Annotated in this window: 39 protein-coding genes, 2 tRNA genes and 1 riboswitch; of the genes, 25 read left to right on the plus strand and 16 right to left on the minus strand. The window is 47.6% G+C overall.

Going from position 1 to position 48801, the window contains the following annotated elements; all coding sequences use genetic code 11:
• Nucleotides 1-239: hypothetical protein (locus ACW6QF_RS15855; RefSeq protein WP_456088526.1), on the plus strand; the 239-nt coding region annotated here is incomplete at its 5' end.
• 305 nt (nucleotides 240-544) lie between these two features.
• Here the strand turns inward: ACW6QF_RS15855 and ACW6QF_RS15860 are convergent.
• The 4 genes from ACW6QF_RS15860 to ACW6QF_RS15875 form a co-directional block, all read right to left on the minus strand.
• Nucleotides 545-627 (minus strand) — tRNA-Tyr (locus ACW6QF_RS15860).
• A gap of 5 nt (nucleotides 628-632) precedes the next feature.
• Nucleotides 633-706 (minus strand) — tRNA-Thr (locus ACW6QF_RS15865).
• A gap of 171 nt (nucleotides 707-877) precedes the next feature.
• On the minus strand, nucleotides 878-1240 hold the full coding sequence (gene trxA / locus ACW6QF_RS15870; RefSeq protein ID WP_298548374.1) for a thioredoxin: 363 nt from the start codon (nucleotides 1238-1240) through the stop codon (nucleotides 878-880).
• Nucleotides 1241-1447: 207 nt separating this feature from the next.
• Nucleotides 1448-2023, minus strand: a complete 576-nt coding sequence (locus ACW6QF_RS15875) for a superoxide dismutase (RefSeq protein ID WP_298548372.1) — start codon at nucleotides 2021-2023, stop codon at nucleotides 1448-1450.
• Between the two features lie 233 nt (nucleotides 2024-2256).
• On the opposite strand from ACW6QF_RS15875, the gene ACW6QF_RS15880 reads away from it, so the two are divergent.
• On the plus strand, nucleotides 2257-2598 hold the full coding sequence (locus ACW6QF_RS15880; protein WP_298548369.1) for a hypothetical protein: 342 nt from the start codon (nucleotides 2257-2259) through the stop codon (nucleotides 2596-2598).
• Between the two features lie 164 nt (nucleotides 2599-2762).
• Here the strand turns inward: ACW6QF_RS15880 and ACW6QF_RS15885 are convergent, their stop codons facing one another.
• On the minus strand, nucleotides 2763-5288 hold the full coding sequence (locus ACW6QF_RS15885; protein ID WP_456088527.1) for a glutaminase domain-containing protein: 2526 nt from the start codon (nucleotides 5286-5288) through the stop codon (nucleotides 2763-2765).
• A 438-nt stretch (nucleotides 5289-5726) separates the two neighbouring features.
• Here ACW6QF_RS15885 and ACW6QF_RS15890 point away from each other — a divergent pair, with 438 nt between their 5' ends.
• The 6 genes from ACW6QF_RS15890 to ACW6QF_RS15915 all read left to right on the plus strand — a co-directional run bounded on the left by ACW6QF_RS15890 (nucleotide 5727) and on the right by ACW6QF_RS15915 (nucleotide 16586).
• On the plus strand, nucleotides 5727-7445 hold the full coding sequence (locus tag ACW6QF_RS15890) for a phosphoethanolamine transferase (RefSeq protein ID WP_298548364.1): 1719 nt from the start codon (nucleotides 5727-5729) through the stop codon (nucleotides 7443-7445).
• On the plus strand, nucleotides 7445-9925 hold the full coding sequence (locus ACW6QF_RS15895) for an ATP-binding response regulator (protein ID WP_456088528.1): 2481 nt from the start codon (nucleotides 7445-7447) through the stop codon (nucleotides 9923-9925). The genes ACW6QF_RS15890 and ACW6QF_RS15895 overlap by 1 nt, the downstream gene beginning before the upstream one ends.
• Before the next feature lie 346 nt (nucleotides 9926-10271).
• Nucleotides 10272-11450 (plus strand): DUF418 domain-containing protein, encoded by a 1179-nt coding sequence (locus ACW6QF_RS15900; RefSeq protein WP_456088529.1) that lies wholly within the window; start codon nucleotides 10272-10274, stop codon nucleotides 11448-11450.
• Between the two features lie 79 nt (nucleotides 11451-11529).
• Nucleotides 11530-12861, plus strand: coding sequence for a sigma-54-dependent transcriptional regulator (locus ACW6QF_RS15905; RefSeq protein ID WP_298548358.1), 1332 nt, complete (start codon nucleotides 11530-11532; stop codon nucleotides 12859-12861).
• A gap of 346 nt (nucleotides 12862-13207) precedes the next feature.
• Nucleotides 13208-15646 carry a trans-4-hydroxy-L-proline dehydratase gene (gene hypD, locus ACW6QF_RS15910; RefSeq protein WP_456088530.1) on the plus strand — a complete coding sequence of 813 codons (2439 nt, stop codon included), beginning with the start codon at nucleotides 13208-13210 and terminating at the stop codon, nucleotides 15644-15646.
• A gap of 34 nt (nucleotides 15647-15680) precedes the next feature.
• The gene (locus ACW6QF_RS15915; RefSeq protein ID WP_456088531.1) at nucleotides 15681-16586 is read left to right on the plus strand and encodes a glycyl-radical enzyme activating protein; all 906 of its coding nucleotides are present in this window, start codon (nucleotides 15681-15683) and stop codon (nucleotides 16584-16586) included.
• A 62-nt stretch (nucleotides 16587-16648) separates the two neighbouring features.
• Here the strand turns inward: ACW6QF_RS15915 and ACW6QF_RS15920 are convergent, their stop codons facing one another.
• From ACW6QF_RS15920 to ACW6QF_RS15930, 3 genes are read right to left on the minus strand one after another with little or no spacing between them, the layout of a single operon-like run.
• Nucleotides 16649-17725: a TonB-dependent siderophore receptor gene (locus ACW6QF_RS15920; RefSeq protein ID WP_456088532.1), complete on the minus strand. Its 1077-nt coding sequence runs from the start codon at nucleotides 17723-17725 to the stop codon at nucleotides 16649-16651.
• A 4-nt stretch (nucleotides 17726-17729) separates the two neighbouring features.
• Nucleotides 17730-18908 carry a TonB-dependent receptor domain-containing protein gene (locus tag ACW6QF_RS15925; RefSeq protein WP_456088553.1) on the minus strand — a complete coding sequence of 393 codons (1179 nt, stop codon included), beginning with the start codon at nucleotides 18906-18908 and terminating at the stop codon, nucleotides 17730-17732.
• A complete protein-coding gene (locus tag ACW6QF_RS15930; protein WP_456088533.1) occupies nucleotides 18905-19837 on the minus strand; it encodes a sirohydrochlorin cobaltochelatase in 933 nt (310 codons plus the stop codon). The genes ACW6QF_RS15925 and ACW6QF_RS15930 overlap by 4 nt, the downstream gene beginning before the upstream one ends.
• Nucleotides 19838-19975: 138 nt before the next feature.
• Nucleotides 19976-20175, minus strand: a riboswitch (cobalamin riboswitch).
• Between the two features lie 120 nt (nucleotides 20176-20295).
• Here ACW6QF_RS15930 and aspT point away from each other — a divergent pair.
• The 5 genes from aspT (at nucleotide 20296) to ACW6QF_RS15955 (ending at nucleotide 29321) form a co-directional block, all read left to right on the plus strand.
• Nucleotides 20296-21996 (plus strand): aspartate-alanine antiporter, encoded by a 1701-nt coding sequence (gene aspT / locus ACW6QF_RS15935; RefSeq protein ID WP_456088534.1) that lies wholly within the window; start codon nucleotides 20296-20298, stop codon nucleotides 21994-21996.
• Between the two features lie 82 nt (nucleotides 21997-22078).
• Nucleotides 22079-23719 (plus strand): bifunctional aspartate transaminase/aspartate 4-decarboxylase, encoded by a 1641-nt coding sequence (locus tag ACW6QF_RS15940; RefSeq protein WP_456088535.1) that lies wholly within the window; start codon nucleotides 22079-22081, stop codon nucleotides 23717-23719.
• A gap of 255 nt (nucleotides 23720-23974) precedes the next feature.
• A complete protein-coding gene (locus ACW6QF_RS15945; RefSeq protein WP_456088536.1) occupies nucleotides 23975-26230 on the plus strand; it encodes an aconitate hydratase in 2256 nt (751 codons plus the stop codon).
• Nucleotides 26231-26676: 446 nt separating this feature from the next.
• On the plus strand, nucleotides 26677-27936 hold the full coding sequence (gene icd, locus ACW6QF_RS15950) for an NADP-dependent isocitrate dehydrogenase (RefSeq protein ID WP_456088537.1): 1260 nt from the start codon (nucleotides 26677-26679) through the stop codon (nucleotides 27934-27936).
• A gap of 41 nt (nucleotides 27937-27977) precedes the next feature.
• Entirely contained in the window at nucleotides 27978-29321 is a 1344-nt protein-coding gene (locus ACW6QF_RS15955) for a citrate/2-methylcitrate synthase (RefSeq protein ID WP_298548341.1), read from the plus strand.
• Between the two features lie 21 nt (nucleotides 29322-29342).
• Here ACW6QF_RS15955 and ACW6QF_RS15960 read toward each other — a convergent pair whose 3' ends face one another.
• The 6 genes from ACW6QF_RS15960 to ACW6QF_RS15985 all read right to left on the minus strand — a co-directional run bounded on the left by ACW6QF_RS15960 (nucleotide 29343) and on the right by ACW6QF_RS15985 (nucleotide 32045).
• Nucleotides 29343-29822: a hypothetical protein gene (locus ACW6QF_RS15960; RefSeq protein WP_456088538.1), complete on the minus strand. Its 480-nt coding sequence runs from the start codon at nucleotides 29820-29822 to the stop codon at nucleotides 29343-29345.
• Entirely contained in the window at nucleotides 29797-30030 is a 234-nt protein-coding gene (locus tag ACW6QF_RS15965; RefSeq protein ID WP_255489033.1) for a hypothetical protein, read from the minus strand. The genes ACW6QF_RS15960 and ACW6QF_RS15965 overlap by 26 nt, the downstream gene beginning before the upstream one ends.
• Nucleotides 30017-30427, minus strand: a complete 411-nt coding sequence (locus tag ACW6QF_RS15970) for an N-acetylmuramoyl-L-alanine amidase (RefSeq protein ID WP_456088539.1) — start codon at nucleotides 30425-30427, stop codon at nucleotides 30017-30019. Before ACW6QF_RS15970 ends, ACW6QF_RS15965 begins: the two co-directional genes overlap by 14 nt.
• Nucleotides 30428-30615: 188 nt before the next feature.
• Nucleotides 30616-30846, minus strand: coding sequence for a DUF4248 domain-containing protein (locus ACW6QF_RS15975; RefSeq protein ID WP_456088540.1), 231 nt, complete (start codon nucleotides 30844-30846; stop codon nucleotides 30616-30618).
• Nucleotides 30839-31366 (minus strand): DUF6633 family protein, encoded by a 528-nt coding sequence (locus tag ACW6QF_RS15980; RefSeq protein ID WP_456088541.1) that lies wholly within the window; start codon nucleotides 31364-31366, stop codon nucleotides 30839-30841. The genes ACW6QF_RS15975 and ACW6QF_RS15980 overlap by 8 nt, the downstream gene beginning before the upstream one ends.
• 1 nt (nucleotide 31367) lies before the next feature.
• Nucleotides 31368-32045 carry a DUF4373 domain-containing protein gene (locus ACW6QF_RS15985; protein ID WP_298548326.1) on the minus strand — a complete coding sequence of 226 codons (678 nt, stop codon included), beginning with the start codon at nucleotides 32043-32045 and terminating at the stop codon, nucleotides 31368-31370.
• Nucleotides 32046-32765: 720 nt separating this feature from the next.
• Between ACW6QF_RS15985 and ACW6QF_RS15990 the strand changes: the two genes are divergently transcribed.
• The 9 genes from ACW6QF_RS15990 (at nucleotide 32766) to ACW6QF_RS16030 (ending at nucleotide 42703) form a co-directional block, all read left to right on the plus strand.
• On the plus strand, nucleotides 32766-33296 hold the full coding sequence (locus ACW6QF_RS15990) for a hypothetical protein (RefSeq protein WP_456088542.1): 531 nt from the start codon (nucleotides 32766-32768) through the stop codon (nucleotides 33294-33296).
• A gap of 99 nt (nucleotides 33297-33395) precedes the next feature.
• Nucleotides 33396-33914, plus strand: coding sequence for a hypothetical protein (locus tag ACW6QF_RS15995; RefSeq protein ID WP_456088543.1), 519 nt, complete (start codon nucleotides 33396-33398; stop codon nucleotides 33912-33914).
• A 76-nt stretch (nucleotides 33915-33990) separates the two neighbouring features.
• Nucleotides 33991-34485, plus strand: coding sequence for a hypothetical protein (locus ACW6QF_RS16000; protein WP_456088544.1), 495 nt, complete (start codon nucleotides 33991-33993; stop codon nucleotides 34483-34485).
• A gap of 58 nt (nucleotides 34486-34543) precedes the next feature.
• Nucleotides 34544-34741: a hypothetical protein gene (locus tag ACW6QF_RS16005; RefSeq protein WP_456088545.1), complete on the plus strand. Its 198-nt coding sequence runs from the start codon at nucleotides 34544-34546 to the stop codon at nucleotides 34739-34741.
• A 293-nt stretch (nucleotides 34742-35034) separates the two neighbouring features.
• A complete protein-coding gene (locus ACW6QF_RS16010; RefSeq protein WP_456088546.1) occupies nucleotides 35035-38010 on the plus strand; it encodes a type I restriction endonuclease subunit R in 2976 nt (991 codons plus the stop codon).
• 4 nt (nucleotides 38011-38014) lie between these two features.
• Nucleotides 38015-39259 carry a restriction endonuclease subunit S gene (locus ACW6QF_RS16015; RefSeq protein ID WP_456088547.1) on the plus strand — a complete coding sequence of 415 codons (1245 nt, stop codon included), beginning with the start codon at nucleotides 38015-38017 and terminating at the stop codon, nucleotides 39257-39259.
• Nucleotides 39256-40368: an AAA family ATPase gene (locus tag ACW6QF_RS16020; RefSeq protein ID WP_456088548.1), complete on the plus strand. Its 1113-nt coding sequence runs from the start codon at nucleotides 39256-39258 to the stop codon at nucleotides 40366-40368. Before ACW6QF_RS16015 ends, ACW6QF_RS16020 begins: the two co-directional genes overlap by 4 nt.
• A 4-nt stretch (nucleotides 40369-40372) precedes the next feature.
• The gene (locus ACW6QF_RS16025; protein ID WP_456088549.1) at nucleotides 40373-42055 is read left to right on the plus strand and encodes a type I restriction-modification system subunit M; all 1683 of its coding nucleotides are present in this window, start codon (nucleotides 40373-40375) and stop codon (nucleotides 42053-42055) included.
• Between the two features lie 201 nt (nucleotides 42056-42256).
• A complete protein-coding gene (locus tag ACW6QF_RS16030) occupies nucleotides 42257-42703 on the plus strand; it encodes an HU family DNA-binding protein (protein ID WP_456088550.1) in 447 nt (148 codons plus the stop codon).
• On the opposite strand, the gene ACW6QF_RS16035 is transcribed toward ACW6QF_RS16030, so the two are convergent.
• Nucleotides 42662-43258, minus strand: coding sequence for a TlpA family protein disulfide reductase (locus ACW6QF_RS16035; protein WP_456088551.1), 597 nt, complete (start codon nucleotides 43256-43258; stop codon nucleotides 42662-42664). The genes ACW6QF_RS16030 and ACW6QF_RS16035 overlap by 42 nt on opposite strands.
• Nucleotides 43259-43400: 142 nt before the next feature.
• Between ACW6QF_RS16035 and ACW6QF_RS16040 the strand changes: the two genes are divergently transcribed.
• Nucleotides 43401-43781, plus strand: coding sequence for a GtrA family protein (locus ACW6QF_RS16040; RefSeq protein WP_298549500.1), 381 nt, complete (start codon nucleotides 43401-43403; stop codon nucleotides 43779-43781).
• 175 nt (nucleotides 43782-43956) lie between these two features.
• Complete coding sequence (locus ACW6QF_RS16045) at nucleotides 43957-44715, plus strand: polyprenol monophosphomannose synthase (protein ID WP_298549498.1); 759 nt, start codon at nucleotides 43957-43959, stop codon at nucleotides 44713-44715.
• Nucleotides 44716-44796: 81 nt separating this feature from the next.
• Here the strand turns inward: ACW6QF_RS16045 and ACW6QF_RS16050 are convergent, their stop codons facing one another.
• Nucleotides 44797-45915 (minus strand): hybrid sensor histidine kinase/response regulator, encoded by a 1119-nt coding sequence (locus tag ACW6QF_RS16050; RefSeq protein WP_298549497.1) that lies wholly within the window; start codon nucleotides 45913-45915, stop codon nucleotides 44797-44799.
• Between the two features lie 201 nt (nucleotides 45916-46116).
• On the opposite strand from ACW6QF_RS16050, the gene ACW6QF_RS16055 reads away from it, so the two are divergent.
• Complete coding sequence (locus ACW6QF_RS16055; RefSeq protein WP_456088552.1) at nucleotides 46117-48567, plus strand: alpha-L-arabinofuranosidase C-terminal domain-containing protein; 2451 nt, start codon at nucleotides 46117-46119, stop codon at nucleotides 48565-48567.
• Nucleotides 48568-48801 lie beyond the last annotated feature (234 nt).

The raw sequence follows: 48801 nt of genomic DNA on the forward strand, positions 1-48801 counted from the left end.
GAATGCTTCAATCAGTGCTAATAATATTTTTCTTCTATAATATAACATATTGCAAAAGTAAGAAAACTCTCTGCATTTTCATGTTAAATATAGCTTTTTTCTTTTATCACTCTCTATATATACCTATATTTGCACCAACTCAAACAACCACCGCAACACCAAGCAATCCAAAGAATTGCACACGTGGGGTTATTAGTGGGAGAAAGAATAAAGAGCTTGCTAAGATGTTGAGTACGTGAGGAATAGAATTAAGGTTCATCTTCCGTCCGGACCGCCAGAAATAAAAAAGCCTTTGGTTCATTGCGAATCAAAGGCTTTTTTATTTTTCATCCGAGAATCTGTGATTTTGTTGAAAATGGCCCACATCTGCCCGACGATAAACTTTTCCTAATGGCGATTGGCTGGTGTATCACATCTTGCCGAACGAAAAGGAAAGGTATTGTCTCCAATACATATCGGGTGAGACGGAAAAAGATTATAGGGCAGTGAGGCGGGTATAAAATAAAAAAAGACCTGAAAGAAAAATCTTCCAAGTCTTTTTTAGTGGGCAGTGATGGATTCGAACCACCGAAGGCGAAAGCCAGCTGAGTTACAGTCAGCCCCATTTGGCCACTCTGGTAACTGCCCTTTAGAGCCTCTTGTCGGATTCGAACCAACGACCCCGAGATTACAAATCACGTGCTCTGGCCAACTGAGCTAAAGAGGCATTCATTTTTTTGTCAGTGTCAATCTCTCTCGATTGCGGGTGCAAAGGTACGCATTATTTTTAATTATGCAACAGTTTGGTGACATAATGTGTGATATTTTTACAGAAAAAACTCTCCGAGCTCTGTTGGGGACTCGGAGAGGACTTCTTATTTACGTAGGGATATTGTCATTATTTCTTCAAAAGCACCTCATCTATAGCCTTTTTGAAATCAGCCTTTCCCATTGCGCCTTTTGCCATCTGCGGTTGCCCTTCCATCGGGCAGAAAAGGAGGGAAGGAATGCTTCTGATGCCGAAAGAGGCGGCCAGTTCCTCTTCTTTTTCCGTGTCGACCTTATATATGTCGATTTTTCCGGCATACTCTTCCGCTAATTCTTCCAGGATAGGAGCGACCATCTTGCAAGGTCCGCACCAGGTTGCATAGAAATCCACGATGCAAGGCTTGTCGCCCTCATACACCCATTTGTCGGGGCTGGCTTCGTAGTTCGCTACTTTTTTCAGGAATTCCGCTTTTGTCAATTCTTGTACTTTCATATTTATTCTCCTTATTAATTGAGGTTTATATTCTGTTTATTAATTATATAACAAAGTTACGCTATTTATTCCGTTCCATTGTCGTATATTTTTCCCTTATAATTGTCAATATTGCTATATCTGTCGGATATCGGTCATATTGCAAATAAAAAAGCCGTCCGGTAGTTTGCCCGACGGCTTTGGTCTGGAGTTTAAAGGACCTGACAATTAAAATCTTTTGCTAACAGCATCCCAATCAACGATCTTCCACAAAGCATTCAAATGATCGGGACGGCGATTCTGGTAATCCAGGTAGTAGGCATGTTCCCAGACGTCGAATCCCAGGATCGGCTTCAATCCGTGAGCAGCCGGGTTGCTGCCGTTAGCTTCTTTGGTAATTGAAAGTTTTCCGTCTTTATCTTTGGCCAGCCATACCCAGCCTGAGCCGAACAAGCCTGTTCCGGCCGTCACGAATTCTTTCTGGAAGTTCTCGAACGACCCCCAAGTCGCGTCGATCGCCTTGGCAAGAGCGCCGGTCGGTCTGCCGCCGCCATACGGTGAGAATTGGGTGAAATAGAGATTATGATTGAGCGTCTGTCCGGCATTGTTGAAAATAGCGCCGTCGGATTCTGCCACGATCTGTTCCAGCGTCGCGTTTTCGAACTTGGTCCCCTGAATCAGGTTGTTCAGGTTATTTACATACGTCTGTAAATGTTTGCCATGATGAAACTCTATCGTTTCTTTACTTATGACCGGTTCCAGCGCATTGGCTGCATAGGGTAACTGGATTAATTCAAATTTCATAACTTTTTCTTTTTTATCTGTTATTTGACTATCATTACTATTATTTGTTATCAACAATAATAAACTGAGACATAATGTAAGCATGATCCATCTGTTTTATGTTGTTTCTACTATTCTAACATTCCCTGCTTGAAATTTGTTCATTGAATGAAATGCATATTATTATTGCGGGATAGACTTTATCTATGAACGGAATGTACTATCTTCGCCAACCAATTAAAATAAACATAAGAATGACAAAAATTCAGGAGACACTGGCGGCATTGCCGGAAGAAAAAAAAGCTTTATTTGTCCCGGTATTCGGGGATATGGAGATGTTTTATACGACGGTTTATCTGATTGCCCGCAACGAGCATGTGACGGAGCAGGAGAAACCCGACCGTTATGAAGACCGCCTGCAGGTGATCCGCCGGATCCGCAGCAAGGTGGAGAAATTGGTGAGTTCTTTCGGGTTGGACGGTTCGGAGATCGTGGCGGATATCGCCAGCGATTATTTTGAGGATTACGTGAATTACAAGGAACCGGACATCCGGATGACGAATGAGGAGTTTATCAGGATTATTAAGAAGTTGTGATTTATGATGGAGGTTGTCAAAAGAAAATCCTGCTTACAATAGACATAATTTAGGCACGGATTTCACGGATTTACACGGATAAATTTATTCTCTTTCCGTGTAATCCGCGTAATCCGTGCCTTAAAAATCGTGATAAAGGAGTTTTGACACACCTTCATTACAAATTATTTCAGTTTCTCTTCCAGCAGTTTCATATAGTAGCCGCCGACGACAGAACGGGCCTGGAATCCGCGTTGCGTACCGTCGGAAGTGTAATGCCAGTCGCTCAACGGGACGCGTGAGGTCGTTTCGTCGGCGTATTTCCAGACCGGAAGCACAAGCGCTTCGAAATCGGCCGCATTGCCGGTCAGGCAGGCGCTCCACAGGATCCAGTCGGATTTGGTATAATCCTCGCGATTGTCCAGCGGCAGGCCGTATTTGTTTTGTTTGGTCTTATAATAAGCAGTTTCCGCTTCGGCTATTTCCGCAGGGAAAATATTCAGTCCTAACAGGCGGTCCCAAACCAAGTTGTACTTCTGGCTCCATGTGCCGGACTTGTCGAAGGTCAGCTTATAGTGATCTCCGTCTTTTGCCATCGAGATCCATTTTCCGGCCATTTCACGGGCTGTCGCCAGGTAGGAATCCGCTATCTCTTTCTTTCCCAACATCCCGGCCATCTTGCCGTAGCCGGCTATCCCCATGATCGCCTTGATGGACAGGTTGGTGTTGTGGGCGAAATGGCCGGCGAAATCGTCCGTGCATAACTGGTTGTCCGGGTCGAGACCTTCTTTCTTCAGATAATCGGCCCAGGTCGTCAACACATCCCAATGTTTGGCTGCATAATCCGCATTCCCTTCGATTGTCGCGATGGCCGTTGCGAGGATCAGCATATTGCCGGATTCTTCGACCGGCATGTCGCCGCCGTAGGTCTGCCCGTTAGCCTGCGGATAGGTCCCGACATCGTGCGAGGGGAACGGCTTGTTCCATTTGCCGCTTTCGCTGTAGTAGAAGATCGGGTTCATCATGCCTTTCAGGAGTTCGGGGTTATAGCATAAGAAGAGCGGCGCCGAAGGGTAGGTGATATCGACCGTCCCGATCGAGCCGTTGCTGAAATTCTCTTTCGACAGGAATAGCAGGTTACCTTCCTTGTCTGTCACTAACTTATGGGCGGAAATGGCTTGGCGATAGGCCAGGGCGCACAGCTCGGCATATTTTTGTCCGCCGGCGGCCGCCGTTTCCTGCATCAGGCGTCCGTCGAAGTCCGCACACCGTTTCATCATTCCGGCATACTCTTTCTGGCCTTTGGCGAAGGCATCGAAAATGTCCGTCTGCCCGTCGTGCTTCCAGTATGCCATCCGGTTGTCATTGAAATACTGGATCGCGTACAGATCGTCATATCCGATCAACAAGTGCCCTGACACGGTCTTTTCGTTTACCTTGCCCAGGTTGTCGGAGTAGGCGAGGACCGTCATCTGTTTTTCCATATCCGGAGACACATTCTCCGCTTTGCCGGACAGTCTGCCGTCGGCCATGAATGCTTTCTTGGCAGCATAGTATTCGTCGATGGCGACTGTCACGTCCGGAGATTGCGCGGCTGAAAGATAGAAATAGCCCCAGTCGATGCGAAGGTCGTCTCCCTTCTTGCCCAAAACTTCCTGGTCGACAGAGCCGGTCTTCAGATAGACATACCCGTCTTTTTCGATCTTTTCGAAGGTGACAGGCTGGTCTGTCGTGTTGACGGCCCATTGCGGGGTCGCTTCGAGGTATAACCGGACATCATGTGCCCGGCCATCCAACGAACGGGCCTGATACGTGATATAATTGTACGGGGCGGTCATGGCCTCCAAATCGTCCATCAGCATCGGAGCCGTGAAGATCAGATCCAGTTCGACAGGGCCGCATTCGAACGTATAGTACGTTTGTGTCGGCATGACGATGGCCGACTTCTGGACCGCTTTGTCGTCAAACGTATCCCCGCGTTTTACCTTCTTCATGATTCCCATGTCCACATAGGCGCCCCCGCCGTTGTTGCGGCAGTGGGCGGCCAGGATGTTCCCCGTCGGTTTTAACGTGCTGGCCACTTCCTGCGGGATTTCCTTCAGCAGGTCGTAATCCAGCCCGTTGCCGGTCACTGCAACCTGCCTGCCGTTGATGTACAGTTCGATATTGTCGTCGTGCGAATATTGCAGGAACAGATCTTCTTTGTCCGTCCCTTCGGGCCAGTCGAACGAGCGGCGTACCCAGATGTCGCCTTCCTGCCAGGGAGTGGAGCGATACGGATTGTCGTCCGTCCCGAATGCGGCCTTGCCCGTTTTCCAACCTTTCGCCTCGTAATCGACGGCGGTCCATTCCCCTTCCGGCCGGCCGAATGTGTAGGTCGCTTCCCATAAGCCGGAAGCCGCCGTGCCGATAACCGGCGTTACTTCGACTTTGTCCGTTCCCATGAACCGGTATGAAACGCCGTCGACGCGCAGGCTTCCCAACAGCGGGAAGTTACGGCCGGTCCAGTGGCGCACGCTTTCTTCGTTCAGGCGGTCGGCAAACGACCAGGCGCTGGTGTACGGGTCGATCGTTACCAGCGGTGTTGCCGGCGCCCGTAATTCGTTTTTGGCTGTAGGGGCATATACTTCGCTTGCGATACGCGTGTTCGACGAACAAGCGCTCAACAAAGCGGCCGTACAAGCCGACAGCAGCATGATTTGTCTTTTCATTTTGTCTTTTTATTATTGTTGATGATTCTGAATAATTCCCCTTCGGCCGCCCGAAGTTAAAGAGAAAAAACGACAGCCGGAAATTGCAGGGCCCTGCTACCGGCATATTGCAAGATTATTGAAAGCAATTGCATGATTTTTGAAATATCAAAATGTCAATGTTCTCCGTGTAAATCGGATTAGTACCCCATGTTTTTGGAATTAGTAGCAAGGGTAATATTTTTTAACATATCTAATAGGTGGCAATAACGCCTGTTTTTGTGTCGAAATGATATCCGGCTTGTTTTAATGGGATTGAAATAAAATTGAAATAACTTTTTTTGTGCTTCTACTCTATGTATATATGGTAGATAACGCCTACATTTGCCGATTGCAGCAGTGCTGCGGTAAAAAGGGATAAGATTAGTGGTTAAAATTAGGCTTTTTAGGCAAAAATCGATGAGGTACTTTACTAATATTTTGCGTTGGATATCTTCACAGGAACACTTATATTTCTTGTTCGGCTTGCTTTTCATCATTCCGAACTGCGTCTTCCTGTTCACCGAGCCTCTGCCTGTCTCGGTGGGCCTTGCTTCCATCGTCATGCCGTTGGCGTTCTGGATGGGAGTTCTGCTGCTGGCGCGTAAACCCGGAGTGGTGGTCTGGTGTCTGTTGCCGAAGATCATACTGGACGGAGGCCAGCTGGTCTTGTTGTATCTTTTCGGCGAGTCGGTGATAGCGGTGGATATGTTCCTGAACCTGACAAGTTCGAATGCTTCCGAGGCAAGCGAATTATTAGGGAATATTTTTCTTGTCATCGTTTGCGTCTTTTTCTTTTATACGCTTCCTACCTTGTGGCTGGCCACGCGTTCGATCCGCATGAAAGACCGGCTGACCGCCGTGTTCCGCAAGCGGTGGGCGTCCAGAAGCTTGGGGCTTTTCGGAGTGGGGGTGCTGCTCTGTTTCCTGCCTTCTTGGCAAAAGCACAGTTTCTCGCTCAAGAACGATGTCTATCCGGTCAATGCGCTTTATAACCTCTATTTCGCGATTACCAAATCGAACAAGAATGCCAACTATTCCGTTTCTTCCGCCGATTTCAAGTTCAACTCGGTCCGGACGGGACAGGCGGATGGCAAACGGGAGATTTACGTGCTTGTGGTGGGAGAGACTTCGCGGGCAATGGAATGGAGCCTGTACGGATATGAACGCAATACGACCCCGCGGATGAAAGGGCTCGACGGCCTGGTCCATTTTGCGGATGTCGTGACGCAATCCAACAATACGCACAAGAGCGTTCCGATCATCCTGTCTGCCGCCAGCGCGGAGAACTATGGCGTGATTTACGACGAGAAAAGCATCGTCACCGCTTTCAAGGAAGCCGGTTTCCGCACGCTCGTCATCGCCAACCAGAAACTGACCACTTCGATGATCGGGGCTTTCTACCGCGAGGCCGATACGTTTATCGATATGAGCACGTTCAACACCGGGTCGTATCTGACCTCGCTGCACGATGCCGCCCTTTTGCCGTATCTGGAAAAGGAACTGGACAAATCGGACGAGGATATGTTTATCGTCCTCCACACCTACGGATCCCATTTCAATTATCACGAACGTTATCCGGACGAATTCCGGATTTATACGCCGGATAAGGCCGAAGGCATCCGCCAATCCTATAAGAAGGAACTGCGCAATGCCTATGACAACTCGATCTATTATACGGATTATGTCTTGGGAGAAATCGTCGACATGCTGAAAAAGAAGCAGGTCTGTTCGTCGATGCTCTATCTGAGCGATCACGGAGAAGATATTTTCGATGATTCGCGTGCCCGCTACCTGCATGCTTCGCCGATACCGACTTACTATCAGCTCCATATCCCGTATATCATCTGGTTTTCGGACGATTACCGGGAGGTTTTCCCGGAGAAATACCGGACGGCGATGTCTCACGGCGCTTATCCGGTCAGCACGAACAGCGTGTTCCATACGGTATTGGACATCGCCGGTGTCCGAACTTCGGTATCCGATTCCACGCTGGCCCTGACCCATCCCGCTTTTGCCGTGCGCGACCGTATGTTCCTCGGCGACCATGACGAACCGGTCCCGTTCTGGAAGGTCGGGTTGAAGAAAGCGGATTTCATTATGTTGGACAAATGGGAAATGGACTATAAGAAAGACTGATGAGCGCACAGAACGGGCATATTACAAGTAAAGTCATATTGGGGTACTTGTTATTGATCCTGATAGCCGTGTGCTCGGTCGTTTACATCTATAACATCATCGAACGGTTTGCCGGCGAAGACGACCCGAACAACAAGTCGCGCGAGAAAGTCTATCTCGTGACCAACACCTTGTCTTTGTTGTATGAAAGCGAGGCGCTCGGGCAAGTGATCGGACGTCCGCAAGGAGAGATCAACCATTTCAACCGCACGCTGAACAAGGCTTTGCAGAATATGGACTCCCTGCGTTCGCTGGTATCGAATCCGGCGTTGTATCCCAAGATCGACACGATCGACATGCTGATCGAACAGAAGCGACGGAACACGCGCCGCTTGCTGGAAACCTGGCGCGAGACGAACGCGGAGCATCTGTACACCCAAAACATCGAGAAAGTGATCGCCCGGCAAGATACGATGATCCGGCAGGTCGAGATACAGGAACGCGTGATCGTGCACCAGGATTCCGTAAAGACTCCGCAGACCCATAAGCCCCGCGGTTTTTTCCGTCGCCTTGCCGATGTGTTTTCGCCGCCCAAAGCAGATTCGGCCGTTGTCGTGAATACGACCCGCCAGATCGTGACCGACACGCTGGTGAACGCCTTCAACCCGGCAGACACGATCGTGACGGTCCTGAAAAACCTGCAGGACAGCGTGGCCGACCAGCGCAAACAGCTTGTCGACCAGCTCTTGGAACGCGCCGCCAACCTGCGTTATGATAACAGCATCATCACGAGCCGGATCAACCAGATGTTGCGCGATATAGAAGAAGAGGAGATGAACGCGTCGATGGAGCGTGTCGTGAAGAAGCAGGAGGTGCTGCGCGAAACCTCTTATCTCATTGGCGGCATCGCCGTCCTGTCGCTGATCATCGTGGTGGTCTTCATCATCCTGATCACGCGCGATATCTCCAGGAGCCAGTATTACCGGCAGCAACTGGAGAAAGCCAAGCAATATGCCGAAGACCTGCTCCATAGCCGGGAGAAGCTGATGCTGACGATCAGCCACGATATACGGGCGCCGCTCTCGTCCATAATCGGCTATATCGAACTGCTGCTGCGCCGCCATCCGGACGAAAGGCAACGGTATTATTTGGAAAACATGACCGGGTCGGCCGACCATATCCTTTCGTTGGTGAACGGTTTGCTCGATTTTCATCGGTTGGAATCGGGACAGATGGAGATACAGGATGTGCCTTTCAGCGTGCGTACGCTTTTTAACGAAATATACGGGAGCTTCCGTCCGATAGCCGAGGCGAAGGGGCTGGCATTTGTCCTGAATATGAAGGAGGAGGGGATGGATCGCATCTATTCCGGTGATCCGATACGCCTCCGCCAGGTGGTCGGCAACCTATTGTCCAACGCCATCAAGTTCACGCATGAAGGCCGCGTCGTGCTGGTGGTCAAATTGTCAACTGCCGATTCTCGATTGTCAATTGTCGTTTCCGATTCCGGCACGGGGATTCCGGAAGAAGAGCAGGAAAGGATTTTCGGCGAGTTTGCCCGCTTGTCGGGAACCGAAAAGGAAGAAGGTTTCGGGCTCGGACTTTCCATCACCCGCAAGCTGATCGAGCTGATGGGAGGGACCTTGTCGCTAAAGAGTGTTCCGGGGAAGGGAAGCGATTTTACGATTGTCATGCCGTTGCAGGAGTCGGAAGTGCAGACATTGCCTGCCCCGCCATCCGTAGAGGAAGACGAAACGGAGGCCGGGAGCTTCGGAGGACGCGAAATCTTTTGTTTGCTGGTCGACGACGATCCGTTGCAGCTGGCGCTGACGGAAGAGTTTTTGAAACGGAACCATGTGGAGGTCGCCAGTTGCTCGAATCCGTTTGCCGTGGTCGATATTTTGCGCAATAGCTCTTTCGACGCGATCATAACCGATATACAGATGCCGGGCATGGATGGCTACGGCCTGCTCGACGCCATTCGTTCGTCGGGTGTCCCCGGAACGGACACCGTGCCCGTCATCGCGCTCTCGGCCAGTGTGGAAAACGAGCATACCCACTACTTGGAAGCCGGTTTTACCGGCTTCCTGAACAAGCCTTTCACGGCTAAGCAGTTGATCGCCTTGCTGAATAACCTGTTGCAGGCCGATATACAAGCCGAGGTGTCGCCTGAATTCAATTTTGATTCGCTCACCGCTTTTGCCGGCGAAGACAAAGAAGCCTCCGCCTCCATCATCCGGACCTTTGCCGAAGAGACGAACAAGAGCATTTCGTTGCTGCAACAAGCCCTGGAGAAGACCGAACGTGGTCCGGCTGCCAAAATCTCCCATAAGATGATCCCTCTTTTCACCATGTTGGGAGCTTCCGACTTGGTGGCCCAGTTGAGAATCCTTGAGAAGAACGACGAAGCGCTGACAGACGACGGTTGGAAACGGCTCTTATCCGAGGTGATCCGGCTGGCGGGCGTCGTCGTGGGCCGGGCTGTGGAACGGTATCTGTAGAAAAATTCCCCATATATGTCCACGATTCCCCAATCGTGATGTTGCAATAATTAGCCTTCGTAAAACATTATGGTTGACTTATCTGTTAGAATAGAGTGGGTTATAAAAACAGGCCGTGTACCGGACCGGGTTTGGCACGATATTCGCTTCTTCCATAAGTGAGAAGCGGAAGTGGACGTTTCTACATTAAAAAACCGTTTTAAAGTTACTATGTTCGAGTATCTATTTTAAGTCTGCAAACAAAAAGAGCGCCTATAAGGGCGCTTTTTTTGTTTTATATGACTTCTTTGCCTACTTTTGCCCCCGTAAATCATAAATCATAAATTAAAAATCATAAATCATTATCATGGAGCACGGACTTTTGGCTAAGTCGCCTCGTATCGAGGTGGTGGATGCACTACGCGGTTTTGCCGTTATGGCTATTATGTTACTGCACAACATCGAACATTTTAATTTTTATGACTTCCCGCCAGCTTCTTCGGCCTTTATGGAGGCGATGAATAAAGGAATATGGGAAACCTTGTTTTTTCTTTTTTCCGGAAAGGCTTACGCGATTTTCTCCTTGCTGTTCGGGTTCAGTTTCTTCATCCAATATAACAACCAGGCGAAGAAAGGCAAAGACTTCCGCCTGCGTTTCCTGTGGCGGCTTTTCCTTTTGTTCATTATCGGATGTTTCAACGGGGCGTTTTTCCCCGGCGACATATTAGTCCTTTATTCCATAATCGGCGTGGTGCTCGTGATAGTCTGCAAATGGAGCGACCGTGCAGTCCTCATTGCCGCTATTATCCTGATGCTCCAACCGCTCGAACTCGGCAAGTTTTTCTATGCGATGATGAATCCCGACTATGTACCGGCAGCGGGCGTATGGTATGTTCACAGCCAACGCATGTATCCGTTCCTGGCGCAGCCGGATTTCTGGGCGATGGTCAAGTCCAACCTCTGGGACGGCCAGCTGTTCAGCCTGTTGTGGGCGTGGGGGTACGGACGTTTCTTCCAGACTGCCTCTTTGTTCCTGTTGGGGATGCTGATCGGGCGCAGGCAGCTGTTTGTCAACCTGTCCGAACATCGTGTTTTCTGGATGCGGACGCTGGTTATCGGTGCGGTTTGCTTTGTCCCGTTGTATTTCATTACGGCTTCTCTTCCGGATATGATCCCCAATAAGGCGATGCTCACTCCGATGAGCACGGTTGTGTCGTCTTTCCGCAATTTCGCTTTCATGTGCGTGTTAGTTGCTTGTTTCGTCTTTCTGTGGCAACAAGTTTCGACTCATAAAGTGCTGCACGGCTTGGTTCCGTATGGAAAGATGAGTTTGACCAACTATCTGACACAATCCATTATCGGATCGTTCGTTTATTTCGGCTACGGTTTATCGCTCTACAATGTTTTAGGAACGACAGCCAGCTTCGGAGTGGGTGTCCTGCTGTTCGTCCTCCAGTTGGGCTTCTGCCATTGGTGGTTGAAGAGATTCAAGCAGGGTCCGTTCGAAGGGGCATGGAAAAAGGCGACGTGGGCTTTTTCGAAGTAAGAATTAAAAATTAAGAATTAAAAAATGTGGCAAGCGGGATTTCTTAGTTATCTTTGTGTACGAAACAAAAAAGAACGATATGCCGTCTATTCTGATTTTAGAAGATGATATAACATTCTCGTTGATGCTGAAAACCTGGCTGGGGAAGAAAGGGTTCGAGGTCAGTTCGGTATCATCGGTTTCAGATGCACGAAGCCGGATAGAGGATGCCTCTTTCGATTTGATCCTGTCTGATTTGCGTTTGCCGGACGGGGATGGGATCGATCTGTTGAAATGGATAAAAGAAAACAATTTTGCAATTCCCCTGATTATGATGACCAGCTATGCGGAGATACAAACCGCCGTGCAAGCAATCAAGTCGGGGGCGTCCGATTATATCGCCAAACCGTTGAACCCGGAAGAGCTTTTAGGCAAGATCAGGGATGTGATAAAGCCGGAACGCCTTGTGCCTTCGGCCAAACGTCCCGAACCGTCGGGAGGAACGCATGGCCGGTATGTGGAGGGACAAAGCCCGGCAGCCCGCCAGCTCTACGAGCATGTGCGTCTGGTCGCTCCGACGGATATGTCCGTATTGATTACCGGTTCGAGCGGTACGGGGAAAGAGTATGTCGCCCGCCGCATCCACGAACAGAGCAACCGCAAGAAAGCTCCTTTTATAGCCGTTGACTGCGGGGCTATCCCGAAAGACTTGGCCGCATCTGAATTTTTCGGGCATGTGAAAGGTTCGTTTACCGGAGCTATCGATAATAAAGAAGGGGCTTTTGTCGCCGCCCAGGGCGGAACGATCTTTCTGGACGAGATCGGTAACTTGTCCTATGAAGTGCAAGTGCAGCTTCTACGTGCCTTGCAGGAGCGGAAGGTAAAACCGGTCGGCAGCAATCAGGAGATCGCGATCAATGTCCGTCTTATCTCCGCGACGAACGAGAACCTGCGTTCTGCGATCGATAAGGGGGATTTCCGCGAAGATTTATATCATCGTATCAACGAGTTCACAGTCCGCATCCCCGACTTGAAAGAGCGGAAAGAAGACCTTTTGCTGTTTGCCGACAACTTCCTGGACCAGGCCAATATGGAATTGCAGAAAGATATTATCGGTTTTGACAATGAAGTGATCCGGATTTTCCAGTCTTATCCGTGGCCGGGCAACTTGCGCCAGATGAAGAACGCCATCAAGTATGCCACCCTGTTGGCGACCGGCCGCTATATTACCCGCAACGAACTTCCTGAAGAACTGACTGCCGGTCCGGTTTCGGCTCCGGTCAATATCCAGCTGAAAAACGAATCGCACGAATGCGAAATGATCAAACGCGCCCTGCAGGAAGCCGGTAACAATAAGACCAAGGCTGCCCGGTTGTTGGGAATTGACCGTAAAACGCTTTACAATAAGTTGAAGGCGTATGGGATCGCTTGATCGATCTTTCTTACAAGACGGTGTGCGCCGGGTTTTATTAAATAAATATGATTTCTTTTGTTTTTATGGAAAAATGTCTATATTTGCTGCAATCATACACTTAATGCCGAGTGCTGATTTTAAATTATTACGATATGTTCGTTAAATCTTATAGACGACTGTTCAATTGCCTGATTTCTTGACAGGCGGTTTTTCCTTTCCCTTTTGCCGTTCCCAGGCAAGAGTTCTTTCGGTTTGTATGGGTATCTGAAGTCATTGGCTTGCGCCGATGGTTTTATCTCTGTATCATTTTGTCCGGAATTTATCAGATTAAAATAATCGAATAAAAAATTGTCTTTTATATAATATGACTACAATCACAGCTCAACGAGCACCGCACAGTGCATCCAATTTCGCCCCCGCAGTAGAGGCAAATGCTTATGGAATGAATGACCGGATCAAACGTCTTCGCCAAGAAACGTTCGATGCCGAGCCCTCCCTGTCTATTGAACGCGCTTTGATAGAAACTCGTTTCTACAAGGAAAACTACGGAAAATATCCGATTCCGATTCTTCGGGCCATGAATTTTTATGAGATCTGCAAGCAGAAGACGATCTATATCGGCAAAGACGAACTGATCGTGGGCGAACGCGGACCGAAACCGAAATGTGTGCCGACCTTCCCGGAACTGACCTGCCATAGTGTGGAGGACTTGCATGTCTTGAATACGCGTGAATTGCAGCGTTATACGATCGGCCAGGAAGACATCGACACTTATGAACGCGAAGTGATCCCTTACTGGAAAGGGCGCACGCAGCGGGAACGTATCTTCAGCCATGTGCCCCAGGAATGGAAAGATGCCTATGAGGTGGGGATGTTCACCGAATTTATGGAACAACGCGCTCCGGGACATACCGCTTTGGACGGAAAGGTGTATAAGTACGGATTGTTGGATTTGAAGGAACGTATCCGGAAAGAACTGGACGGGCTTGATTTCATGAACGATCCCGAAGCGACCGACAAGCAGGAGGAACTGACCGCCATGTCTATCTCGTGCGACGCCGCCATCCTGTTAGCCGAACGGCATGCGGATCTTGCCGATGAAATGTCGCTGACGGAGAAAGACCCGAAACGGGCGGCCGAGCTGCGCCGTATCGCCGAAGTTTGCCGTTGGGTTCCGGCCCATGCTCCCCGCAACTATTGGGAGGCGATCCAGATGTATTGGTTCGTCCACTTGGGGACGATCACCGAACTGAACGGCTGGGACGCGATGAATCCCGGCCATTTCGACCAGCATCTGGCTCCTTTCTACGAAAAGGGGATTGCCGACGGCACACTGACCCGCGACGAGGCAAAGGAACTGATGTCGTGCTTCTTCATCAAGGTGAACAACCATACGGCTCCTCCCAAAGTCGGCATCACGGCTAAGGAAAGCGGTACATATAACGATTTTACGAACCTGAATATCGGCGGGGTGAAGGCCGATGGCAGCGACGGGGTGAGCGAAGTCTCCTATATCATGCTCGAGACGATCGAAGAACTGCATATCCTGCAACCCGGCAGTGCCATCCATATCAGTGCCCGTACGCCGGAACGTTTCCTGCGGGCCGGTTGCAAGGTGATCCGCCAGGGGCATGGCTATCCCTCTGTCTTCAATCCGGATGTGTATATACAGGAGTTGATGCGCCAGGGAAAATCGTTGCATGATGCACGTGAAGGCGGTTGCAGCGGTTGCATCGAGGTCGGGGCGTTCGGCAAGGAGGCGTATGTGCTGACCGGTTACCTGAATGTGCCGAAGATTTTGGAAGTGACGCTCAACAACGGCGTCGATCCGGTTTCAGGACGTAAGGTCGGACTGGAAACGGGCGATCCGCGCGGTTTCGGCAGCTATGACGAACTGTATGCCGCTTTCATGAAGCAGGTCCGCTATTTTGTGGATATGAAGGTGCGTGTGAGCAACTATATCGACCGCATGTTTGCCAAATATGCGCCGGCCACCTTCCTGTCTCTTTTCATCGACGATTGCATAGCGAAAGGACGGGATTACTACAACTGCGGCCCGCGCTATAACACGACCTATATCCAGTGCACGGGGCTTGGCACGATCACCGACAGCCTGGCGACGCTGAAAAGACATATATTTGAAGACAAACGCTGGTCGATGGATGAACTGCTGAAAGCAATGGCTGATAATTTCGAAGGGGCCGAGGCGATGAGACAGACGATCCTGAACCGCACGCCGTTCTTCGGCAACGATGACGAGTATGCCGACAGCATCGCAGTGAAGGTGTTCGATGATTTGTATGATACGATCGAAGGAAAGCCGAACACGAAAGGCGAATGTTTCCATCTGAATATGCTGTCTACCACCTGTCACGTATATTTCGGCAAGGTGATGGGGGCGACTCCTAACGGACGTTTGGCCGGACGTGCCATCTCGGACGGTACGTCTCCGTCTCATGGCGCCGACACGCACGGACCGTCTGCCGTTATCAAGTCTCTCGGCAAGCTCGACCAGGTGAAGAGTGGCGGAACGTTGCTGAACCAGCGTTTCCTGCCGAGCCTGCTGAAGCGGGAAGAGGATATCTCCAAGCTGTCGTCGTTGATCCGTAGCTATTTTGCTTTGGGCGGGCATCACATCCAGTTCAATATCGTCGATACGGAGACGCTTTATGCCGCCCAGAAATGCCCGGAAGATTATCGCGACCTTCTGGTTCGCGTAGCCGGCTACAGCGATTATTTCAACGACATGAATGCCGATCTGCAGGCGGATGTGATCATGCGGACGGAACAGGAAACGTTTTAATGAATGGACTATTGTCCATTGTCCATTGAAAAAAATGCTGATATTTGATATAAAACGATACGCCATCAACGACGGGCCGGGTATCCGGATCACGATCTTCATGAAAGGATGTCCCCTGTCGTGCGTATGGTGCCATAATCCGGAAGGGGTGTCCAGCCGGAAGCAAAAACTCTATACGAAAAAGAAATGCATCGGTTGCCGGACGTGCGTCGAGGCTTGTCCGCAGCAGGCATTGACGCTCACGCCGGAGGGGATCGTGACGGACGGGGAGCGTTGTACCCTGTGCGGAACCTGTGCCGAGGTGTGTCCAGCTTTGGCGATGGAGATATCCGGCACGGAGTATTCGGCCGATGCCTTGATGAAGGAGATTGAGAAGGAGACCGTTTTCATGGACCGTTCGGAGGGGGGCGTGACGTTTTGCGGAGGAGAACCGTTGTTGCATCCCGGACCTTTGCTGGATTTGTTGCGCCGTTGCGAGGAACAGGGAATCCACCGGGCTGTCGATACGACGCTTTTCGCCCGGCCGGAGATCGTACGCGACGTGATGGACAACTGCGAACTTCTTCTTGTCGATTTGAAGCATATGGATTCGGCCAAGCATAAGAAGTATTGCGGTGTCCCGAACGAATTGATCCTTTCCAATCTTCGGATGGTTGCAGAAGCCGGGCACGATTTCTATCTTCGTATTCCCTTGATCGAAGGCGTGAATGCCGATGAAGAAAATATAACGCGCAGTGCTGCTTTCCTGGCTTCGTTGCCGTGGGAACACCGGACTGTAAACCTGCTTTTGTATCATGACATAGGCAAGGGCAAGCATGAAAAGCTGGGTACGGTCTACAATCCGGATCAATATGCTTTCGCTGCCCCTTCGGACGAGACGGTCGGACGTTGCCGGAAGATATTCGCCGGTTACGGGATCGAAACGACGATCGGGGGATAGTTTTTAAAGGTATGATAACAACCTCCAGGACAAAACGGGATTTTGACACACCCCTTTTTGAGTTAGAGATGGTATGAAACCGTGGCCATGAAATGGAATGGTTTAGCCAATCGGGTTGTGTATTCAAAGTATTTTTTGTTGAACAGGTTGTAGGCATTGAATCCCAGTGTAACCTGCCGGTTGATCGTATAAAAGATGCCTGCGTCGACTATGTAGCGTGCCGGTTCGTACACATCGTTTTTGACATCGCTGTAGATACGGTCGGTGAAAGTCCCGCTCAAATGGAAAGAGAGGTTTTTCAGCACACCTTTAGGTATCGTGTAATCGGCATACGTGTAGAACGTAGTGCGGGGTACACCGGTGGCACGAAGGTTGATCGATCCGTCTTCGTTATAAGTCACCCAGTCGGCGTCGGCAGGAATCCAGTCGAGGTTGCTGGCAATCGTCCGCTTGTCCGACCAACCCATACCGCCAACGATTTCCAGTGTGGAAACAGGACGGAACGTCAGATCCAGGTCAAAACCTTTCGAAACTTCGCGGCCGATTTGCGCCCGAACGCCTTTTTCTTCTACCGCCCCGTTGTTTTCGATCGTTTTGTTGCCGATGTTTTTTACAACGTTGTGTTTACGGATGTAGAATACGCTACCGTTCAATTCCAACATACGGTTCAGTTCGTAACGTGCTCCGAGTTCGAGCTGGTAACCTTTCTCTGGTTTGAATACTTCACCATCCGATTTGTCGGGATTGAATTCTTTTCCGTTCTTGTCGAGGTAAATATAGTTGGCATTGTAAGTCGTATTGTTCGGCTTGAAGAAAGAGGCTGCCGAAGCATAGACGGAAACTTCCGGTATGGGCAGATAAACAAGGCCGGCGCGGTAGGTCACAGCGTTGTTTTTAATGCTTGTCCAGTCCGTACGGTTCTTTTCGTCGTAGTGCTGGCGTCCGTCGTTGATGGTTGCCGTCGCTTTTTTATAACGGTAATTGTCGTAACGCAATCCGAACATCCCTTTCCATTGATCGTTGACCTCGATGACGTCGTGAAGGTAGAAACCGTTGGTCTGGTAACGGCTGATGGAGGCTGCCGAAACCTTGCTGTCCCACCAGTCGCGCACGTAATGCGGATTCTGGACCGGGAGCATCGCGTTAAGGCCCGGACCGTAAACGGTTGATCGTATAAAAGATGCCTGCGTCGACTATGTAGCGTGCCGGTTCGTACACATCGTTTTTGACATCGCTGTAGATACGGTCGGTGAAAGTCCCGCTCAAATGGAAAGAGAGGTTTTTCAGCACACCTTTAGGTATCGTGTAATCGGCATACGTGTAGAACGTAGTGCGGGGTACACCGGTGGCACGAAGGTTGATCGATCCGTCTTCGTTATAAGTCACCCAGTCGGCGTCGGCAGGAATCCAGTCGAGGTTGCTGGCAATCGTCCGCTTGTCCGACCAACCCATACCGCCAACGATTTCCAGTGTGGAAACAGGACGGAACGTCAGATCCAGGTCAAAACCTTTCGAAACTTCGCGGCCGATTTGCGCCCGAACGCCTTTTTCTTCTACCGCCCCGTTGTTTTCGATCGTTTTGTTGCCGATGTTTTTTACAACGTTGTGTTTACGGATGTAGAATACGCTACCGTTCAATTCCAACATACGGTTCAGTTCGTAACGTGCTCCGAGTTCGAGCTGGTAACCTTTCTCTGGTTTGAATACTTCACCATCCGATTTGTCGGGATTGAATTCTTTTCCGTTCTTGTCGAGGTAAATATAGTTGGCATTGTAAGTCGTATTGTTCGGCTTGAAGAAAGAGGCTGCCGAAGCATAGACGGAAACTTCCGGTATGGGCAGATAAACAAGGCCGGCGCGGTAGGTCACAGCGTTGTTTTTAATGCTTGTCCAGTCCGTACGGTTCTTTTCGTCGTAGTGCTGGCGTCCGTCGTTGATGGTTGCCGTCGCTTTTTTATAACGGTAATTGTCGTAACGCAATCCGAACATCCCTTTCCATTGATCGTTGACCTCGATGACGTCGTGAAGGTAGAAACCGTTGGTCTGGTAACGGCTGATGGAGGCTGCCGAAACCTTGCTGTCCCACCAGTCGCGCACGTAATGCGGATTCTGGACCGGGAGCATCGCGTTAAGGCCCGGACCGTAAACGTCGCCATCCTTATATCCTGTGTAATTGGTATAGTCGAAGAACGAATAGTTCCAGCCAGCCGTGTAATATAGATCATGACGATCCCGGAAGCAAACCAGAGGAAAAACAAGATACTGAGCGGCAGGCCCAATATCTTGTGTAGATTCTTTAGTAGTTTTGTAAACATGTCTTATTCATATTTTTCTTTACCCTTGGCATAATCCTTTTTCTTCTTGACTATGTCCAGATATTTGTGGGTAGCGTTGAAGCGGGCATGTTCCACGAATATATTCTGGATAGCCGGATTTTGTCCGAGTCCTTCCATGAAGACCGTTACTTCGTATCCCTGTTTCTCAAGTTCGTCCTTCCAATCTCCGGCAATATCATTCTTGGCATGTTCGCCGGCAACGAACATGAAAGGCATTAGCCTGACTTTTTTGTATCCTCCCTTTTTTATCTGGTTCAATGCGTCGTCGAAAGAAGGATAACCTTCGATTGTCCCGACTACGTAGTTGCCGAATCCTTTAGCTTTCAACATATAATCCATCATGGCATATTGTGCCGTGGTAGGCGTGTAAGTGCCGTGTCCGACCAGCAAGACGGCGCCGTCCCGGATTCCATTAGGCGTGATCGCGGCTATGGTGGCTTCATAATCTTCCGGAGTGAAAAGGAGTGGAGTGCCGATGCGTATTTCCTTGAAACCCTTTTCCTGTGAGGTTACGTCTTTGCGTAGGGATTCCATCTCGATCCCTTCGATGATGTTGGACGATTGAATCAATACATGGGTATATCCTTCGGCCTTCAGCCTGGCGAGCGCCTCTTCCGGATTTGATTTATGTATGCCGCGTGTTTTCAGGCGGAAAGCGATGATACGGGAAGTCCAGGCTTCGCGGACTTCGATACCAGGAAAAGCATCAGCCATCTTTTTGTTGATGGCGTCGATAGTTAGGGCACGCGTGTCGTCGTGAGTCGTTCCGAAATGTACGACCAGTACGGCTGCTTTATCACCCGTTTGCATGGAGGCAAACATATCCGATTCGACAAAATTACCTTCTGCCTGTATGGATTGCATGAAGATGCAAAACAGGAAAGATAGCAGGTTGATTAATTTGTTCTTGTTCATAAGCAATTAATTTATTATTAAATAGATATAGACATGCTAAGAGAACAACCCGCAAAAAGGGCTGCCTGCCAACATTTCTTTTTTCTGAAAAAAGTTTGTCTTATGTATGTGTCAATAGCTTTCCTGGCCCCGGGAGAGTTATTATTGTCTTGCCTGGCAGGTTTCCTGACTCAGCCTTTTCGGAAAGCGGCCTTCCCATCCTTCCGGATAGTGGCATGGAGATTGCTTTCTTCTTCAATATGGCTTTACAGTAGCGGGCACTGTTCCGGATTTTCACCGGATTCCCTTTTATACAATTGCCGGATGGCAGTTATATCACCTAAGCGGGGGCAAAGATATATATTTATTTAGAAATGTCAATTATAAATTTAACTCTGCTTTCGTTTGGTTTAACACAACAACTCTTTCCCCTGTCGTGTTTCATTATCAATTTTATTAACGCCAAAAAAAATAGATATATGGAATGGTTTGCCAATTTGCTCCGGCATTACCCGGAGCTTGCCATCTTTCTCACGCTGGCTTTCGGTTTCTGGATCGGTAAATTCAAGATTAAAAAGTTCACGTTAGGAACGGTAACCAGCGTCTTGCTGGTCGGTGTGTTGATCGGGCAATTGCATATCGATATCGGAGCTCCGTTGAAATCGGTATTTTTTCTGATGTTCTTGTTTGCCGTAGGGTATAGTGTCGGTCCGCAATTCTTCCGGGGATTGAAAAAGGAGGGATTGCCACAGGTTTTGTTTGCCGTCGTGATGTGCCTGTTCTGTTTGCTGGCCCCGTTTGTGCTGGCGAAGATCATGGGCTATTCTGCCGGAGAGGCTGCCGGCCTGCTGGCGGGTTCACAGACGATATCCGCCGTACTCGGTGTGGCCGAAGATACGATCAACCAGTTGGGCATACCGGCGGCAGATAAAACGGACATGATCAATGTCATGCCGGTTGCCTATGCCGTCTCTTATATTTTCGGTACGGCCGGATCCGCCTGGATCATGAGCGACATCGCTCCCCGTCTGTTGGGAGGGATCGAATCGGTCAAGAAAGCCTGTCGCGAGCTGGAAGCCAAAATGGGTTCGGATGACGAAAGCGAACAACCGGGCTTCATGCCTGCCGCCCGTCCGATCACGTTCCGCGCCTACAAGATCAGCAACGACTGGTTCGGGGCGGGAAAGACCGTGAAGGAGTTGGAAGATTATCTGGAGGGACAGGGAAGACGCCTCTTCGTCGAGCGGGTCCGTATCGATGGTGTGATCCGGGATGCGAAACCCGACCGGATGCTCTTGAAAGGAAACGAAGTCGTGCTCAGCGGCCGACGTGAATTTGTGATCGGAGAGGAGGACTGGATCGGCGATGAAGTCAATGATATCGAGTTGCTGGACTTTCCGGCCGAAACTCTGCCCGTATTGATTTCCCGCAAGAAATATGCAGGCATGACAGTCGCCAAACTGCGTAAACTGCCGGTTATGCACGGTGTCAGTATCAAGAGCATCAAACGTGCCGGCATCAACATACCGGTTTTGGCCGCCACGGTGATCGATCCCGGCGATATGCTGGAACTGGTCGGTACGAAATTGGAGGTGAATGCGGCAGCCGATACGTTAGGCTATGCCGACCGCCCGACCAACCAGACGGATATGATTTTCGTCGGCCTTGGAATCTTCCTCGGTGGCGTCGTGGGAGCTTTGGCGATCCATTTAGGAGGTGTACCCATCAGCTTGAGCACGAGTGGCGGGGCATTGATCGCCGGATTGGTCTTCGGCTGGTTGCGTTCGAAGCATCCGACTTTCGGACGAATTCCGGAACCATCCCTTTGGGTGTTGAACAACGTCGGGTTGAACATGTTCATCGCCGTTGTCGGCATTACGGCCGGACCGAGCTTTGTCACCGGCCTGAAGGAGGTCGGCGTCAGCCTCTTCTTTATCGGTGCGTTGGCTACCGCTATCCCGCTGATCGTCGGTGTGCTATTGGGAAGATATGTCTTTAAGTTCCACCCGGCCATTACGTTGGGTTGTACATCCGGAGCGCGTACGACCACAGCCGCTTTAGGTGCTGTAGAAGATGCCGTGGAGAGCCAGACACCCGCATTAGGCTACACGGTGACATACGCGGTCGGTAATACCCTGCTGATCATCTGGGGAGTCGTGATCGTCCTCTTGATGACCTGAATGATAGAAGGCATGCCCCTAAACATGCTTTCCGGAAACAGATCGTTTATCAACTCATTATATTCAATTAAGTTATTTCTCTATGAAACACAAAATCACTCGTGAATACGAAAAGAAAATGTCAGAGATCAGTCCCTTCGAACTGAAAAATATCCTGATAGACCTTGCGGACGAAAGCGCCCGCAAGAGTACGCATATCATGCTGAACGCAGGACGCGGCAATCCGAACTGGATCAGTACCGTACCCCGCGAAGCCTTTTTCCTGCTCGGCCAGTTCGGACTGGAAGAATGTGCCCGTTCTTCCGAATATGCCGAGGAGATGGTCGGACTGGCCGGCATCCCCGAAAAGAAACGTATCGCCACCCGTTTCACGCAATTCCTGACGAAACACGCCGGTTCTCCCGGCATGGCGCTGCTGAAGGATACCTACGATTACCTTGTGAACGAGAAAGGCGTCGATGAGAACGACCTCGTACACGAATGGGCGGAAGGCGTCATCGGAGACCAGTATCCCGTTCCGGACCGCATCCTGAAATATACGGAAGTACTGGTCGAAGACTACCTGAAGCAGGAGTTGTGCGACAACCGCCCGCCCAAAGGGAAGTTCGATCTCTTCGCCACCGAAGGGGGAACAGCCGCGATGTGCTATATATTCGATTCCCTGCAACAAAATTTCCTTCTCGACAAAGGCGACAAGATCGTCCTGTTTGCCCCGGTGTTCACTCCTTATATAGAGATACCGGAACAAGCCCGCTACTTATTCGATGTAACCGAAATCCACGCTTGTAAAATGACAAAAGACGGCTATCATACCTGGCAGTACAAGGAAAAAGACCTGGACATCCTGAAAGACCCGTCTGTCAAGGCCGCCTTTATCGTCAATCCGAGCAACCCGCCATCGTACGGCCTGACAGACGGTCTGATGGAGCGTATCGTGGATATCGTGCGCAATGACAATCCGAACCTGATGATCATTACCGACGATGTTTATGCGACTTACATTCCCCATTTCCGTTCGATCATGGCGGAATTGCCGGAGAACACCCTCTGCGTCTATTCCTTCTCCAAATATTTCGGAGCGACCGGCTGGCGCCTGGCTGTTGTCGCGCTGCACGAAGATAATATATACGACCGGATGCTGAAGGAGCTGCCGGACGGGCAGAAAGAGCAGTTGGACAAACGCTATAGCAGTATTTCGCTCCATCCGGAGGAAATCCGTTTCATCGACCGCATGGTTGCCGACAGCCGCCAGGTCGCCCTGAACCATACCGCCGGTCTTTCGCTGCCGCAACAGACGCAAATGGCGCTCTTTGCCTCCTTCTCCCTGCTGGACCGCGAGAATGCCTATAAGACGAAGATGCAGCAGATCATTCACGACCGCCTCCATACGCTTTGGGAAAGTACCGGTTTCACATTGCTCGACGATCCGTTGCGTGCCGGCTACTACAGCGAAATCGATATGCTGGTCTGGGCAAAGAAGTTTTACGGGGATGATTTCGTTGCCTACCTGCAGGAAAACTACGAGCCGGTAGACGTCGTGTTCCGCCTGGCGCAGGAAACTTCGCTGGTATTGCTCAACGGCGGCGGGTTCGATGCGCCGGAGTGGTCCATCCGCTGTTCGCTTGCCAATCTGAAACGTGAAGATTATGTCCGTATCGGGGAGGGGATCGCCTCCATCCTGCACAGCTATGCGGACAAATGGAAAGAATCGTTGAAGAAATAAATAAAGCCTTTGAACAAAACGGGCTCCCGCTACGTTCTATTATTGGACGCAGTGGGAGCCCGTTCTCATAGATACCCTTTATCAATCAATAGAAATTATTGAATAAAAGGTGTTTATATAAACACTACTTTTGTTAAAAGTAAGAAATGAGATAACAAATAGTATGGTGTCTTAAATATTACACGATGGGTGGTTACGAACCGGTATATTTGTATGAAACATGAATGAAATTGCTAACTAATAAAAAGAATAGATATGGTGTACGACATTGACATGCTGAGAAGCTTTTATTCTAATTTCCCGAAGCGGGTGGATGCAGCCCGCAAACACGTCGGCCGTCCGTTGACCCTGGCCGAAAAAATCTTATATGCACATTTGTATGACGAATCGGACATCCGTCCTTTCCGCCGGGGCGAAGATTATGTGAATTTCCGCCCCGACCGTGTCGCGATGCAGGATGCGACCGCTCAGATGGCGTTGCTCCAGTTCATGAACGCAGGAAAAAACAAATCGGCCGTTCCCGCCACCGTGCACTGCGATCACCTGATCCAGGCGAATATGGGAGCCAAGACAGATATCGCAACGGCTACGCAGAGCAACAGCGAGGTCTACGATTTCCTGAAATCCGTTTCCGACAAGTACGGTATCGGCTTCTGGAAACCGGGAGCCGGCATTATCCATCAGGTGGTGCTTGAGAACTACGCTTTTCCCGGCGGCATGATGGTCGGCACGGACTCGCATACGCCAAATGCGGGCGGTCTGGGTATGATCGCCATCGGTGTAGGCGGCGCTGACGCTGTCGATGTGATGACCGGCATGGAATGGGAACTGAAGATGCCGAAACTGATCGGTGTGAAACTGACCGGCAGCCTGAGCGGATGGGCCTCCCCGAAGGACGTGATCCTGAAACTGGCCGGAATCCTCACCGTGAAGGGAGGAACGAATGCCATCATCGAATATTTCGGCCCGGGGGCCGCGTCCTTGTCGGCGACAGGGAAAGCGACGATCTGTAACATGGGAGCCGAAGTAGGCGCCACGACTTCCCTTTTCCCGTTCGATCTGAACATGGCCGCTTACCTGCGTGCCACCGGACGCGATAGTGTTGCCGAGTGGGCGACAGCCATCTCCGATTATCTGGAAGCCGATATGGATGTACGGGCACAGCCGGATTCTTTCTACGACCGCGTGATCGTCATCAACCTGTCCGAACTGGAACCGCATATCAACGGCCCGTTCACACCGGATGCGGCAACGCCTATTTCCGAATTTGCCGCCAAAGTGAAGGAGAACGGTTGGCCTCGTAAGATGGAAGTCGGACTGATCGGTTCCTGCACGAACTCGTCCTACCAGGACTTGAGCCGTGCCGCTTCGATCGCCCGCCAGGCAGCCGAAGACAAGATACCGGTGGAAGCCCCGCTGATTATCAATCCCGGCTCCGAACAAATCCGCTATACGGCCGAACGGGACGGTATCCTCGGCGATTTCGAGAAAATCGGCGCGACGATTATGGCCAATGCCTGCGGTCCGTGTATCGGGCAGTGGAAACGGCATACCGATGACAATACGCGCAAAAACTCCATCGTCACCTCCTTTAACCGTAATTTCGCCAAACGGGCAGACGGCAACCCGAACACGCATGCCTTTGTCGCTTCCCCGGAACTGACGCTCGCGCTGACCATCGCCGGAGACCTTTGTTTCAACCCGCTGACCGATACGCTGAAGACCGCCGACGGCCGCGAAGTGAAACTGAAAGAACCGGAAGGCACCGACTTCCCGCCGAAAGGATTCGAAGTGAAAGACAACGGGTATGTAGCCCCGACAGGCAAAGATGCCGGGGGAGTGATCGATCCCGGATCCAACCGCTTGCAGGAGCTGAAACCTTTTGCTCCCTGGGACGGCAAAGACCTGATCGAAATGCCGCTGTTGCTGAAGGCCGAAGGCAAATGCACGACCGACCATATCTCGATGGCTGGTCCCTGGCTCCGTTTCCGCGGCCATCTGGAGAATATTTCGGACAATATGCTGATGGGCGCCGTGAATGCTTTCAACGGCAAGACCAACAGCGTGCTGAACCAGCTGAACGGCGAGTATGAGGCAGTGTCGGCCGTCGCTAAACAGTATAAGGCAAAGGGAATTTCATCTATCGTCGTCGCGGAAGAAAACTACGGCGAGGGATCGTCCCGCGAACATGCCGCTATGGAACCCCGTTTCCTGAATGTAAAAGTGATCCTGGCCAAGAGTTTCGCCCGCATCCATGAAACGAACCTGAAAAAGCAGGGTATGCTTGCCCTCACTTTCGCCGATAAGGATGATTATAAGAAAGTGCGTGAAGAAGACAAGATCTCGATCATCGGCCTGAAGGAGTTCGCCCCCGGAAAGCCGCTGACGGCAATCCTTTACCATGCCGACGGCACGGAAGAATCGTTCGCCGTGAATCATACCTATAATGAGTTGCAGATAAAATGGTTTAAAGCGGGCGCGGCATTGAATACTTTATTACTTTTCCCTTGATGGAAAAGTAACCAAAAGATCAAGGCCGAACCTGCTTCGCTACTCCGTTCCCTCCGTTCGCTGTCGCGTCTGAAACTCGCTTCGCTCAAACAGCAGACGCTCCGGACGCTCACTGCGGTCTCTGCGCTTAACGCTCATCAGCTTAGGCCGGAAATAGAGCCTGACGGCTCTTTGGAGATGGCCGATACCGCCTGCCATATAGGTGTCGGTATCGGCCATCCCAAGAGAAAGCGGAGCTTTCTTGGAAAGGCCTAAGCGGACGGGCGTCAAGCGGAGGGTAAAGGCGAAGCGGCAGGAGCCTGCGCTGTCTGAGCGAAGCGAGTTTCGCAGGCGACAGCGGAGCCTTTGCCCGGAGTAGGCCGGACGGTTAAGCCTTGATCTTTTGGTTACTTTTCCATCAAGGGAAAAGTAATAGAATTAATTTATAAAAATAAGAAATGAAGATTATGAATAAGATTACAAAACAAAACGGAATCCTCCATGTCCCCGATAAAGTAGTGATCCCGTTTATCGAAGGTGACGGAGTAGGTGCGGAGATCACGCCGGTCTGCCAGCGCATTGTCAATGAAGCGGTCGGCAGGGCGTATGGCGGCAAACGGGCGATCGAATGGAAGGAAGTGCTGGCAGGCGGGAAAGCCTTCAAGCAGACCGGCAGTTGGCTGCCCGACGAGACGATGGAGGCTTTCCGCCAATATATGATCGGGATCAAAGGGCCGTTGACCACCCCTATCGGTGGCGGCATCCGTTCGCTGAACGTCGCCCTCAGGCAAACCCTCGACCTCTATGTCTGCCTCCGTCCGGTGCGCTGGTTCCGCGGGGTCGTGACTCCCATCAAAGAACCGGAAAAAGTCGATATGTATATCTTCCGCGAGAATACCGAAGATATCTACGCCGGAATCGAATGGCAGCAAGGAACGCCCGAAGCCCGCAAATTCCTCCGATTCCTGACGGAAGAGATGGGAGTGACGAAGGTGCGTTTTCCCGAAACTTCCTCCTTCGGCGTGAAACCTGTTTCGATCGAGGGCACGGAACGTCTCGTACGCGCCGCCATCGAATTTGCCCTGGCCAACCGCCTGCCCAGCGTCACGTTGGTGCATAAAGGAAACATCATGAAGTTTACGGAAGGCGGCTTCAAACTGTGGGGATATGCGTTGGCCGAACGCGAATTCCCCGACAGGACTTTTACATGGCCCCAGTATGAGAAGATCAAAAAGGAAAAAGGAGAGGATGCCGCCGCTACCGCCCTGTTGGATGCCGAAGCAGCCGGAAAGGTCGTCATCAAGGATGTGATTGCCGACGCCTTCCTCCAGAACACCCTTCTCGTGCCGGAAGAATATTCGGTGATTGCCACGCTGAACCTCAATGGCGATTACGTCTCCGACCAGTTGGCGGCGATGGTCGGCGGCATCGGCATCGCGCCGGGAGCCAACATCAACTACGACAGCGGCTATGCGATCTTCGAAGCGACACACGGGACGGCGCCCAACATCGCCGGCAAAAACGTCGTCAATCCCTGCTCGCTCCTGCTCTCTTCCGTCATGATGCTCGAATATATGGGATGGAACGAGGCCGGGCGACTGATAACCGCCGCGCTCGAACACGCCTTCACCGAGGGGAAGGCCACCCACGATCTCGCCCGCTTCATGCCGAACGGGCAATCTCTCGGAACCAAAGAATTTGGTGAATATATCATGTCTATTTTATAGTTGCGACAAGAGACGAATTAAACCGATTAAAATTTATTACGATGAAAAAGGAATATATTATTTACAAATTGTCCGATGCATCCAAGGATGCGTGCAAGATCGACAACGAACTGTTCCCGATGTACAATGTGAAGCGCGGCCTTCGTAACGAAGACGGTACGGGCGTGCTGGTCGGACTGACGAAAGTCGGTAACGTGGTGGGCTACGAACGCCTGCCCGAAGGCGGCCTGAAAGCGATCCCCGGAAAACTGTTTTACCGCGGATACGATGTGGAAGACATCGCGCACGGGCTGATCAAGGAGAAACGATTCGGCTTCGAAGAAGTTGCCTACCTGCTCCTGTCCGGTAAACTGCCCGACAAGGAAGAACTGGCAGGCTTCAAGGAACTGATCTGCGACAACATGCCGCTCGAACAGAAGACGAAGATGAACATCTTGGACTTGGAGGGGCAGAACATCATGAACATCCTGGCCCGCAGCGTCCTCGAAATGTACACGTTCGACCCGAATCCCGACGATACCTCGCGCGACAACCTGATGCGCCAGTCGATCGAACTGATCTCCCGTTTCCCGACCATCATCGCCTATGCCTACAATATTTACCGGCATAGCCAGCAAGGCCGTTCGCTGCATATCCGCCACCCGCATGAAAACCTTTCGATTGCGGAGAACTTCCTTCACATGCTGAAAAAAGATTTCACCGACCTGGAAGCCCGTACGCTCGATCTGCTGCTTGTCCTGCAGGCCGAACATGGCGGAGGTAACAACTCCACGTTTACCGTCCGTGTGACCAGCTCGACCGGCACGGACACCTATTCTTCCATCGCCGCCGGCATCGGTTCGCTGAAAGGCCCGTTGCACGGGGGAGCCAATATCCAGGTTGTCGATATGTTCCATCATCTGAAAGAAAACATTGCCGACTGGAAGAACGTGGACGAGATAGACACCTATTTCATGCGGATGCTGAACAAGGAGGCGTATAACAAGACCGGGCTGATCTACGGTATCGGACATGCCGTCTATACGATTTCCGATCCCCGTGCCGTCGTATTGAAAGAGCTGGCACGCGATCTCGCGAAGGAAAAAGGGCGTGAAGAAGAGTTTGCTTTCCTCGAATTGCTCGAATCGCGTGCCATCGAATGTTTCGCCAAACATAAAGGGACGAAGAAACGCGTCTCCTCGAACGTCGATTTCTATTCCGGCTTCGTGTATGAAATGATCGGATTGCCGCAGGAAATCTACACGCCTCTGTTCGCCATGGCACGTATCGTCGGATGGACCGCCCACCGCATCGAAGAGTTGAACTTCGAAGGCAAACGCATCATCCGCCCGGCCTACAAGAACGTCCTCGAAGAACTGAAGTACGTCCCTGTTGCCGAACGCTGATCCCTTTCCTGATCCCAGTGCCTACGCAGGTCGGACGGACCTGCGGCGCACTATGACGATACTCCCGATTACGGCGATGATCCCGGCTGCCCATTTGCAAATGGAAAGCGGGTCTCGCCGTTTTTCGGTTATTTCGGCTGAGTGGTTTTCCTTTTTGAGCCTGGTCGTCCCGACGATGTTCCGCTGCAGGCTGTCCTGCGTGTAGGAACGCCGGTTACGGGCTGTCCGGCTGCGGACGACCGCCGAGACATATTGCCTGCCTGCGCTGTCGGGAGGAGAGAGGCGGATCATTTCATAGAGGCGGAGATCCTCGCACTCCGTTTGCCGTCCACGGGTGAAGGAGAGGCTGTCCGTATGCAGCCGGACACTTTCCATCTGCCGCCGTACTGATTTTTCCTGCTGTTTCCGTACCGAGCAGGCCGTCGGGAGCAGGATGAGTCCCGTCAGCAGGCATCCGGCCATGAACCGAAGCCATTCATTCCCTATCATCCCGTTTCCCATATCTGTATTTATATGTATAGTCGACTCCGAACAACGCGCCGGCGAAAGTGGATATTTCGCCGAACCCGACCAATACGGAATTATGTATCTCGCCTGCCGGTGAGCACCAGAATCCCATGAACAGCAACGTGACCCCTGCCAGCGACAGCGCGATGGCTACGGCCAGCTGGCAGGTGAACGGATGGTGCATTTTCCTACAGTCCCGCATATTCTTCCTCCGCATTAAAACAAGGGCAGGCTTTCCGGGCCCCTAAATCACGGTGTCCGCATATCCTGCTCATCGGAAACCTTATTTTCAAGATTTTCAGCAAAATATTGAGCGATTCCTTTTGCTCGTCCGTCCGGGTGTCTTCAGGATTGCCGGCGGCATCCAGACCGCCTTCGTAGCAGATGCCGATGCTGTTGCGGTTGTAGCCCTTCACATGCGCCGGGATTTGTTCGAGAGGCCGCATGGAGACGATTTGTCCGTTGCGGCGGATGTAGTAGTTGTAGCCGGCCCGGACGAACCCGCGTGCTTTGTGGTCGCGTTCCAACTGTTCGGGCGTGTAGTCCTGTGTCTCCCTCGTGGCGGAACAATGCAAGACAATCAAATTAATTTTTCTCATCATCCTTAACTTTTAATTTTTAATTCTTAATTTTTAATTCTCAAAAGCGAAGGTATGAGAAGGAGGAGAGAAGGAATCGGCATCAGTCGGCGAGTGTCGCTATTTGTCGGTATAAGTCGGCATAAACTGCCCTTTGCGGGCAGGATCCGGGAAGTCGAAGAGGAGGAAAGCCTTACCGGCGGCGGTTGTTATTTGATTTTCCAGGTTTCCGGGTCGCCCAAATGGTCGACGAGGATAGTGGTTTGCAGCGGGGTGAACACCTTTTGCCCCTTGCGGTAGCCGGCGAGCAACAGTTCTTCCCACAATTCTTCGTCACGTCTGATCCATCGCGCCAACTGCGTGGATGCCGATTTCGGCTGTATATTTTTGAAATACAGCATGGCCAGTTCGGCATGGCCGTAGATTCTGTCCTTATCCATTCTTGTTTTCTTTTAAACGTTTTTGTTTGAAATATTCTTCACGAGTGATGCACTTTCCCGTATCGACAGCAGGCAATACATCCTTTTCGAGGCGCGATTGTTCCTCTTTGTAACGGATGATGTCCGCGCGTCGCTGCTCCGTGAATTGCAGGAGCGAGGAGGTGATGAACAGCGCGTCCACCATCCCGTAGAACCGTCCGTAGCGCCCGCATTTGAGACGATGGAAGAAGAGCAGGATTTCCGAAGCCTTCAGGTTCGGGTATTCCGCCAGTATCAGTGCCGCCAGGTCCTTCTGGCGTGCGACCGTCATCTTTTCCCGTACGCCGGTGAAGTTGTTGAGATTCTCGATCTGGATGCAGAGCCAGACGATGACGGTCTGCCAGCCGTAGCCTTCGGCCATGACCTCCAGCGACGGGGCGAAGCCGAGATAAGCCCGTGCCTCGTTGCGTGCGGTGGCGATTTGCAGGTCGGGGGTGAAGAGTTTCAGGAACTGTTCGGCCGGCCCGTAGCGTTTGCGCATGTCAGCAGCCTTTTGTTGCTTCTTGAGCCATGCGGAGGATTTCGGCCCGTCGGGCTGCTTCCCCATGATCGTTTGATGATTGATTTCCATAAAATCCGCCATGTTGTGTAGTATTTTTATTTATATTTCCATTTATATTTACCGGGGTTTTTGCGGCAGAAACACCTGTTTCCGTTGCAATAACTCCGGCATCAGCCTCATGATCGGCGGTTTTTGCAGCAGTAACGGTGGTTTCTGTCACATTAACTTCCTCATGGGGCGCAGTAGTCCCGTTTTTGTCTGCCGGCAATTTTCGGGGGGCAAGCAGGTTGATGTCCGTGTCGATCCGTACGGCCGTCCGCCGGCTGATCTCTTCGAAACGTTGTTGGATGCCGACGGACGAGAGTATCTGCCGGTATTCCATCAATTCGCTGTCGAAGAGGCGGATCTGCACACAGAATCCGATCACATCTTTCACAAGCGTTTCGTCCTCTCCGGTCGTGAAACCGATATCGAAGCAGAAATCGCTGTCGTAGCGGGCGTAATATCCGTTCCCGCCGTAGATCTCGCACAAGATGGCGAGGTAGATGCAGATGCCGTTGCATCCGTATCGTTGCGCAAGGCGTTGTATTTTCCGGTCGGACATGAAATGGGTGTCCAACGGGAAATAGTCGAGCCCCTTTCTTATGGGTCTTGCCATTTTTATTGTTGTGTATTAATGTTATTAAAAAACCGTAGGTTAACTTTCCGGTGTATGAAAAAGGAGGAGAATGAATTGATGGATTTAGTATTAGCGTAAACCAAAAAATCGAACTCCGGAATTTCCATTAAAGGTTCGACTTCCTGGTTCCAGCCGGCAAAAGTAACGGAAAAGTCTTATAGTTCAAAAGGTTTTGTAAATCAAAGTTCAAGAGTCTGTTTTCAGCGCTTCCTCCTGTAACCGGAAAAGAGGAACCGGCCGGGCGAATTTGAATATTAAAAAATACAATATCCCCCCTTGAAAACGCGAAATACCGTATTTTGCTGGATAATAAATGGTTAGCAAAAATACTGTTTCTTAAAAAATATTACCCTTGCGGGAAATTTGAAATAGATGGGGTATAAAATCAAAATAAACGCGATGGTGTTTCGATTTAGACTAATGGGGGTTGGGGGAAATGATACAATAAGGGGGAGGGTGGGGCTTCGTTCCGGCAGATTTGTCGGCTATGTATATAAAGATTTGCAAATTCCATTGAACGGACTATTAGTTGTGTTATGTTAAATATAGCAAATAATTGGTTGGCTGTATACAAAGGACTTGTAAATCTGAAAATATTTTTATATATTTGAACGAAATTAATGGAATTGTAGAAAATATTTATTCTTTATAATCTACTATTTATTATATTTGTGATATTAAATCTTAAAAATGTCTATTGTGAGAAAGATATTAGTTACTATTTGTTTATTTGTTGTTGCGATGAATTATGTATGTGCCGAGAATAATGTTTTTTTTCAGATAAATTCTTGGAAATTTGTTCCCGTAATCATTCGTACAGGTGTTCTTGATTCAAATGCTGAAAAAAGGAATATGTCAGAAATTGAGGATAAAGATGTAGAACTTCTTATTAGTAAAATGAATGGAGTTATTTTTGTTAGCTGTAAAAAATTAGGTTTATCTCTCAGATTTGAGAAAGATGAAAAAAATAGGTATTTCTGTGATAAAGATGGATATTCTTTGAAATCACCTAACAATGAATTTATATTTTTTGAAGAATGTGAGGCACTTTTTATTGGGAGTAATTTCTATAGGATTACTTGTATAGATGGCGAAAAAGTATGGGAGTTTAATGATGTAAGGTGTTATTACTATGATAAGAGTTCAAAGCAAGATGTTGAACTAACTGACGAAGAATGGATAAAATCTATGAAGAACCTATTTGAAAACGTTGCTGTAAAAAAAAACTAAAATAGAGTAATACTTCCTGCAATTTATAAAATAGCCGTAGAGAGAGGTTTCTTTACGATTGTTTTGTGTAGAAAATGTGTAGAATTATTACATATATGTGTGGAAAATTATTGTTCAAATGATGTTATAAATAACATTGAAATAGCATCTACAAAAAGCCCAATTATCGTACCTGTTGATTCAATAAATAAAGCTATGGTTATTTCTTCCATAGAAGAGTTTTATCTATTTTTAAATGAAAAAGTAAATCTTGATTCTTTATTAAATCCAAAAGCAATTATAAGCATCGTAACAAAAGTTGGATTTGCCGATTTTACAGAATATGAAGGATGCGTAGGTTTGAAAATTAATGTCTCTGATTTTCAAACAGTTGATAAATTGGGTATCACAGCCCATAAAGACTATTATGTATCTATTGGGCTTGCTCATTATTTATTCCAACTTCAAAGCAATCAGCGTCCTAATGTAGCTGAATCATTAGAATGTGGTTTATTATTAGATAATCCGAGAACTGATGATTTTGTAAATGCACGAAGAGGATACATAGGTCAATATGATGCCCAAAAATCTACATTTTCAATGAATACAAGCCTTGTGTTCTTTTGTCGTCTCAGGTAGTGCTCCGAGAATATGTTTCCTTTGTAGCCCTGATAATCTTAAATGGAATATTAATATATTAGAATTATAATACTTTATGTATAAATATTATTTGTTTTTATATGTCATCATAGCTTTCCTTTCTTGCTCGAAAGATGGAGATGAATATGACACACATAGCTGTCGGGTAGAAATAAAAGAGGGATCTTCTTTTCTTTTATATACTAAATTAGGAAATCCCGTAGAAGAATTGGTTTTTGAAAAAAACACAATTTTGTTTGGAAAGAAAATATTTTTTTCAGATAAAAATCAATGCTTATATCAGATTGATTATGTAAATAAATATTTTAAAAAAAGTAAAGTTGATTTCGATGATCTTAATATTACTATCGTGAATGATAGCATAAGATGGATTGACAATAGTTCTGAAGCGAATTTTTATTTTGATAATATTGATTATTTCACAGTCAATGATTCTATTTGCCATTTCAGATGTTATGGCGAAAAACGAAGCCATATCTTTTTTTATAGCGGGTATGATACAGTAATTAGAATTAAAGCAGATATAAGTATAAATTTAATTAACAATTAATCTTTAAAATTATGGACGAAATTTCTTTATTTCTAACACAAGAAGTCTTTCATAAAGTATGAAAGAAAGTAACAGTTCTTTTTTATGCCCTACAAACTGTGTTATAACGGGACGTCGCCATACTGGTGATAAAGATGGAAATCCTGTTTCTGGAGTTATTACTGTTGAAGATGTACAATGGCATACTGCTATTAAAGAATCTTTTGGGTATTGTACTGGGCTCATTCCATTTATATGGGGTATAAAATCAAAATAAACGCGATGGTGTTTCGATTTGGACTAATGGGGTTTTGGAGGAATGGTACAATAAGGGGGAGGGTGGGGCTTGTGGGGTGGAAATGTCCAAAGGGAGACATGATTTAGCATAATTTACCCTACAAAATCGATGTGTCATGATATGAAATGAGAAAATTGGGCTTATATAAAGGGGATATTTCATATCTTTATGGCCTGATAAAAAATATCGATAGTAGGTGCGACTCTTAGAGATTGCAAATATGTTAGGTATTGAAATAAAGGATTCAATAGATAGCTAAAGAGTGGATAAGTATGATATCTAAGGAAAAACAAATAGAAAATCATTTTATTAATAAACTAATAGATTTAAAATATACCTGTCGTGACGATATTCGTGATAGGAATTCATTAGAGAGGAATTTTAGAACAAAGTTCGAAACATTGAACAGAGTTCATTTGACCGATTCCGAATTTAGTCGTCTACTTGAAGAGATCATTGACGCTGATGTTTTTGCTTCTTCTAAGAGATTACGAGGAATCAATACGTTTATGCGTGAAGACGGGACGCCGTTACAATACACGCTGGTCAATATCAAAGATTGGTGTAAGAATGATTATGAGGTGATTAATCAGCTGCGTATAAACACCAATAACAGCTATCATCGGTATGACGTGATTTTATTGATCAATGGCATTCCTGTAGTTCAGGTAGAGTTGAAGGCTTCGGATGTAAGTCCTCGTCGGGCAATGCAACAAATTGTTGATTATAAAAATGATACAGGTAATGGATATACAAATACATTGCTTTGTTTTATGCAGCTTTTTATCGTAAGCAACCAGTCGAATACTTACTATTTTACCAATAATAATGATCAGCATTTCAGTTTTAATGCAGATGAACAGTTTCTGCCTGTCTATCAATATGCGACAGAGTCAAACAGAAAAATAACTCACCTTGATGCGTTTTCCACGGCATTTTTGTCGAAATGTACGTTGGGAGAGATGATTAACCGCTACATGGTTTTGGTTGCCAGTGAACAAAAACTGCTCATTATGCGTCCCTATCAGATATATGCGGTAAAAGCAATCATAGATTGTATTCATCAAAACAGGGGTAATGGCTATATTTGGCATACGACAGGCAGTGGCAAGACGCTCACATCGTTCAAGGCTTCTACTTTGCTAAAAGATAATCCCGATATTGATAAATGTTTGTTTGTGGTAGACCGTAAAGATCTGGACAGACAAACGCGTGAGGAATTTAATAAGTTTCAGGAAAATTGCGTAGAGGAGAATACCAACACCGGGACTCTTGTTAAACGCATGTTGTCGGACGACTATGCCGACAAAGTAATTGTAACTACCATTCAAAAATTGGGTGTCGCTCTCGATTCGTCCAATAAAAACAACTATAAGGACCGTTTAATCCATCTAAAGGATAAACGGATTGTATTTATTTTCGATGAATGCCACCGTTCCCAGTTCGGAGACAATCACAAGGCAATTAAAGAATTTTTCCCGAACGCCCAACTATTCGGCTTTACCGGAACACCTATATTTGAACAGAATGCAACCTATACAAAAATAAGTGGAGAGCAAGCCTCGTACAAGATCACGGAAGATATTTTCCCAAGTAGGCTACACGCCTATACCATAACACATGCTATCGAGGACAAAAACGTCTTACGTTTCCATGTCGATTACTTTAAGCCCAAAGAGACAGGTGACCGCCGGGCAGATGGTACGCTCAAGAAACAAGCGGTGGTAGATGCGATATTATCGAAACATGATGCTGCCACCCATTCCCGTAGGTTTAATGCCATACTTGCCACAGCTTCTATCAATGAAGCTATTGAGTATTACGAACTGTTCCGCAGCGTACAAGAAAGTTTGAAGCAGCAGGATGAAAATTACGAACCGCTTAACATCGCTTGTGTATTCTCGCCTCCTGCCGAAGGAAATAAAGATATTCAGCAAATACAGGAAGATTTGCCGCAAGAGCAGGATGATAACCGTGAAGAGCCTGAAGAAAAGAAAAAGGCACTGAAAACGATTATTGATGACTATAACCGGCAGTATAAGACCAACCATACGATTGCAGAGTTTGATGCCTACTATCAGGATGTGCAGAAACGCATCAAAGATCAACAATATAGTAACAAAGACTATCCACACAAGAATAAGATCGATATAACGATTGTCGTGGATATGTTGCTGACAGGCTTTGACTCCAAGTATCTCAATACATTGTATGTGGATAAGAATTTGAAGTATCATGGTTTGATACAGGCGTTTTCACGTACCAATCGCATTCTGAATGATACTAAGCCATATGGTAATATTCTGGATTTCAGAGGTCAGCAAGATGCCGTCGATGAAGCAATCACGTTATTCTCCGGGGAAAAGACCGATAATCCGAAAGAGATATGGCTTGTGGATTCTGCTCCGAAAGTGATCGAAAAGTTCCAGGATGCCGTTCGGAAGTTGAGTGAATATATGCAATCTCAGGAATTGGAGTGCCGGGCAGAGGATGTTTATAATCTGCAAGGTGATGAGGCCCGTGCCGGCTTTATCAATTGTTTCAAAGAGGTACAACGGTACAGGACCCAGTTGGAACAATATACAGATATTGACGAGCAGGAGAAAGCGAAAATAGAAGAACTGTTTCCGGAAGAGGATTTGCGCTCGTTCCGTGGGGCTTATCTTGAAACGGCACAGCAATTACGCAAACTGCGGGAGAAAGGTAAAGGTCAAGAGGTCAGTCAACAGGTTGAAGACCTTGATTTTGAATTTGTACTTTTTGCTTCGACTGTCATTGACTACGATTATATAATGGGATTGATCGCCCGCTACACAAATAGCGGAAACAGCAAGCAACGAGTAACCAAAGAGCAGTTGATCAGCCTTGTGGCATCGAGCGCCAACCTGATTGATGAACGGGACGATATTCGAGAATACATCGATAGTCTCGACGAAGTGAACGGTAAGACGGAGCAGGAGATAAAAGAGGGGTACGAAGCATTTAAGGCGGAGAAATATGCTAAACAATTGGCATCCATTGCCGACAAACACGGTATCATAGCGGATTCGTTGCGCGAATTTGTAGAACAGATAATGGATCGAATGATCTTCGATGGTGAAAAACTGAGTGATTTGTTAGCTCCGTTAGAATTAGGATGGAAAGCTCGTACCAAGGCTGAATTGGCCCTGATGGATGATCTTGTTCCATTATTGAAACGTTTGGCCGCTGGCCGTGAAATTTCAGGATTGTCGGCTTATGAAGATTGATGTTATGACAAAAGATAAGGATATAAAAACGGTTGTGCCTGCTTTGCGGTTTCCGGAGTTTCGGAAAGATGAAAGATGGAAAATAGTTTTGTTAGGCGAAGTTTGTGATGTTATAGGAGGGGGAACGCCAGATACTAAGGAAGAAAGTTACTGGAATGGTGATATTTTATGGCTTACCCCAAGTGAAGTTGGCAATAGATTTATATCTAATAGTTGTAGGAAAATAACATTATCTGGATTAAAAAATAGTTCTGCAAAACTTCTTCCTGTGGGTTCAATTGTTTTGACTACAAGAGCTACTCTTGGAGAAATGAGTATACTTGCAACCGAGGCTTCAACTAATCAAGGATTTCAATCATTAGTTCCTAAACATGGGACTAATAAGGATTATATATATTATTTACAACCTATCATAAAAGAACAGTGCCTAAGATTTTCTAAAGGTTCAACCTTTCTTGAAGTTTCAAATACATCTGTCAAAAACTTTCAAATACCTTTTACTTCGAATGAAGAGCAAGAGAAAGTTGCTGACTGTTTGAGTAGTTTGGATGATTTGATAAGCGCAGTAGCAGATAAGATAGAAACATTGAAGGAGTATAAAAAGGGATTGATGCAGCAACTATTTCCTGCCGAAGGCAAAACAATTCCGGCTATTCGTTTCCCCGAATTTCAGAATGCAGGAGAGTGGAAGCAAATAAAATTGGGAGATGTTGGAGATCCGCTGATGTGCAAAAGAATATTGAAAGAACAAACAACAAATGATGCTGTAGGTAATATTCCTTTTTATAAGATTGGAACTTTTGGAGGAAATCCAGACGCTTATATTTCGAAAGATATTTTAGAAGATTACAAGCGAAAATATTCGTATCCAAACAAAGGGGATATTTTAATCTCAGCGGCTGGAACAATAGGAAGATTAGTCGTTTTTGATGGAAAACCTGCTTATTTTCAGGACTCTAATATAGTATGGATAGGCAATTCTGAAATAAAAGTATTAAATACTTTTTTATACTGTGTTTATCAAACATTGAAATGGCAAACATCGGATGGGGGAATCGTCAGTCGTTTGTATAATAACAATTTAAAAAACATGACTATTATTTACCCTGAAAACAAAATTGAACAACAGAAGATCGCTGACTGCTTGTCATCAGTAGACGAACTCATATCTGATGAGACCGCCAAACTTGACCAACTAAAAACCCATAAAAAAGGATTAATGCAACAACTATTTCCTAAATTACAATGAGTAACGAAGCAAAAATATTCAAATACAACACATTGTCGGATGTTGCTGTCAGATTTCGTTCTGACTTAAACAATTTCGACTATGTTTTATTATATGCCTATAATGGGACGGGAAAAACTCGTCTTTCTATGGAATTTAAGAACAGAGGTAGAGATACGGAAGCTAATACAAGAGATACTCTATACTTCAATGCTTTTACCGAAGATCTTTTCTATTGGGATAACGACCTTGAAAATGATACGGATAGGGTTCTCAAGATCAATGCAGATTCGAACTTCTTTAACGGGTTTAAAGAATTAGCATTGGAAGAGAAGATATTCGGTTATTTGCAACGATATGCAGAGTTCGATTTCAAGATCGATTACGAAGAGTGGCATATCTCTTTTTCAAAGGGGGAAGAAGATAAAATAAAGATTTCTCGTGGTGAAGAAAACATATTTATATGGTGTGTATTCCTTGCCATCTGCGAATTGGTCATTGATGGAGCCGAGGCATATTCATGGGTTAAATATATTTATATAGATGATCCTGTGTCTTCGCTTGATGATAATAACGTTATCGCAATTGCCAATGATTTGGGCAATCTGCTGAAAAAGGATTCCGGAAAAAGAAAAATCGTTATTTCTTCTCATCACCATTTATTCTTTAATGTGATGTATAACGACTTAAAAAGGAATGGACGTAAAAGTTATTTCTTTCACAAAAACGGGGCAAACGGCTATACGCTGAGAGCGACCGACGAGACACCGTTCTTTCATCATGTTGCAACTTTATGTGAATTAAAACGGCTCTTGCCTAAAGAAGGGCAAACGATAGACGATGTGCTGATAAACACTTACCATTTTAATATGTTACGCAGTGTTATTGAAAAAACAGCAGTGTTTTTCGGCTATAACCGCTTTTCAGAATGTATTCATGGTATAGAAGATGAAGTGTTATTTGCACGAGCTTTGGATTTACTTAGTCATGGTAAATACTCGATATACGAACCCGTATTAATGGGAAGAGACACAAAACAACTGTTTGTCCGAATCCTTGATGCTTTTTTGAGAAAGTATGAGTTTTACCTACCCGAGATTTTAATAGAAACAGAACAAGAAAACAGATAAAGATATGACAATAAAAGAACAGCACGAACTGGGTAAAACCCTGTGGAAAATAGCAGATGACCTTCGTGGTTCAATGATGGCAGATGATTTTCGCGATTATATGCTGTCTTTCCTATTCCTGCGTTATATTTCAGATAACTATATAGAGGCCGCAAGAAAAGAACTCGGAGGGGATTATCTAGATAAAGCACCGGAAGAATTGAAAGAGCATGGTGTTTCGACACCGTTGCAGTTATGGTACGGAGAGAACCCGGCAGATGTATTGGATTTTGAAAAACAGATGCGCCGTAAAGTGCATTATGTGATTGAACCGGACTATCTATGGACTAATATTTACGAACTTGCACGGACGCAAAATGATGATCTTCTGAAAACACTTGAGAAAGGGTTTAAATATATCGAAAACGAATCTTTCGACAGGGCGTTTCAAGGACTTTTCTCCGAAATAAATTTGAACTCGGACAAGTTAGGTAAGAATTATGACGAACGCAACGCACTACTTTGTAAAGTGATAACAAAGATTGCCGAAGGAATCGCTCAGTTTTCTACCGATACGGATATATTAGGGGATGCATATGAATACCTGATCGGTGAGTTTGCTGCAGGTTCAGGACAAAAGGCTGGCGAGTTCTATACGCCACAACAATTGTCAAGCATTCTGTCGGGCATCGTTACATTGGACACCCAAGACCCTAAGTCCGGGATGAAGAAAAAACTTGAAAGCGTCTTGGACTTCGCTTGTGGCTCAGGTTCTTTGTTGCTCAATGTGCGCCACAAAATGAAAGAAAATGGGGGAAGTGTTGGCAAGATATACGGGCAAGAGAAGAATATCACGACCTACAACTTAGCTCGTATGAATATGCTCCTGCACGGAGTCAAAGATTCGGAGTTCGAAATTCATCACGGTGACTCGCTTTTGAATGATTGGGACATGCTGAATGAAATGAACCCGGCCAAAAAAGTTGAGTTCGATGCTATTGTCGCAAATCCTCCATTCAGCTACCGCTGGGAACCTACGGAAGAGATGGGGAAAGATTTCCGCTTTAAGAACTATGGGCTTGCACCTAAATCGGCGGCAGATTTCGCTTTCTTACTTCATGGTTTCCATTTTTTGAAACAAGACGGCACGATGGCGATTATTTTGCCTCACGGCGTGCTTTTCAGAGGGGGAGCAGAAGAACGTATTCGCACAAAATTGCTCAAAGACGGCAATATAGACGCAGTAATCGGATTGCCTGCAAATCTTTTCTTTTCAACAGGTATTCCTGTATGTATCTTGGTACTCAAGAAATGTAAGAAGTCCGACGACGTACTCTTTATCAACGCCAGCGACAAAGAAAATTTCGAGAAAGGCAAGAAGCAGAATAAACTACGGACTAAAGACATTGACAAAATCATAGACACCTATAAGCAGCGGAAAGAAGAAGAACGTTACTCTCGTCCTGTCTCGATGGACGAAATCGAAAGAAACGGTTATAATCTGAATATTTCACGCTATGTTAGCATTGCCAAAGAGGATGTGAAAATTGATTTGTTGCAAGTCAATAAGAAGTTGATCGAGCTGGAAGGTAAAATAGCTGATGCCTCCGAAAGACATAATAAATTTCTTGCAGAACTTGGCTTACCATTACTTACAAAGAGTAAAGAAGGTGAGACAAACGTTGACGGAGTAATCACACACAATTAAGTTGCATACTTCGTTTTGGTCTGCCTGCTTAATGAATAACACGGTAATTACAGTTCTTTGCCGACATCCGCCCACACATCCCCATAAATGCCGACCGATACCGACAGATGGCGACAGGGCTGTTTTTTCGGGGAGTATCTTTGTCATGTTTTCGAGAACAAAGCATTTCAAGTTATTCACGATTAAAAAAATTAAACAGTTATGTCAGTAAAGTATCGTTTGGTAAAAAAGAAGAATTTGGGTAAGGATCAGGCAGCGGTTCCTGAAAAGGTGTATGCACAGCCGGTCTATATGGAGCTGGTCAGTTTCGAATCCCTTTTGGACGAGATTGTGGGAGCGGGTATCCCGACCAACCAGGTAAAAGGGGTGATCGATCGTATGAATTACCTGATCCGTAAACATTTGTCTGCCGGACGGCGTGTGCAGTTCGGAGAGTTCGGGAATTTCCGCTACGGTGTCGGTTCGACCGGAAGCGAGACAGACGAAAAGTTCGATCCGGAGATGATCAAGACTCCGCGCATCGTGTTCAGCCCGGGTTCGTTGCTTCGTAAGGCGAAACAGAATACCCAGTTCGAACGGATCACTCTCGTTGTCAACGGTTCCGCATCAACCGGCGGGGGCGAAGAAGAGCGGCCCGGTGAATTGTAAGGGAAGCATCATACGGGGATGAGAAAGGAGAGCGCAGGTCACGAAAGAGGTCTGCGCTCTTTGTTTGGAAATGGCTGCCTTGATTTCCTCCGTATCCACCTTTTCCGTTTGTGTCAGGATAATCGTACCGTCCTTTCCGGCAAGGAATACGCGGGGGATAGCACTGTCGGCAAAGAGGGAGTAGACTTTCCGATCCGGATCGGCAAAAAACTTCATATCGTACTGATGCTCCCGGAAGTAGGCCGTTACCTGTTCTTCGGTTTCGTCGCGTGCGATCAGGAGCACACAGACGGATGGATCGTCTTTATATACATTATATAAAGCGGAAATATCAGGGAAGGCTTTCCGGCAGTCGGAACAGGTCGTGCTGAAGAAGATAATCAGCGTGGACTTATTTTCTAAATCCTTATTCGAGACCGTGCCATACGGATTGGAAATGCTGAATTCGGGAAGCACGCCGCCTTCTTCCAAAGCAAAACTACCCGCAGGCAAATCTTCGCGGATGCAGGCAGTGAGGGATAACAGGCTGATTATGTAAAATAATAAATATTTCATGACAGCAAAGATACGGGTTGGTCGCCATACTTTGTGACTTTTTGTATGGCTATTTGCATATTATCCTGTATATTTGTCCCGGGATTTTAAATATCAAAGAACAAAACAGCAAGAAGCAGACTTGGCCTTACAATCGAAAAATATGGTACGCGTAATCCGGTTTATACTGATCGGCACGTTGAATGCGTTGATTACAGTCTTGATTGTCTGGCTGATGATGGACAAGCTCGATTGCAACTATATCGCTACCAATATCACCGCCTATGTGATTGCGCAGATCAATAACTTCTTCTGGAGCAAATATTGGATATTTTCTTCCCGCACCGGTAAGTTCCGCCGCGAGATCCCCCTTTTCCTGATCGCTTTCGGGTGTGCCTATTGCGCCCAATTCCTCGCTCTGCTTATCATGGTGGAAATTTTCGACTTGAACGAATACCTCGCCCAGTTCCTCGGACTCTTCATCTATGGCGCAGTCAACTATCTGATGAACAAGAAAATCACGTTTCAATTGACATATGATTGAAGGTTTTCAAATCACAGATGAACCGGCCGGTCACGGTCTGATCAGAGACTCTGGGACAGATGAATGGGGCAACCGGATGATAGATTTACACAGAAAAAATATGTAACTTTGGAGGGTGGTTTGCAATTAGTTTACAGTTAATATGTAAATAGTTAGAAATTAATAGATTAATTATATGTCAGACAGTATTGTTATTATTCCCACGTATAACGAGAAGGAGAATATAGAAAACATTATTCGGGTTGTATTTGGGTTGGAGAAAGAATTTCATATTTTGATTATAGATGATGGATCGCCCGATGGCACGGCAGATATCGTAAAACGGTTGCAAAAAGAGTTCCCCGAACGCCTTTTCATGGTGGAACGTAAAGGCAAGTTAGGATTGGGTACGGCTTATATCTGCGGATTCAAATGGGCTATAGAGCATAAGTATGATTTCATATTCGAAATGGATGCGGACTTCAGCCATAATCCGAATGATCTTCCCAAATTATATGCTGCTTGTACGGAACAGGGTGGGGATGTCGCAGTCGGCTCCCGCTACTGTAACGGTGTGAATGTCGTGAACTGGCCGTTAGGACGTGTGCTAATGTCTTATTATGCTTCCGTATATGTCCGTTTTGTTACCGGAATGAAAGTACAGGATACGACAGCCGGTTTCAAATGCTACCGTCGCGAGGTGCTTGAGACGATCGATTTGGATCGCATCCATTTCAAAGGGTATGCGTTCCAGATAGAAATGAAGTTTACGGCATATAAGTGTGGTTATAAAATCGTGGAAGTCCCCATTATCTTTATCAACCGCGTATTAGGCACTTCCAAGATGAACTCCTCTATCTTCGGGGAAGCGCTGTTTGGCGTATTGAAATTGAAATGGTGGAGCCTGTTCCGTAAATATCCTCAAAAAGGAAGCCGGAAAGCAATTGCCGGATAATACCATTTATATAAAGGCAATAAAAAAGCTGCACCTTTCAAAGGTGCAGCTTTTTTATTGCCTTTATATAAATGGTATTTGTTATTCTTGATTCAAGGCTTTTAAGGAGAAATGGAAAGTAGTGCCTTTCCCTTCTTCGGAATCGAACCACAATTTGCCACCGAGTTGTTCGACAAAGTCTTTGCACAGCATTAATCCCAAGCCGGATCCCTTTTCGTTATTCGTCCCATAAGACGTAAAATGGGTGTTTTGCTTCAGCAGCTTACCCTGGTCTTCCTTTTTGATCCCTTTGCCTGAATCTTTCACACTGACAATGACAAAATCTCCGTCTGTTTTGGTCGATACCGTAATCACGCCTTTCTCGTAGCTGAATTTAACAGCATTGGAAACAAGATTGCGGACGATTGTCTTTACCATATCGATGTCTATCGATCCCATCAACTCTTTATCCAGACCTTCAAGCGCGATGGATATGCCTTTCTGGGTAGCCATCGGGATAAATATTTCGGCAGTGCTGTTGACTATGCTGTTGATGTCGACTTGTTGCCTGTAAATATTCTGTTTGTTCAGGCGGTTCTTTGCCCATTTCAGGAGGTTGTCGAGAAGCTGGAATATTTCTTCCGATGTCTTGTTCATCATCTGAAGCATTTCGTACACCTCGTCGCTGACCTGATTCTTGTCGACCATCATCAGGATGGCGTTATTCATCATCTTCAAGGAACCGAGCGGAGAGCGCAAATCGTGTGCAATAACGGAATAGAGCGTGTCACGGGATTCGATCGTGTTTTCAAGTTCCTGCTTGATGCGTTTAATGCTGAACAGTTCGTAACGGTGGGCGACGCGTTTTACCAATTCTTCCCGTTGAAAAGGTTTTGTTACATATTCCGTTGCTCCCAACTGGTAACCTTTGACGATACTTTGCATATCACTCAAGGCTGACATGATAATGACGGGGATGTTGTTGGTTTCCGGATTACTTTTCAGATGCTGCAGTACCTCGTATCCGTCCATCTCCGGCATCATGATATCGAGCAGAATAAGATTGGGATGCCTTTCCTGGGCGATACGTAATGCTTTAGCTCCGCCGTCTGTCGTCAGTAGCGTATAACCTTCTTTTTTCAGTATCGCTTGCACAAGCATAACATTAGTTGGCACGTCGTCTACCACTAATACAGTATATTGTGATGCTAAGTTTTCCATTTGATTCTGTACTTTTCTTGATATTCAAATACTATCAATGATACAAATGTATTTAATTCTATTGATATAATCGCGTTTTTCCGAAAAATAAATTCTATTTCGGAAAAATATTTCTTTTGCACATTAATTATGCACGGCTAAAACCGCTTGATATAGGATGAGATGAGGCTTTTTATTGAAATTATTCTTTAAGTTTGCACCATGAAATCGAATTTAGTTCTTTTAGCGCTTATATTAGTCAGCTGCCAGCCGGAAATGCCTGTCACCTCTTCTATTCTGGTGGATAGGGATGGTTTGACAATTCCTGTAAACAAGGAACTGTATGGTTTGACCATTGAGGAAATCAATCATGCGGTGGATGGCGGTATCTATGCGGAACTGATACAAAACCGGAGTTTTGAAGATGGGGTGCCTCCCTTGAACTGCCCGTACGACCCTGTCCGCCGGGTCCTGACTACCCCGAATGGATGGAGCATTCCCTTCTTGCGACCTGATTCGGTGCCGGGATGGCGTCGGTTTTCTGCCACATCTTATCTGTATCCCGACACAAAAGAGCTGATTAATGACAAGAACCGGCGTTCCCTGCTGGTCTCCGTGTCCGCTTCAGCCGAGTCGGGAAAAGGAGGTGTCGTTGCCGAAGGGTATGGAGGAATACCGCTTCGAAAAGGAGAGAAATATGATTTGTCTTTCTACATGAAAGGTGCCTCTATGGTTCCGAAGACCGTAAGCCTGACTTTGGCCGATTCTACCGGAGAGACGGCCTTCAGCGAAGTTTTTCGCGTGGCTCCGGCCTATGAATGGAGGAAGTACAAGCATACTTTTACCGCAACCTCGAATACGAATAAAGCCGTGTTGACGATAACGACTGACAGTTCGGCCGTTTTCTGGCTGGATGTCGTTTCCCTGCTTCCGCAAAAGACATGGAAAGGCCGTCCGAACGGATTGCGTCCGGAACTGATGGAGCTCATTGCCGCATTGAAGCCTGCGTTCATTCGCTTCCCCGGCGGCAGTTTTGTAGAAGGATATACGGCCGGGACCTATCCGGTCTGGCGTGAAACCGTAGGGGACATTGCCGAACGCAAACATTTCTGGAATGTATGGGCATACGGTACGACGAACGGCATCGGCTATCATGAATATCTCCAAATGTGTGAGGACTTGGACGCCGAACCTATCTATGTCATGAATAGCGGTGTGACCAGTCAAAGCCGCCGTCCGCGTTATGAAGACATAATGGCGATGGGGAAGTTGGTACAGGACGCCTTGGATGCCATCGCCTATGCCAATGAACCGGCCGATTCCGTCATGGGCGCCTTGCGGGCCGGTCACGGACATCCGGAACCTTTCGGATTGAAATATGTGGAGATCGGCAGTGAAAATTACGGGTTGGAATATACCAAGCGTTTCGAGTTGTTGAAGAAAGCGATCCGGGAGGCTTATCCGGACGTTACGGTGATAAGCAGTTCCGACATAAAAGGAAAAAGCAGGAATGAATGGTCGGATTCCCATTTTTATTCGAGCGAGTCGTTTCTGATCTCCAATCACAACCGTTTTGTTGCCGGACGACATATGCGTCGGATGCCTCCTGCCTTTATCGGAGAATTCGGCTTGTCCGGCGGGGCTGCCCCCGGAAGTTTGCGGGCGGCCATCGGGGAGGCTTGCTTCCTTGCAGGAGCAGAGAACGGGCAGGACATCGTGAAGCGCCTGGCTTATGCCCCGGTTCTGGGAAATACGAAATACAAGATAGAACGTCATCCGGCCATCTCTTTTGACGGTGAACAGACCGTCCTTTCTCCCTCTTACCACCTGCTGCAAATGTTCGGCAGCAACAGAGGAGACGAAGTGCTGAAGACCGAAGTCCGCACCTATCAGAAACCCCAGGTGACCTTCGGACGCGCCGGTATCGAAATGTTCGATAACAGCTATGAATTCAAGGAGGTGAAAATAGACAATTCGCCGGTTACGGAAGGGGCTGTCATGACCGGAGGCTGGACGGTCGGACAGAGTACGTTGACGCCGGTTGCAAACAGGTGGAACTATATCCTTTTAGGCGATCCGTCTGCCTATGACTATACGTTCTCGGCGGATATCAGGCGGACGAAGGGGAGCGGACAAATCCAATTCCGTGTGCGTGACAACGGGCTTCCCGGAGAGCGGAATGACTATATCGGGTTGACGATCGGTACCGGTGTCATCGAGTTTTATCGCCAGGCGGGAGGAGTGAGGGACACGTTGCGTGCGCCTGCCCTTTATCCGTTCCAGAGCAATCGCTGGTATAACGTGAAGATCGCTTGCAAAGGCGAACAAATCGGTTGTTTCGTGAATGACACGCTGGTTCATGAGGCGATACTTCCCGGCATACCTTCATTGGTTTCTACCGCGGCGTTGGATAAGGAGACTCATTCGATTATACTGAAGGTGATCAACACGACCCGTCACGAAGAGAAGACGGAGTTGGACCTGCAAGGTGTCAGTGTCAAAAATACGGCGGAAATTATTCAGCTCACAGGAGATCCCGAAGCGCGTAACACTTACGACCACCCCGGCGTGGTCGTACCGGAGACAAAAGAAATATCCTTCTCGTTGAGCGGTCCCAAAGTGTACAATTTCCCTCCTAACTCGATTACGATAATGAAACTGAAGATCGACTGACAGGGCGACCGGCATCGGTTTTGAATCCGATGCCGGTCGCGTATTCAACCGATGCCAGTCGCGCGTCCGACCGATGCCGATCCATTGCCTGCCGGATGAAATAAAAAGAGGCTGTGTCGTAATTAAGTTTTACGGCGCAGCCTCTGTTTTAGTGGTTCCGAGAGTCTGATTATTTTCAGGCGACCGATTTTTGCGGAATTTTCCAAAATATTCGATTCTCGGACGATATAATCC

The organism is Parabacteroides sp. (assembly GCF_977054455.1).

Excerpts from the sequence above, each read along its gene's own strand:
- trxA (WP_298548374.1), bottom strand. The coding sequence starts at position 1,240 with ATGAAAGTACAAGAATTGACAAAAGCGGAATTCCTGAAAAAAGTAGCG.
- ACW6QF_RS15875 (WP_298548372.1), bottom strand. The coding sequence starts at position 2,023 with ATGAAATTTGAATTAATCCAGTTACCCTATGCAGCCAATGCGCTGGAA.
- ACW6QF_RS15880 (WP_298548369.1), top strand. The coding sequence starts at position 2,257 with ATGACAAAAATTCAGGAGACACTGGCGGCATTGCCGGAAGAAAAAAAA.
- ACW6QF_RS15885 (WP_456088527.1), bottom strand. The coding sequence starts at position 5,288 with ATGAAAAGACAAATCATGCTGCTGTCGGCTTGTACGGCCGCTTTGTTG.
- ACW6QF_RS15890 (WP_298548364.1), top strand. The coding sequence starts at position 5,727 with ATGAGGTACTTTACTAATATTTTGCGTTGGATATCTTCACAGGAACAC.
- ACW6QF_RS15895 (WP_456088528.1), top strand. The coding sequence starts at position 7,445 with ATGAGCGCACAGAACGGGCATATTACAAGTAAAGTCATATTGGGGTAC.
- ACW6QF_RS15900 (WP_456088529.1), top strand. The coding sequence starts at position 10,272 with ATGGAGCACGGACTTTTGGCTAAGTCGCCTCGTATCGAGGTGGTGGAT.
- ACW6QF_RS15905 (WP_298548358.1), top strand. The coding sequence starts at position 11,530 with ATGCCGTCTATTCTGATTTTAGAAGATGATATAACATTCTCGTTGATG.
- hypD (WP_456088530.1), top strand. The coding sequence starts at position 13,208 with ATGACTACAATCACAGCTCAACGAGCACCGCACAGTGCATCCAATTTC.
- ACW6QF_RS15915 (WP_456088531.1), top strand. The coding sequence starts at position 15,681 with ATGCTGATATTTGATATAAAACGATACGCCATCAACGACGGGCCGGGT.
- ACW6QF_RS15920 (WP_456088532.1), bottom strand. The coding sequence starts at position 17,725 with ATGCTCCCGGTCCAGAATCCGCATTACGTGCGCGACTGGTGGGACAGC.
- ACW6QF_RS15930 (WP_456088533.1), bottom strand. The coding sequence starts at position 19,837 with ATGAACAAGAACAAATTAATCAACCTGCTATCTTTCCTGTTTTGCATC.
- aspT (WP_456088534.1), top strand. The coding sequence starts at position 20,296 with ATGGAATGGTTTGCCAATTTGCTCCGGCATTACCCGGAGCTTGCCATC.
- ACW6QF_RS15940 (WP_456088535.1), top strand. The coding sequence starts at position 22,079 with ATGAAACACAAAATCACTCGTGAATACGAAAAGAAAATGTCAGAGATC.
- ACW6QF_RS15945 (WP_456088536.1), top strand. The coding sequence starts at position 23,975 with ATGGTGTACGACATTGACATGCTGAGAAGCTTTTATTCTAATTTCCCG.
- icd (WP_456088537.1), top strand. The coding sequence starts at position 26,677 with ATGAATAAGATTACAAAACAAAACGGAATCCTCCATGTCCCCGATAAA.
- ACW6QF_RS15955 (WP_298548341.1), top strand. The coding sequence starts at position 27,978 with ATGAAAAAGGAATATATTATTTACAAATTGTCCGATGCATCCAAGGAT.
- ACW6QF_RS15960 (WP_456088538.1), bottom strand. The coding sequence starts at position 29,822 with ATGGGAAACGGGATGATAGGGAATGAATGGCTTCGGTTCATGGCCGGA.
- ACW6QF_RS15965 (WP_255489033.1), bottom strand. The coding sequence starts at position 30,030 with ATGCGGGACTGTAGGAAAATGCACCATCCGTTCACCTGCCAGCTGGCC.
- ACW6QF_RS15970 (WP_456088539.1), bottom strand. The coding sequence starts at position 30,427 with ATGAGAAAAATTAATTTGATTGTCTTGCATTGTTCCGCCACGAGGGAG.
- ACW6QF_RS15975 (WP_456088540.1), bottom strand. The coding sequence starts at position 30,846 with ATGGATAAGGACAGAATCTACGGCCATGCCGAACTGGCCATGCTGTAT.
- ACW6QF_RS15980 (WP_456088541.1), bottom strand. The coding sequence starts at position 31,366 with ATGCGCAAACGCTACGGGCCGGCCGAACAGTTCCTGAAACTCTTCACC.
- ACW6QF_RS15985 (WP_298548326.1), bottom strand. The coding sequence starts at position 32,045 with ATGGCAAGACCCATAAGAAAGGGGCTCGACTATTTCCCGTTGGACACC.
- ACW6QF_RS16000 (WP_456088544.1), top strand. The coding sequence starts at position 33,991 with ATGTATAAATATTATTTGTTTTTATATGTCATCATAGCTTTCCTTTCT.
- ACW6QF_RS16005 (WP_456088545.1), top strand. The coding sequence starts at position 34,544 with ATGAAAGAAAGTAACAGTTCTTTTTTATGCCCTACAAACTGTGTTATA.
- ACW6QF_RS16010 (WP_456088546.1), top strand. The coding sequence starts at position 35,035 with ATGATATCTAAGGAAAAACAAATAGAAAATCATTTTATTAATAAACTA.
- ACW6QF_RS16015 (WP_456088547.1), top strand. The coding sequence starts at position 38,015 with ATGACAAAAGATAAGGATATAAAAACGGTTGTGCCTGCTTTGCGGTTT.
- ACW6QF_RS16020 (WP_456088548.1), top strand. The coding sequence starts at position 39,256 with ATGAGTAACGAAGCAAAAATATTCAAATACAACACATTGTCGGATGTT.
- ACW6QF_RS16025 (WP_456088549.1), top strand. The coding sequence starts at position 40,373 with ATGACAATAAAAGAACAGCACGAACTGGGTAAAACCCTGTGGAAAATA.
- ACW6QF_RS16030 (WP_456088550.1), top strand. The coding sequence starts at position 42,257 with ATGTCAGTAAAGTATCGTTTGGTAAAAAAGAAGAATTTGGGTAAGGAT.
- ACW6QF_RS16035 (WP_456088551.1), bottom strand. The coding sequence starts at position 43,258 with ATGAAATATTTATTATTTTACATAATCAGCCTGTTATCCCTCACTGCC.
- ACW6QF_RS16040 (WP_298549500.1), top strand. The coding sequence starts at position 43,401 with ATGGTACGCGTAATCCGGTTTATACTGATCGGCACGTTGAATGCGTTG.
- ACW6QF_RS16045 (WP_298549498.1), top strand. The coding sequence starts at position 43,957 with ATGTCAGACAGTATTGTTATTATTCCCACGTATAACGAGAAGGAGAAT.
- ACW6QF_RS16050 (WP_298549497.1), bottom strand. The coding sequence starts at position 45,915 with ATGGAAAACTTAGCATCACAATATACTGTATTAGTGGTAGACGACGTG.
- ACW6QF_RS16055 (WP_456088552.1), top strand. The coding sequence starts at position 46,117 with ATGAAATCGAATTTAGTTCTTTTAGCGCTTATATTAGTCAGCTGCCAG.